The 50339-nt window shown below is 69.2% G+C and carries 46 protein-coding genes and 3 pseudogenes; 36 read left to right on the forward strand and 13 right to left on the reverse strand.

Annotated features, from left to right (window positions below; all coding sequences use genetic code 11):
• Nucleotides 1-164: 164 nt before the first annotated feature.
• From AWC25_RS26435 to AWC25_RS06785, 5 genes and pseudogenes are all read left to right on the forward strand, one after another.
• Nucleotides 165-434, forward strand: a pseudogene (locus AWC25_RS26435) (hypothetical protein); the annotation flags it as partial.
• A 14-nt stretch (nucleotides 435-448) separates the two neighbouring features.
• Nucleotides 449-1390 (forward strand): Rieske (2Fe-2S) protein, encoded by a 942-nt coding sequence (locus AWC25_RS06770; protein ID WP_069402237.1) that lies wholly within the window; start codon nucleotides 449-451, stop codon nucleotides 1388-1390.
• An 18-nt stretch (nucleotides 1391-1408) separates the two neighbouring features.
• A complete protein-coding gene (locus tag AWC25_RS06775) occupies nucleotides 1409-1894 on the forward strand; it encodes a hemerythrin domain-containing protein (RefSeq protein WP_085166533.1) in 486 nt (161 codons plus the stop codon).
• A 61-nt stretch (nucleotides 1895-1955) separates the two neighbouring features.
• Nucleotides 1956-2057 (forward strand): annotated as a pseudogene (locus AWC25_RS27310) (protocatechuate 3,4-dioxygenase subunit beta); the annotation flags it as partial.
• A 149-nt stretch (nucleotides 2058-2206) separates the two neighbouring features.
• Nucleotides 2207-2709, forward strand: a pseudogene (locus AWC25_RS06785) (lyase family protein); the annotation flags it as partial.
• Here the strand turns inward: AWC25_RS06785 and AWC25_RS06790 are convergent.
• The gene (locus AWC25_RS06790; protein WP_069402240.1) at nucleotides 2637-3344 is read right to left on the reverse strand and encodes a TetR/AcrR family transcriptional regulator; all 708 of its coding nucleotides are present in this window, start codon (nucleotides 3342-3344) and stop codon (nucleotides 2637-2639) included. The pseudogene AWC25_RS06785 and the gene AWC25_RS06790 sit on opposite strands and share 73 nt — an antisense overlap.
• A 68-nt stretch (nucleotides 3345-3412) precedes the next feature.
• Complete coding sequence (locus AWC25_RS06795; protein ID WP_415858673.1) at nucleotides 3413-4210, reverse strand: class I SAM-dependent methyltransferase; 798 nt, start codon at nucleotides 4208-4210, stop codon at nucleotides 3413-3415.
• 64 nt (nucleotides 4211-4274) lie between these two features.
• On the opposite strand from AWC25_RS06795, the gene AWC25_RS06800 reads away from it, so the two are divergent.
• The 4 genes from AWC25_RS06800 to AWC25_RS06815 are packed head-to-tail and all read left to right on the forward strand — an operon-like array spanning nucleotide 4275 to nucleotide 6732.
• Nucleotides 4275-4985 carry a helix-turn-helix transcriptional regulator gene (locus AWC25_RS06800; protein ID WP_085166534.1) on the forward strand — a complete coding sequence of 237 codons (711 nt, stop codon included), beginning with the start codon at nucleotides 4275-4277 and terminating at the stop codon, nucleotides 4983-4985.
• A complete protein-coding gene (locus AWC25_RS06805) occupies nucleotides 4982-5407 on the forward strand; it encodes a hypothetical protein (RefSeq protein WP_069402243.1) in 426 nt (141 codons plus the stop codon). The genes AWC25_RS06800 and AWC25_RS06805 overlap by 4 nt, the downstream gene beginning before the upstream one ends.
• Nucleotides 5408-5425: 18 nt before the next feature.
• Nucleotides 5426-5773 (forward strand): cupin domain-containing protein, encoded by a 348-nt coding sequence (locus AWC25_RS06810; protein WP_069402244.1) that lies wholly within the window; start codon nucleotides 5426-5428, stop codon nucleotides 5771-5773.
• 5 nt (nucleotides 5774-5778) lie between these two features.
• The gene (locus AWC25_RS06815) at nucleotides 5779-6732 is read left to right on the forward strand and encodes an NAD(P)H-dependent flavin oxidoreductase (RefSeq protein WP_069402245.1); all 954 of its coding nucleotides are present in this window, start codon (nucleotides 5779-5781) and stop codon (nucleotides 6730-6732) included.
• Between the two features lie 18 nt (nucleotides 6733-6750).
• Here AWC25_RS06815 and AWC25_RS06820 read toward each other — a convergent pair whose 3' ends face one another.
• Nucleotides 6751-7251: a DUF1990 domain-containing protein gene (locus AWC25_RS06820; protein WP_069402246.1), complete on the reverse strand. Its 501-nt coding sequence runs from the start codon at nucleotides 7249-7251 to the stop codon at nucleotides 6751-6753.
• 57 nt (nucleotides 7252-7308) lie between these two features.
• Here AWC25_RS06820 and AWC25_RS06825 point away from each other — a divergent pair, with 57 nt between their 5' ends.
• The 8 genes from AWC25_RS06825 to AWC25_RS06860 all read left to right on the forward strand — a co-directional run bounded on the left by AWC25_RS06825 (nucleotide 7309) and on the right by AWC25_RS06860 (nucleotide 15370).
• On the forward strand, nucleotides 7309-8184 hold the full coding sequence (locus AWC25_RS06825; RefSeq protein ID WP_069402247.1) for an aldo/keto reductase: 876 nt from the start codon (nucleotides 7309-7311) through the stop codon (nucleotides 8182-8184).
• A 24-nt stretch (nucleotides 8185-8208) separates the two neighbouring features.
• Complete coding sequence (locus tag AWC25_RS06830; protein WP_069402248.1) at nucleotides 8209-8832, forward strand: PaaI family thioesterase; 624 nt, start codon at nucleotides 8209-8211, stop codon at nucleotides 8830-8832.
• Between the two features lie 118 nt (nucleotides 8833-8950).
• Nucleotides 8951-10996 carry a threonine--tRNA ligase gene (gene thrS / locus AWC25_RS06835; protein ID WP_069402249.1) on the forward strand — a complete coding sequence of 682 codons (2046 nt, stop codon included), beginning with the start codon at nucleotides 8951-8953 and terminating at the stop codon, nucleotides 10994-10996.
• Nucleotides 10989-11570 carry an ATP adenylyltransferase gene (locus AWC25_RS06840; RefSeq protein ID WP_069402250.1) on the forward strand — a complete coding sequence of 194 codons (582 nt, stop codon included), beginning with the start codon at nucleotides 10989-10991 and terminating at the stop codon, nucleotides 11568-11570. Before thrS ends, AWC25_RS06840 begins: the two co-directional genes overlap by 8 nt.
• A gap of 35 nt (nucleotides 11571-11605) precedes the next feature.
• Nucleotides 11606-12271, forward strand: a complete 666-nt coding sequence (gene pgsA / locus AWC25_RS06845) for a phosphatidylinositol phosphate synthase (RefSeq protein WP_085166535.1) — start codon at nucleotides 11606-11608, stop codon at nucleotides 12269-12271.
• On the forward strand, nucleotides 12268-13218 hold the full coding sequence (locus AWC25_RS06850) for a phosphatidylinositol mannoside acyltransferase (protein WP_085166536.1): 951 nt from the start codon (nucleotides 12268-12270) through the stop codon (nucleotides 13216-13218). The genes pgsA and AWC25_RS06850 overlap by 4 nt, the downstream gene beginning before the upstream one ends.
• Nucleotides 13218-14342, forward strand: coding sequence for a glycosyltransferase family 4 protein (locus AWC25_RS06855; protein ID WP_085166537.1), 1125 nt, complete (start codon nucleotides 13218-13220; stop codon nucleotides 14340-14342). The genes AWC25_RS06850 and AWC25_RS06855 overlap by 1 nt, the downstream gene beginning before the upstream one ends.
• Nucleotides 14342-15370, forward strand: a complete 1029-nt coding sequence (locus AWC25_RS06860; protein WP_069402254.1) for an NUDIX hydrolase — start codon at nucleotides 14342-14344, stop codon at nucleotides 15368-15370. The genes AWC25_RS06855 and AWC25_RS06860 overlap by 1 nt, the downstream gene beginning before the upstream one ends.
• 1 nt (nucleotide 15371) lies before the next feature.
• Here the strand turns inward: AWC25_RS06860 and AWC25_RS06865 are convergent, their stop codons facing one another.
• Nucleotides 15372-16574, reverse strand: a complete 1203-nt coding sequence (locus AWC25_RS06865; RefSeq protein WP_069402255.1) for a PE family protein — start codon at nucleotides 16572-16574, stop codon at nucleotides 15372-15374.
• Nucleotides 16575-16589: 15 nt separating this feature from the next.
• Complete coding sequence (locus AWC25_RS06870) at nucleotides 16590-17654, reverse strand: PPE family protein (protein WP_069402256.1); 1065 nt, start codon at nucleotides 17652-17654, stop codon at nucleotides 16590-16592.
• 237 nt (nucleotides 17655-17891) lie between these two features.
• Here AWC25_RS06870 and pdxS point away from each other — a divergent pair, with 237 nt between their 5' ends.
• Genes pdxS through pdxT form a run of 3 tightly spaced genes read left to right on the forward strand, consistent with a single transcriptional unit; the run spans nucleotide 17892 to nucleotide 20241 of the window.
• Nucleotides 17892-18797, forward strand: a complete 906-nt coding sequence (gene pdxS, locus AWC25_RS06875) for a pyridoxal 5'-phosphate synthase lyase subunit PdxS (RefSeq protein ID WP_372513415.1) — start codon at nucleotides 17892-17894, stop codon at nucleotides 18795-18797.
• 14 nt (nucleotides 18798-18811) lie between these two features.
• Complete coding sequence (gene tesB / locus AWC25_RS06880; protein ID WP_069402279.1) at nucleotides 18812-19648, forward strand: acyl-CoA thioesterase II; 837 nt, start codon at nucleotides 18812-18814, stop codon at nucleotides 19646-19648.
• Nucleotides 19645-20241, forward strand: a complete 597-nt coding sequence (gene pdxT, locus AWC25_RS06885; protein ID WP_069402258.1) for a pyridoxal 5'-phosphate synthase glutaminase subunit PdxT — start codon at nucleotides 19645-19647, stop codon at nucleotides 20239-20241. Before tesB ends, pdxT begins: the two co-directional genes overlap by 4 nt.
• On the opposite strand, the gene AWC25_RS26990 is transcribed toward pdxT, so the two are convergent.
• A complete protein-coding gene (locus AWC25_RS26990; protein WP_169717115.1) occupies nucleotides 20238-20387 on the reverse strand; it encodes a hypothetical protein in 150 nt (49 codons plus the stop codon). The two genes, pdxT and AWC25_RS26990, sit on opposite strands and share 4 nt — an antisense overlap.
• Before the next feature lie 138 nt (nucleotides 20388-20525).
• On the opposite strand from AWC25_RS26990, the gene AWC25_RS06895 reads away from it, so the two are divergent.
• Complete coding sequence (locus AWC25_RS06895) at nucleotides 20526-21281, forward strand: YebC/PmpR family DNA-binding transcriptional regulator (RefSeq protein WP_069402260.1); 756 nt, start codon at nucleotides 20526-20528, stop codon at nucleotides 21279-21281.
• Nucleotides 21282-21306: 25 nt separating this feature from the next.
• Here AWC25_RS06895 and AWC25_RS06900 read toward each other — a convergent pair whose 3' ends face one another.
• Complete coding sequence (locus AWC25_RS06900; RefSeq protein WP_069402261.1) at nucleotides 21307-21819, reverse strand: DUF2617 family protein; 513 nt, start codon at nucleotides 21817-21819, stop codon at nucleotides 21307-21309.
• Nucleotides 21820-22087: 268 nt separating this feature from the next.
• On the opposite strand from AWC25_RS06900, the gene ruvC reads away from it, so the two are divergent.
• The 5 genes from ruvC (at nucleotide 22088) to AWC25_RS06925 (ending at nucleotide 25530) form a co-directional block, all read left to right on the forward strand.
• Nucleotides 22088-22678, forward strand: coding sequence for a crossover junction endodeoxyribonuclease RuvC (ruvC, locus tag AWC25_RS06905; RefSeq protein ID WP_069402262.1), 591 nt, complete (start codon nucleotides 22088-22090; stop codon nucleotides 22676-22678).
• Complete coding sequence (gene ruvA / locus AWC25_RS06910) at nucleotides 22675-23289, forward strand: Holliday junction branch migration protein RuvA (protein ID WP_069402263.1); 615 nt, start codon at nucleotides 22675-22677, stop codon at nucleotides 23287-23289. Before ruvC ends, ruvA begins: the two co-directional genes overlap by 4 nt.
• Nucleotides 23286-24347 (forward strand): Holliday junction branch migration DNA helicase RuvB, encoded by a 1062-nt coding sequence (ruvB, locus tag AWC25_RS06915; protein WP_069402264.1) that lies wholly within the window; start codon nucleotides 23286-23288, stop codon nucleotides 24345-24347. Before ruvA ends, ruvB begins: the two co-directional genes overlap by 4 nt.
• Before the next feature lie 10 nt (nucleotides 24348-24357).
• Nucleotides 24358-24744: a DUF1304 domain-containing protein gene (locus tag AWC25_RS06920; protein ID WP_069402265.1), complete on the forward strand. Its 387-nt coding sequence runs from the start codon at nucleotides 24358-24360 to the stop codon at nucleotides 24742-24744.
• A gap of 81 nt (nucleotides 24745-24825) precedes the next feature.
• Nucleotides 24826-25530: a hypothetical protein gene (locus AWC25_RS06925; protein ID WP_069402266.1), complete on the forward strand. Its 705-nt coding sequence runs from the start codon at nucleotides 24826-24828 to the stop codon at nucleotides 25528-25530.
• A 61-nt stretch (nucleotides 25531-25591) separates the two neighbouring features.
• On the opposite strand, the gene car is transcribed toward AWC25_RS06925, so the two are convergent.
• A complete protein-coding gene (gene car, locus AWC25_RS06930; protein ID WP_069402267.1) occupies nucleotides 25592-29077 on the reverse strand; it encodes a carboxylic acid reductase in 3486 nt (1161 codons plus the stop codon).
• A gap of 177 nt (nucleotides 29078-29254) precedes the next feature.
• Complete coding sequence (gene gabT / locus AWC25_RS06935) at nucleotides 29255-30595, reverse strand: 4-aminobutyrate--2-oxoglutarate transaminase (protein WP_069402268.1); 1341 nt, start codon at nucleotides 30593-30595, stop codon at nucleotides 29255-29257.
• 215 nt (nucleotides 30596-30810) lie between these two features.
• Between gabT and yajC the strand changes: the two genes are divergently transcribed.
• The 6 genes from yajC to AWC25_RS06965 all read left to right on the forward strand — a co-directional run bounded on the left by yajC (nucleotide 30811) and on the right by AWC25_RS06965 (nucleotide 38882).
• Complete coding sequence (gene yajC / locus AWC25_RS06940) at nucleotides 30811-31137, forward strand: preprotein translocase subunit YajC (RefSeq protein ID WP_069402269.1); 327 nt, start codon at nucleotides 30811-30813, stop codon at nucleotides 31135-31137.
• 69 nt (nucleotides 31138-31206) lie between these two features.
• Complete coding sequence (secD, locus tag AWC25_RS06945) at nucleotides 31207-32934, forward strand: protein translocase subunit SecD (RefSeq protein ID WP_085166538.1); 1728 nt, start codon at nucleotides 31207-31209, stop codon at nucleotides 32932-32934.
• 7 nt (nucleotides 32935-32941) lie between these two features.
• Nucleotides 32942-34222: a protein translocase subunit SecF gene (secF, locus tag AWC25_RS06950; RefSeq protein WP_085166539.1), complete on the forward strand. Its 1281-nt coding sequence runs from the start codon at nucleotides 32942-32944 to the stop codon at nucleotides 34220-34222.
• 5 nt (nucleotides 34223-34227) lie between these two features.
• On the forward strand, nucleotides 34228-35943 hold the full coding sequence (locus tag AWC25_RS06955; RefSeq protein WP_069402272.1) for an ABC transporter substrate-binding protein: 1716 nt from the start codon (nucleotides 34228-34230) through the stop codon (nucleotides 35941-35943).
• Nucleotides 35925-36482, forward strand: a complete 558-nt coding sequence (locus AWC25_RS06960; RefSeq protein WP_372513414.1) for an adenine phosphoribosyltransferase — start codon at nucleotides 35925-35927, stop codon at nucleotides 36480-36482. The genes AWC25_RS06955 and AWC25_RS06960 overlap by 19 nt, the downstream gene beginning before the upstream one ends.
• 30 nt (nucleotides 36483-36512) lie before the next feature.
• The gene (locus AWC25_RS06965) at nucleotides 36513-38882 is read left to right on the forward strand and encodes a RelA/SpoT family protein (protein ID WP_069402281.1); all 2370 of its coding nucleotides are present in this window, start codon (nucleotides 36513-36515) and stop codon (nucleotides 38880-38882) included.
• Here AWC25_RS06965 and AWC25_RS06970 read toward each other — a convergent pair whose 3' ends face one another.
• A complete protein-coding gene (locus AWC25_RS06970) occupies nucleotides 38883-40625 on the reverse strand; it encodes a protein kinase domain-containing protein (protein WP_085166540.1) in 1743 nt (580 codons plus the stop codon).
• A 66-nt stretch (nucleotides 40626-40691) separates the two neighbouring features.
• Nucleotides 40692-41597 (reverse strand): peptidylprolyl isomerase, encoded by a 906-nt coding sequence (locus AWC25_RS06975; RefSeq protein WP_069402274.1) that lies wholly within the window; start codon nucleotides 41595-41597, stop codon nucleotides 40692-40694.
• Nucleotides 41598-41698: 101 nt separating this feature from the next.
• On the opposite strand from AWC25_RS06975, the gene AWC25_RS06980 reads away from it, so the two are divergent.
• From AWC25_RS06980 to AWC25_RS06990, 3 genes are all read left to right on the forward strand, one after another.
• Nucleotides 41699-42373, forward strand: a complete 675-nt coding sequence (locus AWC25_RS06980; protein ID WP_069402275.1) for an MBL fold metallo-hydrolase — start codon at nucleotides 41699-41701, stop codon at nucleotides 42371-42373.
• Nucleotides 42370-43626 (forward strand): histidine--tRNA ligase, encoded by a 1257-nt coding sequence (gene hisS, locus AWC25_RS06985; RefSeq protein WP_069402276.1) that lies wholly within the window; start codon nucleotides 42370-42372, stop codon nucleotides 43624-43626. Before AWC25_RS06980 ends, hisS begins: the two co-directional genes overlap by 4 nt.
• 140 nt (nucleotides 43627-43766) lie before the next feature.
• Nucleotides 43767-45254: an HNH endonuclease signature motif containing protein gene (locus tag AWC25_RS06990; protein ID WP_069402277.1), complete on the forward strand. Its 1488-nt coding sequence runs from the start codon at nucleotides 43767-43769 to the stop codon at nucleotides 45252-45254.
• Nucleotides 45255-45264: 10 nt separating this feature from the next.
• Here the strand turns inward: AWC25_RS06990 and helR are convergent, their stop codons facing one another.
• The gene (gene helR / locus AWC25_RS06995) at nucleotides 45265-47463 is read right to left on the reverse strand and encodes an RNA polymerase recycling motor ATPase HelR (protein WP_211281025.1); all 2199 of its coding nucleotides are present in this window, start codon (nucleotides 47461-47463) and stop codon (nucleotides 45265-45267) included.
• Nucleotides 47464-47544: 81 nt separating this feature from the next.
• Between helR and AWC25_RS07000 the strand changes: the two genes are divergently transcribed.
• Entirely contained in the window at nucleotides 47545-48570 is a 1026-nt protein-coding gene (locus tag AWC25_RS07000; protein ID WP_069402278.1) for an Rv2578c family radical SAM protein, read from the forward strand.
• Nucleotide 48571: 1 nt separating this feature from the next.
• On the opposite strand, the gene AWC25_RS07005 is transcribed toward AWC25_RS07000, so the two are convergent.
• Nucleotides 48572-50182: a purple acid phosphatase family protein gene (locus AWC25_RS07005; RefSeq protein WP_085166541.1), complete on the reverse strand. Its 1611-nt coding sequence runs from the start codon at nucleotides 50180-50182 to the stop codon at nucleotides 48572-48574.
• Nucleotides 50183-50339: the final 157 nt, after the last annotated feature.

The following is a 50339-nucleotide window of genomic DNA, read 5'->3' on the forward strand; positions in this document are numbered from 1 at the left end:
AGCCGCCCTTGGTCATTGCCAAGCACGTTACCGCGATGCCACGCTGAACAACGGCGGGGGGACCTCTTCTGTCGACCTCAGGGTATGACTTCAAATCAGCGCCAACAAGCGCCGCGAGGCACCCCGCCCCCAACGTGCATAATTCAGCAGACTCCTAGACGATCAACCGGGAGGAGAGCGAGGATGGGGTCGCCTCGGTCGCGGTGACGATCCCGACCCGCGCCCCCGGCCTGCGGCTGGCCCTCAATGCCGCTGCCCCGCAGCTCCGCCTCGACGACGCGCAATACTCGTCGGTGGCCGGTGCGCTGACCAAGGCGGCCAAGCGGCGACGGCTCCCACCAGCCCCACTGCGTTCTGTGCGGGAACTCACAGCTACCGCACAACAATGTTGCCCACGGTCACAGTTACCGTGGGCATATGTCTTTGCTGCGTAGTGTGGGCAGCTGTCATGGCTGATCGGCCCGCCGCTCGATTCCGCAAGCTCGGCCCCCGGGCACTGGCCGCCATCGGCCGCCAACAGTGGTTGGACCGCCCCAGTTATCGGCTCGAACACCTGCTGAGCTTCGCGTTCAATGGGCTGGGCCGATCCCGCAACACCGTGATGAACGCGCTGAACGGAGTGTGGCTGGGCCACCCCGTGCATCCGCCGCTGGCCTCCCTGACCAGCGGGGCGCTGGGCACCACCGTCGCGCTCGACGCGCTCAGCGTGCTGCCCGGCCGGCCCGCCCACGAACTGGTGGACGCCTCCCGATTCGCCGGCCGCGCGCTGGGTGTCGGGATTCTGGCCAGCATCGGGTCGGCCGTCACCGGCGTGAGCGACTGGCAGCACACCCACCAAGAAGATCGCCGGGTGGGTTTGGTGCACGGCGTCGTGAACCTGGTCGCGACCGGACTGTATGCGCAGTCATGGTGGGATCGCCGCCGCGGCCTGCATCGCCGCGGCATCGCCCTGTCGGCGCTCGGCTACCTCATCACCGTCGGCGGCAGTTACCTGGGCGGCGCCCTGGTGTTCGAATCCGGCATCGGCATCGACCAGTCGGGCCGCCGGCTGCGCACACAGGAATGGACGCCCGTGCTGGACGCCGGCTCGTTGAACGGCAAGCCGGTCCGGGTCGAGGTCGACGGGGTCGGGCTGGTGGTGTGCCAGACCAAACCGGGGGAAGTGTCCGCCTACGGCGAGTTCTGCCCGCATCTGGCGGCACCCATGGCCGACGGCTGGGTGGATCGTGGCCGGCTCGTCTGCCCGTGGCACGGCTCTTGGTTTTCGACCGAGTCCGGCGAGGTGGTGCGCGGGCCGGCGGCGGCCCCGCTGCCGTGCTATCAGGCCAGGTTGGTCAATGGAGTGGTCGAAGTCCGCGGCGAGGCGCAGCCCAGCCTCGGCGAGGCCTAGGGCGGAAGGCGGCGCGCAATGAACGCATACGAAGTACTCAAAGACCATCACGTGGTGATCAAGGGCCTCGGCCGCAAGATCAGCGAGGCCCCGGTGAACAGCGAAGAGCGCCATGCCCTTTTCGACGATCTGCTGATCGAACTCGACATCCACTTCCGCATCGAGGACGACCTGTACTACCCGGCCCTGGCCGCCGCGAGCAAGTTGATCGCGGTGGCACACGCCGAGCACCGCCAGGTGATCGACCAGCTCTCGGTGCTGCTCAACACGCCGCAGACCGCGCCCGGCTACGAGGACGAATGGAACTCCTTCAAGCTCGTGCTCGAGGCGCACGCCGACGAAGAAGAACGTGACATGATCCCCGCTCCGCCGGGGGTGGAGCTCAGCGACGCCGAGGTCGAGGAACTGGGCGAGAAGATGGCCGCGCGGATCGAGCACTATCGCGGTTCGGCGGTGCACCGGCTGCGGACCAAGGGCCGCGCCGCGCTGGTGCGCGCCCTGTAGTTCACGCCGGCAGGGCGAGTCAGCGGGGCGCGTCGCGTCGCAGGATGACATCACCGCCGAGATGGCGGCCATCGCGGCCCGGCACACCGGCAACGCGGCCACCGCGCCGCTGCTGGACTATCCGCCGTATCGCAGCAGCGCGCTGCGCCACCCGAAACAGCCGACATTCACCTACAGGGGCCAACGGAGACGGTGTTCCTGGCGTACCGGGACACGGCGCGGTGAGCAACCTGTTGCGGCCGGGAGACCAGCGGGCCGGCGAGCACCTGTCCGATCGGGCGCTGCTGCGGTCGATGGTCGCGGTGGAGTCGGCTGGTGGGCTGCACCGACGGCTGGGGACGGATCGCTTCCGACGTGGTCACTTTGGCCCGCCCGGAGATCGGCGAGCTGAGCGAACCAGCGGCCGCCGGTCGCGGCGCCTCGTCGTCGATGCCGCACAAGCGCAACCCGGTGCTGTCCGTGCTGATACGGCGGGCCGCGATGGCCGCGCCGCAGCTGGCGGCGACCCTGCACATCGCCGCGGCGCTGGCCAACGACGAACGCCCGGACGACGTCTGGCATGCCGAATGGGACACGGTGCGGACACTGGCCAGGCGGACGCTGTGGCGGGTTCGCAGTGCGGCGAGCTGCTGGCCGGGCTGCGGGTGCACGCGGATAGGATGTTCGAAAACCTCAGTGCCGCAAATGTTCTCGGCGAACAACACGCCATCGCGGAGCTGGCCGGCAAGCCGCCGTCGCCGACCTACCTCGGCCCCTCCGATCGGCTGATCGACGAGACGGTGGCCCGCGCGGAACGGCTCCTTGACGAGGGGTAGATGCTGGCCAGCCAGATGTGCACCAGCGTGTCGATCACGCGGTCCTCGTGGATCGCCGGCTCCTCGGCGGTGAATGTCGCGGCCATCACCCGCTCGCTCAACATGTTCAGGGCGATCGACAGGTCCGCGGCCGGGACCGTGTGCGGGGCGGCGCCCCGCGAACGCTCGGCGCTGATGGCGACGGCGGTGAACGAAATCCATTGCTGCATCAGCGTTGCCCACGCCTGCCGTACCTCCGGGTTGGTGGCCTTGGCCGCCGCACCGGCCACGGCCACCGCGCGGTGGGAGCCGGACACCTCGAAGAACGCCTCGATGCGGTCGCGCCACAGCGTCTCCGGATCACCGGTCAGATTGGTGCGCAACGTGTTCATCGCCGCGTGCGCCGTGCTGTGCAGCTGGTCCAGCAGGGACAGCACGACGGCGTTCTTGGACGGGAAGTAGAAGTAGAAGGTCGGCCGGGAAATCCCGGCACCCCGGGCCAGATCGTCGACGGAGAAGTCGGCCAGCGGGCGTTGCGCCAAGAGTCGTTCGGCGGCGGACAGGATGGCCTGCGTGCGGTCGTCACCCGTGTGCTGCGACGGCCGGCGGCGGCGGGAGGCATGCGCGTACCCGGTGTTCGTCGAGGGGTCGGACACGGCACATACCCTTGAGCACAGCGATAGATGCCAGGCAAATTGGCGATGAAGCCCAGCAATAATGTCGATTAAGTCGCCGCGGCCGCCGGCTTGCGGGCGACGATCGCGACCGCGGTGAGCCGCTCGCGGTGCTTGCGGAACGTCGCGCGCATGGTCAGCACCCGTTTGCGCGCGTCGGGATTGAGCGCAAGGTTCTTGGCGAAGCGCAGCGCGCCGAGCAATCCCTCGTCGGCGATCACGCGCCGCGGCGCCAGCAGCGCCATCGGCGCGGTGGCCACCTGGTCGACCACCAGGCCGTGATCGGCCAGCAGCCGCGACCATTCCGCGATCGTCAATGGCCGCGCGTTCACCTTGATCGCGCGGGCCAGCGACTGCCGGATCTCGGTGCTGACCTCGTCGGGGACGGAGTCGGGGGTCAGCGCGAGTTCGTGGATGGCGTAACGGCCGTTCGGCCGCAGCACCCGTGCGGCCTCGGCGACGATGGCGTGCTTGGTGCTGTCGCCCTGCATGGTCAGCATCGCCTCGCCGATGACGACGTCGCGGCTGGCGTCGGGCAGTCCCGTGTCGGCCGCGTCGGCGACCCGCACGGTGCCGCACTCGGCCGGCAGGCCGGCGATGACCGCGCGGACCGTGTCTGCGGCCTCCGGGTCCTGTTCGGCGCCGACATAGGAGCGCGGTCTGCGGGTGAGGATCTCGGCGGCGGTGCGGCCCAGTCCCGGTGCCAGCTCGAGCACGTCGGCGTCGGTGACGTCGGCGCCGGCCAACAGGGTGCGGGTGAGACCGACACCACCGGGACGCAGGACGCGTTTGCCGAGCCGCGCCAGCAGCCAGTGGCCCTGGACGCTGTCGTCGGCGCGACTGGACATGGCAGCCATGGAAATAGCCGTCCCTTCCTGTTTTTTACAACCGCGATTGTGTAAACTTTATCGCATGTCGAACGTTAGCGGAAGGTCTCGGCGCCCGAGCCGGCCAGGGGCCGGTTCCGAGCCGGGGGAGTCCGCGAACCGGCGCCGGCAGGTGCTGCGGACCCTGCGCGCCGCCCGGGAGCCGTTGACCATTCTCGCGATCGCCGACGCGCTGGGCGTGCACCCCAACACCGTCCGCTTCCATCTCGACAGCCTGGTTGCTGCCGGCCAGGTGGAGCAGGTCGGGCCCGGCCGCAAGGGGCCGGGCCGCCCGCCCCTGATGTTCCGGGCGGTCCGGCAGATGGACCGGGGCGGGACGCGGCACTACGAAGTGCTCGCCGAGATCCTGACGGCCGCGCTGGCCGGCGACAAGGACCCCGGGGCCAAGGCGCTGGCCGCCGGCCGGGCCTGGGGGCGCCGGCTCGACCCGGGGACGGCACCGCGGCCCGCCGAGACCCCCGAGCAGGCCATCGACCGCCTGATGGACCTGCTCGACCGGCTCGGTTTCGCCCCGGAGCGCCGTCGCGAGACCGGTGCACAGCAGGTCGGCCTGCGGCACTGCCCGTTCCTGGAGATCGCCGAAAACCGAAGCAACGTCGTCTGTTCCGTTCACCTGGGCCTCATGCAGGGGGCCCTGGAGAGCTGGGCGGCCCCGGTCACCGCCGAGCGCCTCGAGGCCTTCGTCGAGCCGGACCTATGCCTGGCGCACCTCGAATTACAGGAGGCCCCACGATGAGCACCGAAACCGCCGCCGCGATCGCGATCACCTTCGTCTGGCTGGGGATGGTGTTGGCGATCTCGTTTGTGGAAGCGCCGCTGAAATTCCGGGCGCCCAACGTCACGCTGCAGATCGGGCTCGGCATCGGGCGCCTGGTGTTCCGGGCGCTCAACACCATCGAGGTCGCGTTCGCCATCGTCCTGCTGGCGCTGGCGCTCGACGGCCCGATGCCCACCCGCATCCTCGTCGCGTTGGGCATCGCGTTCGTCATGCTGGCCGTCCAGCTGATCGCGGTGCGACCACGGCTGACCCGCCGTTCCGACGCGGTGCTGGCCGGATCCGACGCGCCCCGGTCCCGGGCTCACTACGCCTACGTCGGTTTGGAGGTGGTCAAGACGGCGGCCCTGATCGTGGCGGGGATACTGCTATTGACCGCCTGAGCCGGAGAGGACGTACCCATGGAATCGATCTCACTGACCAGCCTGGCCGCCGAAAAGCTGGCCGAAGCCCGGCAGTCGCACAGCGGACGCGCCGCACACACCATCCACGGCGGGCACAGCCACGAACTCCGGCAAACCGTGCTGGCGCTGCTCGCCGACCACGACCTGTCCGAGCACGACAGCCCGGGTGAGGCCACGTTGCAGGTGTTGCAGGGGCACGTCCGCCTGACGACCGGTGACGACTCCTGGGACGGCAGGCCCGGCGACTACGTGGCGATCCCGCCGCAGCGGCACGCGCTGCGCGCCGTAGCGGACTCGGTGGTCATCCTGACCGTACTGAAAAGCATTCCCTCGCAATCGCATTGAGCGCCGTGCTGTCCACGCCCTGGTCGGCACAGTTCGGTCTGCGGGTGCCGATCGTCAACGCCCCGATGGGCGGCGTCGCCGGCGGCCGGCTGGCCACGGCGGTCAGCGCGGCCGGCGGGCTGGGCATGGTCGGCCTGGGCAGCGCCGCGAACAGGGAACTGCTGGCGACCCAGCTGCGCCACATCGGGGGCCACGCCGCGGGCCGCTTCGGCATCGGGTTGGTGGACTGGGTGATGCGCAACGAGAAGGGCCTGCTGCAGGACGCCCTGGCGGCGCGACCGGCACTGCTGTCGGTCAGTTTCGGCACCGGCTGGTCCTGGGTCGCCCAGGCGCATGATGCCGGAATCACAACCGCCACACAGGTTTACGATGCCCAGGGCGCACGCCGGGCGGTCGACGCGGGGGTAGACATCGTGGTCGCCCGCGGCGCCGAGGGCGGCGGGCACGGCGAAACCCGGCTCGGGACCCTGCCGCTGCTCGACGCGGTCTTGGATGCCGTGTCGGTGCCGGTCCTGGCCGGCGGCGGCATCGCCTCGGCACGCAGCCTCGCCGCGGTGTTGGCCGCCGGCGCCAGCGGCGCCTGGGTGGGCACCCGGCTGTCCGCCTGCCCGGAGGCGCTGACCGGCGACGCCAGCCGCCGGGCGCTGATCACGGCCCGGTCCACCGACACCGCGGTCACCCGGGCCTTCGACGTCGCCAGCGGACTGCCGTGGCCGGCCCGATTCCCGTCGCGGGTGCTGGCCAACGACTTCGTCGCGCGCTGGGCGGGCCACGAGGAGGCGCTGGACGCCAGGGCCTGCGACGAGCTGGCCGAGGCCGTCGCCAACGACGACCGCAGCATTGCCCCGGTCGACGCCGGGCAGGGCGTGGGCATGATCCGCGACGACGCCTCCGTGGCCCAGGTCATCGATGAAATGTGTTCGGGCGCAGCGCGTTTACTGGCCGGCTGGAACACCTAGCCCCGAGCCGTGTTCCGGTCAGACCCCGCGCAGGTAGCGCCTGGCGATGACGCGCTGCGCCACCGACACCGCCGGGCGAGCGGCCCTGCTCCACCAGGTCGCGGGCCGGGAGAACGCCGACACCTCCGCGAAGACCGCGCAGGTGTCCGCGTCGATGCGCACCGCGAAGCGCTCCTCACCGGATTCGGGATGGCCCGGCAAGGTGCCGTAGCCGAACCCGCGGAGGTCGGGTTCGTCGATCACGTAGACCACCCGGCACGGCGCGGGCAGCAAACCCAGCCGCACCAACACCACCGTGTCGACCGCCGCCACCTCCGAGCTGGCCTGCACCCGCAGCCCGGCGCCGCGTTGCATGCCCCAGCGCATGACCGCGTCGGCGGCGCGCTCGAAACGCTGCCGGCCCGTTCCGATCTGCTTCTCCACCCGCAACCGGCCGTATCCGGGCGGCACCTCGCCCGACGCGGTGGCGCCGACCTCGGAATAGCTCAGCGGAAGCTCCTGCAGTGCTGCCAGGTCCACCCGCCCAGCTTGCCACGCCGAGATGCGTAACCGTGCGGGCGGCGTACGGTTTTAGGCGTGACTGCACAAAACTCGAAAACTGTTGCCGAAGCATCCGGAACGTTCACCTTCGGCGGCGATCTGACCGTCAACCGTCTCGGCTTCGGGGCGATGCGCATCGTCGGCAAGGGCGTCTGGGGCCCGCCGGCCGATCGCGACGAATGCGTCCGGGTGTTGCGGCGCGCCGTCGAACTCGGGGTGAACTTCATCGACACCGCGGATTCCTACGGCCCCTACCTCTCCGAGGAGATCATCCGCGAAGCGCTGTACCCCTACGACGGACTGGTGATCGCGACGAAGGCCGGCTTTCTGCGGACCGGTCCGGACGTCTGGGTCGAGATGGGCTACCCCGCCTACCTGCGCCAGGAATGCGAGATGAGCCTGCGCCGCCTCGGCGTGGACACCATCGACCTGTTCCAGCTGCACCGCATCGACCCCAAATGGCCACTGGCCGACCAGCTGGGCGAGCTCGTCAAGCTGAAGCAGGAGGGCAAGATCCGCCACATCGGGCTCTCCGAGGTCAACGTCGACGAACTGCAGCAGGCGCTGCAGATCACCGAGATCGTGTCGGTGCAGAACATGTACAACCTGTCGGTCCGCCAGGCCGAGCCGCTGGTCGACTTCGTGACCGAGCAGGGGATCGGCTTTATCCCGTGGTTCCCGCTGGCTGCCGGCCCGCTGGCCGCGCCCGACGGTCCGCTGCAGCGCATCGCCGACGACCACCACGCGTCGCCGTCACAGCTGGCGTTGGCCTGGCTGCTCAAGCGTTCTCCGGTGATGCTGCCGATTCCCGGCACGTCAAAGGTCAAGCACCTGGAGGAGAACGTCGCCGCCGCGGAGATCACGCTGTCCGACGACGAGTTCGAGACCCTGGCGGCCGCCGCAGCCCAGTAACCGGGCACCCAATACGGTGTCCTGGTGGCCGGCGACCAGCAGCAGCACCCCGGCGGGGGATTCAACCCGCCCGAACCGACGACCAAGGGCGGCCCGGACTACGGCCGCTTCATCGACGCGGTACGCAAACTGCAAGACCATGCGCGGGCCGTCGACGCGCCCGACGACGTCATCACCGAGGCCGCCGACACGCTGGAAAAGCTGTCGGCGCTGCTGAGTCCGTATGACGCCGACGAGTGGGCGTCGCCGTCGGGTCGCCGGATGGACCTACCGGTGCGGGGCAACATCCTCACTGTCCCGATCGAGTCCCGCAAGACCGAGGACGGGCGCATCGAGGGCAGCGCCCGGTTCGGCCGCTTCCACCTGGGCCGCAACGGCGCGGTGCACGGTGGTTCGCTGGGGATGCTGTTCGACACCGTCCTGGGTCTCACCGCCTCGGTGCTGACCGGCAGCCCGCGCCAGCGCACCGCATACCTGAAGATCAACTATCGCAACATCGTGCCGATCGAAACGGAGCTGCAGTTCGACGCCGGGGTGGACCGGGTCGAGGGCCGCAAGATCTTCGTGTCCGGCAAGTTGACCGACGGCGACACGTTGCTGACCGAGGCCGACGCGCTGTTCGTGAAGCTCAAACCCGGCCAGCCGTGATCACCCCGGCGGCTTGGTCCGGTGCGGGCGCGCCCCGATAGCATGGCTTAGATCGTCCGGGATCGATCCGGACCGCTCGCCGACCGCCCCTCACCTCTACCTTTGGAGACCAACCCCGATGAGCGCCGCCGCCCAACCCGCCCCGATCCGGGTTCCCGCCGGGACTACCGCGGCCGCCGCGGTCGGGGAGGCCGGGCTGCCGCGGCGGGGGACGCCCGACGCCATCGTGGTGGTACGCGACGCCGACGGCAAGCTGCGCGACCTAAGCTGGACGCCCGACGTGGACACCGAGGTCGTGCCGGTCGCGGCCAACACCGAAGAGGGCCGCAGCGTCATCCGGCACTCCACCGCGCACGTGCTGGCCCAGGCCGTCCAGGATCTGTTCCCGCACGCCAAATTGGGGATCGGGCCGCCGATCGCCGACGGGTTCTACTACGACTTCGACGTGGCCGAGCCGTTCACCCCGGAGGACCTGACGAAGCTGGAAAAGCGGATGCGCCAGATCGTCAAGGACGGGCAGCTGTTCGACCGGCGGGTCTACGCGTCCAAGGACGCCGCGCGCGCCGAGCTGGCCGACGAGCCCTACAAGCTCGAACTGGTCGACGACAAGTCCGGCGACCCCGACGTGATGGAGGTCGGGGGTGATGAGCTCACCGCCTACGACAACCTCAATCCCCGCACCCGCGAACGGGTTTGGGGCGACCTGTGCCGCGGCCCGCACATCCCCACCACCAAGCACATCCCGGCGTTCAAGCTGACCCGCAGCTCGGCCGCGTACTGGCGAGGTGACCAGAGCAACGCCAGCCTGCAGCGCATCTACGGCACCGCCTGGGAGTCGCAGGAGGCGCTCGACAAGCATCTCGAGCTCATCGAGGAGGCCCAGCGCCGCGATCACCGCAAGCTGGGCGTCGAGCTGGACCTGTTCAGCTTCCCCGACGAAATCGGTTCCGGTCTCGCGGTTTTCCACCCCAAGGGCGGCATCATCCGCCGCGAGCTGGAGGAGTACTCGCGCCGCAAGCACATCGAGGCCGGATACGAGTTCGTCAACACTCCGCACATCACCAAGGAGCAGCTGTACATCACCTCGGGCCACCTCGAGTGGTACGCCGACGGCATGTACCCGCCCATGCATCTGGACGCGGAGTTCAACGCGGACGGGACGGTGCGCAAACCCGGGCAGGACTACTACCTCAAGCCGATGAACTGCCCGATGCACCACCTGATCTACCGCTCCCGTGGCCGGTCGTATCGCGAACTTCCGTTGCGGCTCTTCGAATTCGGCAGCGTCTACCGCTACGAGAAGTCGGGTGTGGTGCACGGACTGACCCGGGTGCGGGGCATGACCCAAGATGACGCGCACATCTACTGCACCCGCGAGCAGATGCGTGACGAGCTGGCCTCGCTGTTGCGGTTCGTGCTCGACCTGCTGGCCGACTACGGCCTCAACGACTTCTACCTGGAGCTGTCCACCAAGGACCCGGATAAGTACTCCGGTTCCGACGAAATGTGGGACGAGGCAACAGAAGTGCTGCGGGAGGTGGCCGAGGCGTCCGGTTTGCACTTCGTTCCCGATCCTGGCGGCGCGGCGTTCTACGGCCCGAAGATCTCGGTTCAGGTCAAGGACGCGCTGGGGCGCAGCTGGCAGATGTCGACGATCCAGCTCGACTTCAACATGCCGGACCGATTCGAGCTGGAATACACCGCGCCCGACGGGTCGCGGCAGCGGCCGGTGCTGATCCACCGCGCGCTGTTCGGGTCGATCGAGCGGTTCTTCGGCATCCTCACCGAGCATTACGCCGGCGCCTTCCCGGCCTGGCTGGCGCCGGTTCAGGTGGTCGGCATCCCGGTCGCCGACGATCACGCCAGCTACCTGGAACAGGTTGCGGCGCAACTGAAATCGCGGGGAGTCCGGGTGGAGGTCGACACCAGCGACGACCGGATGGCCAAGAAGATCGTCAACCACACCAACCTGCGCGTCCCGTTCATGCTGCTGGCCGGGGACCGCGACGTCGAGGCCGGGGCGGTCAGCTTCCGGTTCGGCGACCGCACCCAGATCAACGGCGTGCCCGTCGACGCGGCCGTCGACGCCATCGTGGGGTGGATCGCCGATCGTGAAAACGCTGCTCCGACAGCGGAATTGGTGAAGGTGACCGGCGGTGAGTGAGCAGGGCAGCGTCGACCACAGCGAGGACACCATCCTCGACACGGGGGTCGGCGAGCGTGACCACCTGCAACGGTTGTGGACGCCGTACCGGATGACGTATCTGGCCGAAGCGCCGATGAAGCGCGACCCCAATTCGTCGGGCAAGACCGAGCAGCCGTTCACCGACATTCCGCAGCTGCCCGACGAGGACGGCCTGGTGGTGGCCCGCGGCGAGCTCGTCTACGCCGTGCTCAACCTCTACCCGTACAACCCTGGGCACCTGATGGTGGTGCCGTACCGGCGGGTATCGGAACTCGAGGACCTGACCGAGGCCGAAAGCGCGGAGCTGATGTCCTTCATCCAGAAGGCGATTAGGGTCATCAAGAACGTGTCCCGTCCGCACGGCTTCAACGTCGGCCTGAACCTGGGAGCCTCCGCGGGCGGGTCGCTGGCCGAACACCTGCACGTGCACGTGGTGCCGCGCTGGGGTGGTGACGCGAACTTCATCACCATCGTCGGCGGTTCGAAGGTGATCCCGCAGTTGCTGCGCGACACCCGGGAGCTGCTGGCCACCGAGTGGGCAAAACAACCGTGAGTTGCGGCACCGACCATGAGTGACCATGAGTGACGATGAGTAAGGCGCCGTTTTTGTCCCGGGCCGCGTTCGCCCGCCTGACCAGCCCGACGGCCAGGGTGCTGCTGCGGCTGGGTCTGACACCCGACGCGGTCACCATCCTGGGCACCGTCGCGACGGTGGCGGGGGCGGTGACGCTGTTCCCACTGGGCGAGCTGTTCGCCGGCGCGTGCGTGGTCTGGTTCTTCGTGCTGTTCGACATGGCCGACGGGGCGATGGCCCGGGAACGCGGCGGCGGCACCCGGTTCGGCGCGGTCCTCGACGCCACCTGCGACCGCATCAGCGACGGCGCGGTATTCGGCGGGCTGCTGTGGTGGACCGTCTTCGGTCTGCACGACAAACCGCTGGCCGTCGCGACGCTGATCTGCCTGGTGACCTCCCAGGTGATCTCCTACATCAAGGCCCGGGCGGAGGCCAGCGGACTAGGCGGCGACGGCGGCCTGATCGAACGGCCCGAACGGCTGATCATCGTGCTGGTCGGCGCCGGCATCTCGGACCTGCCCGGCATCGCCTGGCCACCTGCGCTGCCCATCGCGATGTGGGTGCTGGCGGCCGCCAGCGTCCTCACCTGCCTGCAGCGGCTACACACGGTGCGCACCTCGACCGGGGCGCGGGACACCCTGCCACCCACCCCGGGCGGCGACGGAACGGAACAGCCGTGATCGCCACACCGACGGGACTGAAAGCGCTTGCGGCGCCCGGCCGCCTGGTGACCACCACCGCGACCGACTGGGCCTACGCCGCCGGCTGGATGGCGGTGCGGGCGGTCCCGGAGTTCGCCGCGCGCAACGTGTTCGACGCCGGGGCGCGCTACGCGGCCCGCGGCGGCGGCCCCGATCAACTCCGCAAGAACCTGGCCCGGGTGCTCGGTGTCGCGCCGGCGCAGCTGCCCGATCGCCTGATGCGCGACTCGCTGGCCTCCTACGCCCGCTACTGGCGAGAGGCGTTCCGGTTGCCCTCGATGGACCACCGGGTACTGGCCCGCCGGATCGACGAGACCTTCCAGGGCGCCGACAATCTCGACGCGGCCCTGGCCGAGGGGCGCGGCGCCGTGCTGGCGCTGCCGCACAGCGGCAACTGGGACATGGCCGGGGTGTGGCTGGCCCAGACCCGCGGCACCTTCACCACCGTCGCCGAGCGCCTCAAACCCGAGTCGCTGTACCGGCGTTTCATCGCCTACCGGGAAAGCCTCGGCTTCGAAGTGCTGCCGTTGTCCGGTGGTGACCGGCCGCCCTTCGAGGTGTTGTGCGAACGGCTGCGCGCCAACCGGTCGGTCTGCCTGATGGCCGAGCGCGATCTGACCCGCACCGGGGTGCAAGTCGACTTCTTCGGCGAGCCCACCCGGATGCCGGCCGGCCCGGCCAAGCTGGCGATCGAGACCGGGGCCGCGCTGCTGCCGGCGCACTGCTGGAACGAGCCCGACGGCTGGCGGGTGCGGATCCATCCGCCGCTGGACTGCTCGAGTGGCGACGTCGCCGGCATCACCCAGATGCTGGCCGACCAGTTCGCGGCCAACATCGCCGCCCATCCCGAAGACTGGCACATGCTGCAGCCACAATGGCTGGCCGACCTGTCCGACGAGCGGCGCGCCCGGCTGGAGCAATCCTGATGCGGATCGGCATGGTCTGCCCGTACTCGTTCGACGTTCCGGGCGGGGTGCAATCGCATGTCCTGCAATTGGCGGCGGTGATGCGCGCCCGCGGCCACGACGTCAGCGTGCTGGCGCCGGCCTCGCCGCACGTCAGCCTGCCCGACTACGTCGTCTCGGCCGGCAAGGCCATCCCGATTCCCTACAACGGCTCGGTGGCGCGGCTGCAATTCAGCCCGGCTGTGCACGGCCGGGTGCGAAAGTGGCTGCTGCAGGGCGACTTCGACGTCCTGCACCTGCACGAGCCGAACGCCCCCAGCCTGTCCATGTGGGCGCTGCGGGCGGCCGAGGGGCCGATCGTGGCGACGTTTCACACCTCGACCACCAAATCGCTGACGCTGTCGGTGTTTCAGGGCGTGCTACGGCCCTGGCACGAAAAGATCATCGGCCGCATCGCGGTCTCGGATCTGGCCCGGCGCTGGCAGATGGAGGCGCTTGGTTCCGACGCGGTGGAGATCCCCAACGGCGTCGACGTCCCCGCGCTGGCCGCCGCGCCGCTGCTGGACGGCTACCCGCGGCCCGGTAAGACGGTGCTGTTTCTGGGCCGCTACGACGAGCCGCGCAAGGGGATGGCGGTGCTGCTCGAGGCGCTGCCGCGGGTGGTGGAGCAGTTCCCCGACCTGCAGGTGCTGATCGTCGGTCACGGCGACCAGGACGAATTACGGGCCCAGGCGGGCGAATTGGCGCCGCGCATGCGGTTGCTCGGGCTGGTCGACGACGCCGCTAAGGCGTCCGCGATGCGCAGCGCCGACGTCTACTGCGCGCCCAACGTCGGCGGTGAGAGTTTCGGCATCGTGCTGGTGGAGGCGATGGCCGCCGGCACGCCGGTGGTCGCCAGCGACCTGGATGCGTTCCGCCGCGTGCTGCGCGACGGCGAGGCCGGCCGGTTGGTGCCGGTCGGCGACGCCGCCGAGCTGGCCGCCGGGCTGATCGAGATGCTCGGCAACGATGCGCTGCGCGAACGCTACGTGGCGGCCGGAACCGCGGCGGTCGCCCGCTACGACTGGTCGGTGGTGGCCAGCCAGATCATGCGGGTCTACGAAACCGTCGCTGGGTCCGGCACCAAGGTCAAGGTGGCCAGCTGATGGTCTGGCTGATCGCCGCCGTCGTCGTGCTGCTCACCATGCTCGCGCTGATCGGCGTCTGGGCCGTGCGGACGGCCAACCGGTTGAACCGGCTCAACGTCCGCTACGACCTGTCCTGGCAAGCCCTCGACGGCGCGCTGGCGCGCCGCGCGGTGGTGGCCCGCGCGGTCGCGATCGACGCCTACCACGGCTCCGCGGCGGGTCATCGGCTTTCGGCGCTGGCCGACGCCGCCGAGCGGGCGCCGAGGCACGCGCGGGAGAACGCCGAAAACGAACTGTCGGCGGCGCTGGGGATGGTCGACCCCGCGTCGGTGCCGGCCGGGCTGATCGCCGAGTTGGCCGACGCCGAGGCCCGGCTGCTGCTGGCCCGCCGCTTCCACAACGACGCCGTCCGCGACACCCTGGCCCTGGCCGAGCGGCGCCCGGTGCGCGCCCTGCGGCTCGGCGGAACGGCAAAGCTACCAAGCTATTTCGAGATCGTCGAGCGTCCGCACGCGCTCGCCGACTCGGGCCACGGCGTGCCCAAACACCGCACCTCGGCGCGGATCGTGTTGCTCGACCACAGCGGTGCCGTGCTGCTGCTGTGCGGCTCGGATCCGGCGATCGAGAACGCCCCGCGGTGGTGGATCACGGTCGGCGGCGAGGTGGGGCCGGGTGAACGGCTCGTCGAGGCCGCGGTGCGAGAGTTGGCCGAGGAGACCGGGTTACGGGTCGCGCCGGCCGACATGGTCGGGCCGATCTGGCGCCGCGACGAGGTCTTCGAGTTCAACGGTGCGCTGATCGACAGCGAGGAGTTCTTCTTCGTGTGCCGCACGCAGCGGTTCGAACCCTCCGCCGGCGGGCGCAGCGATCTGGAACGCCGCTACATTCACGGCCACCGCTGGTGCGACGCGACCGACGTCGCCGAATTGGCGGCCGCCGGCCAGACCGTGTACCCGCGCCAGCTGGCCGAGTTGCTGGCCGATGCCATCGGATTGGCCGACAACGCCGCGACGGGCCGCCAGCCACAGCTGCAGTCCATCCGCTGAGCTAGAACCCGCTCACCGTCCCGTTGACGACCAGCGGGGGCAACCCCGCAACCAGCGGATTCGCGACGCCGGCCGTGGCGCCCTGGCCGACGTAACCGGCAACGCTGAGCGGGTTGAGGCCGGGCAGCAGGCCGGGCGCATAGCCCAGGTCCACGATCGGCTTGAGGAACGGTTGCAGCAAGTCCGCCAACGGGTTTCCGAGGATCGGCAGCATCCGCAGCGGATCCAGCAGCGGGAGTTGCGCGGTGGGCATGAAATAAAACGTCAGGTTGCCGATCTGGTGCTCAATCGCGGTCGCGACCTGCGCGGCGGACAGGTACGGCATCGTGGAGTGCAGATTCAGATAGCCGAACAGCGCGTTGACGCTCGACGGCAGCCACAGCGGATGCAACGGGAAATCGGCGATGGCGTCGTACTGCAACGTGAAGATCGACGTCAGGTAGGGCGTCGTGAGCGGTGTCGGGAAGCGGAAGCTGCCGAAGCCGGGAATGAAGTGCGTCAGGATGCCGCCCATCGGGTTGTTCGGGTTGGCCAGCAACACGAAGTTCAATAGGTCGGCATCCGGCCGCAACGCCGCCGGCAGGGCCTGCAGATAGCGCATCTCCAGGCTGGCGATGGTCGCACTCTGCGAATAACCCACCACCACAACACGATTCCCGGCCGCGGTCTCCGTCATGATCGCGTTGTTGAGTGTGGCGAAGCCCGTGTACACCGACCTGCCGAAGGTTTGGCTGCCCAGGCCGGTCACCGGCCAGAACTCTTCCGGCGTATGCAAACTCACCAACGTGTAGCCGGGATAGTTCTGGGCCAGATACGCCTGCTCGATCGACGTCATGTAGTTCAGATTCGGCGACGGGTTCCCGGTGCCGCCCATGATCAGCGCGATCTTGTTGGACCCGGCAGACGATTGCAGGGCGGCGGCATTGGACGCCTCGGCTTCGGCGTAGGCGTTTTTCGCGGTGATCAGGGTTTGCACGAACTGGTTGTGGAACAGTTCGGCTTGCGCGCTCAGCGTTTGATACTGCTGAGCCTGCGCGCCGAGCAGAGCCGCCGCGCGCGCCGACACCGAATCCGTGGCCGGCGGCAGCACCGACGACATGGGGGCCGCCGCGGCCGCGTTCGTCGCCTCCAGGCTCGCGCCGATGCCCTGCAACTCGTCGGCAGCCGTCGCCATCGCATCGACATCGGTGATCACGAAGGTCATCGGCGTACCGCCTGGCTAGCCGGCGGCCGGGCGGGGTGGGACCCCGTGCTGTGCGGCTCTCGCCGCAGCGGCGGCGCTCAGCAGCCGGCCGGGCACACCGGGCGACGGCAGCTGGCCGGTGGCGGGCAGGCTCGCCGCGACCGGGCGCACCGCGGCCGTCGCCGGTGCCGGGGTAGCCGCCGGCGCCGCGTCGGACACCCAGCTCGCGGGCACCGACAGCGCGCCGATGGAATCGGCCCGCCCCATGCTGGCGCTGGTCACGCTGCCGACGAGCTGCGCGGTGACCGGGGTGGCGCCGGTGCTCGGACCGACCGCGGAGGTCAGCACCGGATCGATCGCGGGGATGCTGCCGGCGCTGCTGAGCAACGGGTTCGCGCCGGACATCAGCTGGCCGGTGAGGCCGCTCAGCGGTTGCATGGCGAACTGGGCCGGCGTCGACGCCATCTGCAGCTGCGACATCGGGTTCATCAGCTGCTGGGCCAGCGAATTGATGAAGCCGTCGAGCAGTTCCTGCAGGAAGGAGGTATAGATCGGGGTGGGCAGCTTGGTCAGCGTCAGCGGCGGGGGACTGAACGCGGTCCAGCCGGCCTGGGCCGCGGTGATCGCGGCGTCGTAGCCGGTCATCGCCGCCACGTCCTGCGCCCACATCTCGGCGTAGTCGGACTCCGTCGCGGCGATGGCCGCGCAGTTCTGCCCCAGGAAGTTGGTGGCGGTCAGGAACAACAGCAGCGCACGGTTGGCCGCGACCACCTCCGGCGGCACCGTCGCGCTGAACGCCACCTCGAACGCACCCGCCGACAACCGGGCCTGGTTGGCCACCACCTCCGCCTTCGCCGACGTCGCGGTCAGCCACTGCACGTACGGCGCCGCCGCGGTCGCCATCGTCAGCGAGGCCGGTCCCTGCCACACCCCGTCGGTCAACGTCGAGACGGTCGTTTGAAATGAACTCGCCGCCGACCCCAATTGCGCGGCCAATCCGTCCCAGGCCGCCGCCGCCACCCACATCGTCTGTGCCCGTGGACCCGCGTACATGCGTGCGGAATTGATTTCCGGCGGCAGTAGCGCGAAGTCGGGCAACATAGGAAACCTCTTTCGGCTCCCCATTAACGGCGGGTGTGACCAGGGCTGGACCCGTGGACTTGCACCAGCAGCAACGGTTTTCGCAAACAACTGGTGCAATTCTTAGCACAATGTGACCTACGTCGCACCCATTTGTTCGGCAGACGTTGAAGGTCTCCCAGAAACGGTGCGGAAATCGATTTGTGGGCCCCACTAGAGTGGAAGCTCGACAGTTCGAGGAGAGAAGAGCTAGTGAACATCGGCGCACAGTCGAGCCAGGCCAACCAGACGGGGACGGCCCGCGTCAAGCGCGGCATGGCCGAGATGCTCAAAGGCGGCGTCATCATGGACGTCGTCACCCCGGAGCAGGCTCGGATCGCCGAGGGCGCCGGCGCCGTCGCGGTGATGGCACTGGAGCGGGTACCCGCCGACATCCGGGCCCAGGGCGGGGTGTCGCGGATGAGTGACCCCGACATGATCGAGGGCATCATCTCGGCGGTGACCATCCCGGTGATGGCCAAGGCGCGGATCGGGCATTTCGTCGAGGCGCAGATCCTGCAAAGCCTGGGCGTAGATTACATCGACGAATCCGAGGTGCTCACACCCGCCGACTACACCCACCACATCGACAAGTGGAAGTTCACCGTGCCGTTCGTGTGCGGCGCGACCAACCTGGGTGAGGCGCTGCGGCGGATCAACGAGGGTGCCGCGATGATCCGGTCCAAGGGCGAAGCCGGCACCGGCGACGTGTCCAACGCGACCACCCACATGCGGGCCATCGGCGGCGAAATCCGTCGGCTGACATCCCTGTCGGACGACGAATTGTTCGTCGCCGCAAAGGAATTGCAGGCACCCTACGACCTGGTGGTCGAGGTGGCCCGGGCCGGCAAGCTGCCGGTGACACTGTTCACCGCCGGCGGCATCGCGACCCCGGCCGACGCGGCGATGATGATGCAACTCGGGGCCGAGGGTGTGTTCGTCGGCTCCGGCATCTTCAAGTCGGGCGACCCCGCCGCACGCGCGGCCGCGATCGTCAAGGCCACCACCTTCTACGACGACCCCGACGTGCTGGCCAAGGTTTCCCGCGGCCTGGGTGAGGCGATGGTCGGCATCAACGTCGAGCAGATCGCGCAACCGCATCGCCTGGCCGAGCGCGGCTGGTAAGCCAAGGGCTGTTGGTGGCTATCGAAGAGATCCTTGATCTCGAGCAGCTCGAGGTCAACATCTACCGCGGTCGGGTGTTCAGTCCGGAGTCGGGATACTTCCAGCGCACCTTCGGCGGTCACGTCGCCGGGCAGTCGCTCGTCTCGGCCGTGCGCACGGTAGACCCGCGCTACCAGGTGCACTCGCTGCACGGCTACTTCCTGCGGCCCGGGGACGCCAACGAGCCCACCGTCTTCATCGTCGAGCGCACGCGCGACGGCGGTTCGTTCGCGACCCGCCGGGTCAACGCCATTCAGCACGGCGAGATCATCTTCAGCATGGGCGCGTCGTTTCAGACCGACCAGGAGGGCATTCACCACCAGGACCGGATGCCGTCCGCCCCACCGCCCGACGGCCTCCCGGGGCTGGACTCGATCAAGGTCTTCGACGATGCGGGCTTCAAGCAGTTCGAGGAGTGGGACGTGTGCATCGTGCCGCGCGAGCGGCTGGAGTTGTTGCCCGGCAAGGCTTCTCAGCAGCAGGTGTGGTTCCGCCACCGCGACCCGCTGCCGGATGACCCGGTGCTGCACATCTGCGCGCTGGCCTACATGAGCGACCTCACGTTGCTGGGCTCCGCACAGGTCAACCATCTCGACGTCCGTGCCCACCTGCAGGTGGCGTCGCTGGACCACGCGATGTGGTTCATGCGTGCCTTCCGCGCCGACGAGTGGCTGCTGTACGACCAGTCCTCGCCGTCGGCCAGCGGCGGCCGGGCGTTGTGTCAGGGCAAGATCTTCAGCCAGTCCGGCGAGATGGTGGCGGCGGTCATGCAGGAGGGGCTGACCCGCTTCCCGCGGGGATACGGCAAGTGAGCCGCCCGCGCATCGGCGTGTTGGCGTTGCAGGGCGACACCCGGGAGCATCTGACGGCGCTGCGCGAGGCGGGAGCCGAGTCGATGCCGGTGCGCCGGCGCGGCGAGATCGACGCCATCGACGGGCTGGTGATCCCGGGCGGGGAATCCACCACGATGAGCCATCTGCTGCTCGACCTCGATCTGCTCGAGCCATTGCGGGCACGGCTGGCCGACGGGCTGCCGGCCTACGGGGCCTGCGCGGGCATGATCATGCTGTCCAGCGAAATCCTCGACGCCGGCGCCAACGGACGGCAGGCGCTGCCGCTGCGCGCCATCGACATAACCGTGCGGCGCAATGCCTTTGGGCGTCAGGTCGATTCGTTCGAGGGCGATGTCGACTTCGCCGGCCTGGACGGCCCGGTGCGCGCGGTGTTCATTCGTGCGCCTTGGGTCGAGCGCGTCGGCGCGGGCGTGCAGGTGTTGGCGACCGCGGCCGGACACGCCGTCGCGGTGCGGCAGGGCCCGATGCTGGCGACGGCCTTTCACCCGGAGGTGACCGGTGACCGCCGCATCCACCAGCTGTTCGTCGACATCGTCGCCGGCCGGGGCTAGCGCGTGCTCTCGTCGGCGACGTTGCGGTCGGACTGGCCCAAGCCCGGCCCCTGCGGGTCCTCGTGCTGGTGTTCCAGTTTGTCCTGCAACTCCCGCTGCTCCTCGGTCGACTGCGTCGCGTCCTCGGGTTCTTTCGGTTGATTCACGTCCTTCAGGTTCTCCGGAATCGCCCGCCGCGAAACCGGGACGGCTCGAGGGGTGGGGCCCCACGGTCGGCGATCGACCGGACCGTCCACGTAGACTCGGCGGCGAACTTTACGTCACAGAAGAGGTAGAACACACAGATGAGCGGCCATTCCAAGTGGGCCACCACCAAGCACCAGAAGGCCGTCAAGGACGCACGCCGCGGCAAGGAGTTCGCCCGGCTGATCAAGAACATCGAGGTCGCGGCCCGCACCGGCGGCGGTGACCCGGCCGGCAACCCCACGCTGTACGACGCCATCCAGAAGGCCAAGAAGACGTCGGTACCCAACGACAACATCGAACGCGCCCGCAAGCGCGGCGCCGGCGAGGAAGCCGGCGGGGCCGACTACCAGACGATCATGTACGAGGGCTACGGACCCAACGGCGTCGCCGTGCTGATCGAGTGCCTCACCGACAACCGCAACCGGGCGGCCGGCGAGGTCCGGGTGGCGGTGACACGTAACGGCGGCACCATGGCAGACCCGGGCTCGGTGTCCTACCTGTTCAGCCGCAAGGGCGTGGTCACGCTGGAGAAGAACGGGCTCAGCGAAGACGACGTGCTGGCCGCCGTGCTGGACGCCGGTGCCGAGGACGTCAACGACCTGGGCGAGAGCTTCGAGATCATCTCCGAGCCCACCGACCTGGTCGCGGTGCGCACCGCACTGCAGAATGCCGGCATCGACTACGAATCCGCGGAGGCGAGCTTTCAGCCGTCGGTCAGCGTGCCGGTCGACGTAGACGGTGCCCGCAAGGTGTTCAAGCTCGTCGACGCGCTGGAGGACAGCGACGACGTGCAGAACGTCTGGACCAATGTCGAGCTGTCCGACGAAGTCCTGGCCGCGTTAGACGAGGACTAGGCAATTTCGTGCGGCTGCTGGGCGGTCACGGCCGCCACCGGCTGGCCGTGTGCACCACGTCACCACCCGCACCGCCCGGGTTGAGTGGGTACAGATGCCAGGTCTGCCAGCGCCAGCCAGCGCCGTCGGGTTGGGCGGCCAGCACGGTCAGCGCGGCGTCATCACCGGGAAATGTGCCACCCAGCCAACCGGCTTCGGTTCGGCAGCGCCGGCGCAGCCGGCGTGCCAGCCGGCGAAACGAGGTCTCGTCGTGGCCGCCGGTGTGCGAGTGCAGGCAGTAACCCGACGCCTCCGCGTGCTCGGGCAGCGTGGCGGTGCCACTGCCCGCCGCGCAGGACACCTGTTCGGAGAAGCTGCCGGCGGCATGCTCGACGGTGACCAGGTGCGAGGCGCCCAGCACGCCGAGGCGCAGCACCCCGCCGCCGGGGTGGTGCAGCACATGGCTGGCCAGCAGCGGCGGTGCGGGTGCGTTGAGCGCGAGCCCGAGCGTGCTGCCGGACACGTCGGCCGGGGCTACGGCGAGTCGGTAAAGCGGCACCGCGCGGTCCTACGGCACGGCCGGCGTGCGGATCGAGCGCCCCTGCGGCTGCCGGGCTTGGAAAACGCGCCGCCACGGGGTCATCAGGACCACGAGTAGCGTTCTCACGACAGACCTCCGGTGCCGCGACGGCGGAGCAAACGTGGGCCCAAATTAACAGCTTTTGTCGGCGACCGAGGCGTGTCCTGCCGGGTGACGGTCGGACCCGACCGTTACGCTATCGAACAGCTGTTCGGGACGCCGGTTTGCACGAAGTGGGAGTGGGAGCATGCGCGTGATGGGCGTCGATCCCGGACTGACCCGATGCGGGTTGTCCGTGGTCGAAAGCGGCCGCGGGCGCAGCGTGGTGGCGCTGGACGTCGACGTGGTCCGCACCCCGTCGGACACCGCGCTGCCGCAGCGGCTACTGGCGATCAGCGACGTCGTCGACTACTGGATGGACACCCACCGGCCCGACGTCATCGCGATCGAGCGGGTGTTCTCGCAGCACAACGTGTCGACGGTGATGGGCACCGCGCAGGCCGGCGGCGTGATCGCGCTGGCGGCCGCACGGCGGGGCATCGACGTGCACTTCCATACCCCCAGCGAGGTCAAGGCGGCGGTCACCGGCAACGGTGCCGCCGACAAGGCGCAGGTCACCGAGATGGTCACCAGAATCCTCACCCTGCAGGCCAAACCGACCCCGGCCGACGCGGCCGACGCGCTGGCGCTGGCCATCTGCCATTGCTGGCGGGCGCCGACGCTGGCCCGGATGGCGGCCGCCGAAGCGCTGGCCGCCCAGCAGCGCCGGGCCTACCGGGCCAAGCTGGCCGCCAAGACGGCCCAGGCCAAGGCCGCCCAAGCCGGAGCGCGACGATGATCTCCTCGGTGCGCGGGGAGGTGCTCGAGGTGGCGCTCGATCACGCGGTGATCGAGGCCGCCGGTGTCGGCTACCGGGTGAACGCGACACCGTCGACGCTGGCGACGCTGCGGCAGGGGAGTGAGGCCCGGCTGATCACTGCGATGATCGTGCGCGAGGATTCGATGACGCTGTACGGGTTCCCCGACAGCCAGACCCGCGACCTGTTCCACACCTTGCTGTCGGTGTCCGGGGTGGGGCCGCGGCTGGCGATGGCGACACTGGCCGTGCACGACGCCGCGGCGCTGTGCCAGGCGCTGGCCGACGGCGACGTCGCGGCGCTGACCCGGGTGCCCGGCATCGGCAAGCGCGGCGCCGAGCGCATGGTGCTGGAATTGCGCGACAAGATTGCGCCGATGGGGGCGCCCGCGTCCGCACCGGCGGGTGCCGGCCGCAACGGCCACGCGGTGCGCGGCCCCGTCGTCGAAGCGCTCGTCGGACTGGGCTTCGCGGCCAAGCAGGCCGAGGAGACCACCGACAGCGTGCTGGCCGCCGCCCGCGAAAACGGCGAGGAGCCAACGACTTCCGGTGCGTTGCGGGCCGCGCTGTCGCTGTTGGGCAAGTCAAAATGAACGAGGACGTCGCCGCCAACTTCGCCGACGACTATGCCGACCGCGACCTTTCGCCGGCGCTCACCGTCGGCGAGGGCGACATCGATGTCAGCCTGCGGCCCCGGTCGCTGCGGGAGTTCATCGGGCAACCGCGGGTCCGCGAACAGCTGCAGCTGGTCATCGAGGGAGCCAAGAATCGGGGCGGCACGCCGGATCACATCCTGCTGTCCGGGCCGCCCGGGCTGGGCAAGACCTCGCTGGCGATGATCATCGCCGCCGAGCTGGGGTCGTCGCTGCGGGTGACGTCCGGGCCGGCGCTGGAGCGCGCGGGGGACCTGGCGGCGATGCTGTCCAACCTGGTCGAGCACGACGTGCTGTTCATCGACGAGATCCATCGCATCGCCCGGCCCGCCGAAGAGATGCTTTACCTCGCGATGGAGGACTTTCGGGTCGACGTCGTGGTGGGCAAGGGCCCCGGCGCCACCTCGATTCCGCTGGAGGTGTCGCCCTTCACCCTGGTCGGCGCCACCACCCGGTCGGGCGCGCTGACCGGGCCGCTGCGGGACCGGTTCGGCTTCACCGCGCACATGGACTTCTACGAGCCCGCCGATCTGGAGCGGGTGCTGGCCCGGTCCGCCGGGATCCTGGGTATCGAGCTGGGCGCGGAGGCCGGTGCCGAAATCGCGCGGCGCTCGCGGGGGACGCCGCGGATCGCCAACCGGCTGCTGCGCCGGGTCCGCGACTTCGCCGAGGTGCGCGCCGACGGGGTGATCACCCGCGACGTCGCCAAGTCCGCGCTGGAGGTCTACGACGTGGACGAACTCGGGCTCGACCGGCTGGACCGGGCCGTGCTCTCGGCGCTGACCCGCAGCTTCGGTGGCGGCCCGGTGGGGGTTTCGACGCTCGCGGTCGCGGTCGGGGAGGAAGCGACCACCGTCGAGGAGGTGTGCGAGCCGTTTCTGGTGCGCGCGGGCATGATCGCGCGGACACCGCGCGGCCGGGTCGCCACCGCACAGGCCTGGACGCATCTCGGCATGACGCCGCCGTCCGGGGTTTCGCAGCCCGGGTTGTTCGACTAGGGGGGACACCATGATCACCGCCGGATTGGTATTCGCCGCGTTGGCGGCGCTGCTGCACGTCTACATCTTCACGATGGAGTCGCTGACCTGGACGTCGGACCGCACCCGGGCCACCTTCGGGACGACCGCCGAGGAGGCCGAGACCACCCGGCTACTCGCGTTCAACCAGGGCTTCTACAACCTCTTCTTGGCGATCGTCACCGGGGTGGGCATCGCCGCGCTGGCGCTGGGACACCGCGGGGCGGGTGCCGCACTCGTCTTCGCCGGCGTCGGACCCATGGCGGCGGCGGCGCTGGTGCTGGTGGCGTCGGCGCGGGACAAGGCCCGGGCCGCGGTGACGCAGGGACTTTTCCCGGCCATCGCGATCGTGCTGCTGATCGTGGGCCTGGACGCGTAACGCCGCGGCGCTGCGGGTTACTTCCGTTCGCCGCAGGGTATCCACGCCCTGCTGAAGTAGCCCGGCAAAAGAGGAGAAACCATGAAGAACGCACGAGACGGCCATCCAGGCAGGCTGTGGATGCCACGCTCCCGCGGTGCGGTGTGCGGCTTGGTACTGATCGCCCTGGGTGCCTGGGGTGCGTTGGTCCCGTTCATCGGTCCGCATCTGAATTTCGCGTACACCCCCGACCGAGACTGGGCGTGGAGCACGGCCCGCGGCTGGTTGGAGGTGCTGCCGGGTGCCCTGACCGTACTGGGCGGCTTGCTGCTGATCTTTTCTGGAAATCGGATCACCGCGATCGTGGGCGGCTGGCTGGCGGTGCTGTCCGGCGCCTGGTTCGTCGTTGGACGAGACCTGGCGCCGGTGCTGGGGATCGGATCGGCCGGGGATCCGATCGCCGCGACCGACCGCAAGCGGGCCGCACTGGAGATCGCGTACTTCTCCGGGCTGGGCGCCTTGATCGTCTTCGTGGGCGGCATCGCGCTGGCCCGCCTGGCGGTGCGTCTGGCCAGCGATGTCGAGGCGCTGGCGCGGGTGCGCTCGGCCACCCCGCCGCCCGGCGACGAGCCCGCCTACATGTCGGGACTGGAGGAGCCGCACCGCGAGGTGGAGCCCGACGCGCTGACCACCCCGCGCGTGGACGCGGCCGAAGAGCACAAGACCGGCCGCTGGCGCCGGCACCGGGCCGACGCCGCACCCGGACAGGGCGCGTCGTACCTGCGCTGGCCGCATCCCCAGCGCTGAGCATGGCACAAGGACCGATCGCCAGCCCCTGAGCAGGGCTGGCGATCGGTCTGGTGCGGCCTCAGAGCAGTCCGAGCAGTTTCAGATCGCTGATGTACTTGCCGATGATCTGCGGCGTGATGTGCGGAATGTCCTTGTCGGGGCCGACTTTGGCCTCCTGGACGGCCGCGCGGAATCGATCGGTTGGGGCGATCGAACCCCGAACCGAACGCTCCGGCTTCTGGTAGTTGTGCAGCAGCGGCAGCAGCGACGCGTTGCGCTGCTTCTCGGGCAGGCCGCGCAGGCTGGTCTCGAACCGCTGTAGCCAGTCGGCGTAGTCGTCGACGCGCTGGATCGCACAGCCGGCCACCTGAGGGTCGATGAGCCAGTCGACGAACTCGTCCATGCCGATCCCGTCGTCGTAGGGGTTCATCACGTGGAAGGTGCGGAACCCTTCCGCCGTCTGCGCCCCCAGTGTCGAGATCGCCTCGGCGATGAACTCGACCGGCAGCCCGTCGTAGTGGGCGCGTGGGCGTCGACCGTCGGAGTCGAGCTCGTAGAACGAGCCGGGCGCGATGCCGGTCGCCGCCAGGCTCAGCATCATGCGGGTGAACATATCCGACACGTTGAGCTGACCGGAATAGCTGGTGTCGGCGAGGATCATGTCGCAGCGGAAAACCGCCACCGGCAGCCCGCACAGGTCGTTGGCCTCGCGGAGCAGCACCTCGCCAGCCCACTTGCTGTTGCCGTAGCCGTTGGCGTAGCTGTCGTCGACGCGCCGGGTGGCGCTCATCTGCCGGACGTCGGCGTCCTCGGTGAACTGACCCGGTGCGACCTGGTCGCCGACCCCGATCGTGGAGACGTAGGTGTATGGCTTCACCTTCGTCGTCAGCGCCAGCCGGATCAGCTCGGCGGTGCCCAAGGCGTTGGGGCCGAACAGCTCGCTGTAGGGCAACACGTGGTTGACCAGGGCGGCCGGGTCGACGATCAGGTCGACGGTGTCGGCCAGTCGCTGCCAGGTCTGCCGGTCCAGGCCGAGATCGGCCTCGCCCTTGTCGCCGGCCAGCACCTCGAGGTGGTCGGCGGCCAGCGTGCGGTAGTGCTGGAGCAGCTCGGCGTCACCGCTGTCGAAGGTGGCGTCCAGGCGGGCCCGGGCCGCGGTGTCGTCCTTCGCGCGAACCAGGGCGATCACCTTGCCGTCGACCAGGTCCATCCGCTCAAGCCACTCCAGGGCCAGATACCGGCCCAAGAAGCCGGTCGTGCCGGTCAGCAGGACGGTGCGCACCTCGCTGCTCGCGGCGGGCAGCGCCGGCGCGGCCGCCAGGGTCGAGGCATCGATGAACTTGTCCAGGGTCAGGTCACTGGCGTGCACCTCGACCGCGTCACGTCCGTGCACCGAGGCGAAGCTGGGCCGCTTGCTGCCCTGGCGCTGAGCCTCGATGTAGCTGGCGACGGCCGCCAGGTCGTTGGCCGGGCTGACGATCACGCCGACCGACACCTCGACGTCGAAGATCTCGTTCAGCAGATTGCCGAAGGTCAACGCCGACAACGAGTCCCCGCCCAGGTCGGTGAAGTGCGAATCGGGCGACAGGTCGGTGGCGCCGCTGCCCAACAGGGCCGCGGCGGCCCGGGTTACCGTCTGGACCACCGGTGCGTCGGCGCCGCTGCGACGCAGCTCGGACAACTCGTTGGCCTGGCCTTCGGCCAGCTCGACGTAGAGCTGTTCCAACCGCTCGCCGTATTGCTGCTTGAGCTTCGGCCAGGCCAGCTTGCGAATGCCGGTCAGCAGACCGTTCTCCACCGTGAAAGGCGTTGTCTCGATGAGGAAGTCGCGCGGCACCTCGTAGGACTGCAGGCCGGCCTCTTTCGCGACGGTCTGCAGCGAGTCGGCGATCAGCGGCTTCAAAGCGTCAACGTCGTTGTCGGCCAACGCTTCTTCGGTGGGCACGACGACGGCCAGCAGGTAGGGGTGGGCGCTGTTGCCGTAGACGTAGATCTGCCGCACCAGGGGGCTGTTGCCGAACACCGCCTCCAGCTTGGCGAGCGTGACGAACTCACCCTGCGCCAGCTTGAGCACGTTGTTGCGGCGGTCGACGTAGACCAGCTTGTCCGGCTCGACCTCGGCGACCACGTCGCCGGTGTGGTACCAGCCGTCGGCGTCCAGCACGCTCGCGGTGACCTCGGGCCGCTTGTAGTAACCGGGGAACATGTTCGCGGTCTTGAGCAGCAGCTCACCACGCGGATGCGGCCGGTCGGTGGCGAAGTAGCCCAGGTCGGGAACGTCGATCAACTTGTAGTCGATGACCGGCGGGCGGCGTACCTCGCCGTCCAGCATCACCATGCCGGCCTCGGTCGACCCGTAGCCGTCCAGCAGGTGCATCTGAAGCACCGATTCGACCCAGGCCGTCAACTCCGGGGAGGTGGGCGCGGAGCCCGTCATCGCGAAGATGAACCGCCCGCCCAGCAGGTACTGCCGGATCTCGTCGAGAACCTGCGCCTCGCTGCCGCCGGTGTCGACGCGCCGCTGGTACTCGGCGTAAAGCGTCTCCCAGATGCGCGGCACGAAATTCAGCTCGGTGGGCCGGACCAGTTCGAGGTCCTCCAGCAGCGTGGACAGGTCGCTCTTGGCGGCGAAGTACGCGGTGCCGCCGTTGCCGAGCGTGCCGTAGAGGATGCCGCGGCCCATGACGTGGCTCATCGGCATGAAGTTGAGCGTGATCGACGCGGCGCTTTCGCCGAACCAGTTCTTGTTCGACCGGCACCACATCTTGCCCATGTTGCTTTGCGGGTACATCGCGCCCTTGGGGGCGCCGGTGCTGCCGGAGGTGTAGATCAACAGACCCAGCGGGTCGTCGGATTCGGGCTCGACGGGCGGCACCGGGGGCAGGGTCTTGCCGCGCTCGACGAGGTCGCTCAACGCCTCCACCACCACGCCGGCGTCGGCCAACCGGGTGCGGGCGGCCGCCAGGGCGTCGCGGTCGTCGTCGACCTCGGCGTGGTAGTCAAAGACCACCAGCTTGGCCGGGACGTGACCGGTCAGCGCCAGCTCGACGGCGACCGGCAGCTGGTTGACGCTCGCGGCGACCAGCGCGGGCTCGGTCTCGGCGACGATCGGCTGCAGCTGTGCGGGCGACGAGCTCGTCTGCAGCGGGACACCCACGGCGGCGAGCTTGGCCAGCGCCAGATCGAGGGTGGTGAAGTCGACGCTGTTGAAGCCAAGCACGGCCACCCGATCGCCGGCCCGCACCGGGTCGTTGGCCAGGGCGCGAGTCAGCGCCTCGACGCGCTCACCGAGCTCGCGGTAGGTGATGGTCTCGAAGCGGGAGACCACCTCGGCCACGGTGCGCCCGGTTTTCGGGTCCTTGACGAATTCCAGCACCCGCTGCCCCAGGGCCGGGCGGTCGGCGTAGCCCTCGAGCACGATCTGAATGATCTGCGGCAGCCGCAGTCCGGGCTGCTCGAGGGCCTCGACGATCGCCGGGTCCGGTCGGGCGGCCGCGAACTGGGGGTCGCTGGCGGATAGTTCCTCGATGCGGCGCTCCAGCCGTTCTTCGGAAATAGTAGACATGACCGTTCCTTGCTGATGAGAAGTTTGTCCGCGCCACGCTGCGCTGATGGATAGAACGTTAGTTAAACTAAAGGTATTTCTCAACGAGGCGCGTCAGGCCAAGGTTGTGACATCCCCCACGGGGCCGGGGAATAGTGGCGCGCTTCATCAAACCGAGCGTACTGACCGGTTACCGGGTCAGAGCTCGGCCAAAATCCCGGCAACGACGTCCAAACCCTCGGCCAGCAGCTCGTCGCTGATCGACAGCGGGGGCAGCAACCGGACGATGTTGCCGAACATGCCGCACGTCAACAGGATGACGCCGGCGGCGTGCGCGGCGGTGGCCAGCCGGTCAGCCAGCGCGCCGTCGGGTTCGGCGCTACCCGACTTCACCAGCTCGACGGCGATCATCGCGCCCCGGCCGCGGACGTCGCCGATCCGGTCGTCGGCGGCCTGCAGCCGCTGCAGGGGCTCGGTCATCAGCCGTTCGATCTGCCGTGCCCGCTCGATCAGGCCGTCCTGCTCGATCGTCTCGATCGCCGCGAGTGCCGCCGCACAGACCACCGGGTTGCCGCCGAACGTGCCGCCGAGGCCGCTGACGTGCGGGGCGTCCATGATCTCGGCCCGCCCGGTCACCGCCGACAACGGGAGGCCCCCGGCAATGCCCTTGGCCGTGCAGATCAGGTCGGGCTCGATCCCCTCGTGTTCGCACGCGAACATGGTCCCGGTGCGCGCGAACCCGGTCTGCACCTCGTCGGCAATGAACACCACGTCGTTGCGGCGGCACCAATCCAGCAGCGCGGGCAGAAAGCCCTCGGCCGGGACGATGAAACCACCCTCGCCCTGGATGGGCTCGATGATGACGGCGGCCAGGTTCTTCGCGCCGACCTGCTTCTCGATGAAGGTGAGGGTGCGCGCGGCGGCCAGCTCGCCGTCGGTGGCCAACTCCTTGTCCAGCAGGCCATCCCGATACGGGTAGGACAGCGGCGCCCGGTAAATCTCCGGCGCGAACGGCCCGAAACCGCTCTTGTAGGGCATGGACTTGGCCGTCAACGCCATCGTCATGTTGGTCCGACCGTGATAGGCGTGGTCGAACGCGACGACGGCGGGCTTGCGGGTATAGGAGCGCGCGATCTTGATCGAATTCTCGACCGCCTCGGCGCCGGAGTTGAACAGCACCGAGCGTTTCTCCCCGGAGCCGGGGGTGATTCGGTTGAGCTCCTCGGCGACGGCGACGTACTGCTCGTAGGGGGTCACCATGAAGCAGGTGTGGGTGAACTTGGCCACCTGGGCACGGACCGCGTCGACGACCCGGGGCGCGGAATTGCCGATCGTGGTGACTGCGATGCCCGAGCCCAGATCGATCAGGCGGTTGCCGTCGACGTCCTCAACGATGCCGCCGCCGGCGCGCACGGCGAACACCGGCATGGTGATCCCGACACCGTGGGAGACCGCGGCGGTGCGGCGTTTGGTCAGTTCGAGCGAGCGGGGACCGGGAATTTCGGTAACCAGCTGGCGGGTCTGCTCGAGGCCGGCCACGACGTCCTCCTCCCGGCAACGCGCGTGTCGCGTCGCGCTGAAAGCCTATCCGTCCGACGCGTCTCGGCGCCCGCCCAACGGTTGGTCGCGGCCGGTGGCCTGCCAGACTGGACGGGCACACTGGACGCGTCACGCGGGTGCGTGACCTCCCGGTCGGCCTGGCACCGACTGTCGGGATACCCAGCAACAACCGATACGAAAGACAGGCGCGCTCGATGGAGAGTTTGGTTTTGTTCCTGCCGTTCCTGCTCATCATGGGCGGCTTCATGTACCTGGCGTCGCGGCGTCAGAAGCGCGCGATGCAGGCCACCATCGACCTGCACGAGTCGCTGCAGCCGGGGGATCGCGTCCACACCACGTCGGGCCTGCAGGCCACCGTCGTCGCCCTCACCGACGACACCGTCGACCTCGAGATCGCACCCGGCGTCGTCACCACCTGGATGAAGCTGGCCATTCGCGACCGGATCCTGCCGGAGGACGACCTGGAAGATTCCGACGATCGCCCCGGTCCGGTGAACGGTTTGCGGGACGCGGACACGTAGGCTTCGTCGGAGGCTGTCTCGGAAGCTTCGTCCGGGGTATACGACCGATTCACTAGGAGATATAAGGACGTGGCATCGTCTTCGACGCCGGTGCACCCTGCCCGCTACCTGTCGGTGTTCCTATTGCTGCTGGTCGGGGCCTACCTTGCGGTGTTTTTGACGGGGGACAAACGCGCGGCACCGAAGCTTGGCATCGACCTGCAGGGCGGGACCCGGGTCACGCTGACCGCCCGTACCCCGGACGGCTCGCGCCCCACCCGCGAGGCGCTGGCCCAGGCGCAGCAGATCATCAGCGCGCGGGTGAACGGCCTGGGCGTGTCGGGTTCGGAGGTCGTGGTCGACGGGGACAACCTGGTCATCACCGTCCCGGGCAACGACGGTAACGAGGCGCGCAACCTGGGACAGACGGCTCGGCTGTACATCCGGCCGGTGCTCAACTCCGAGCCGGCGCAGCCCGCCGAAGCCACGCCCCCGGGCGCCCCGCCACCCGCGGGTCAACCCGCCCCGCCGGCTTCTGGTCAACCCGCCCCGCCACCCGCGGGTCGTCCGGCGCCGCAGCCGCGGCCCTATCCGCAGGACCCACCGCCCAGTCCCGCACCGAGCCCAAGCCCCGCGCCCGCCGGCCCGGCCGGACAGGCGCCGTCCCCTCAGGTGCCCACGCCGCCGGACCCGCGCAAGGATCTGGCCGAGCGCATCCAGGCCATGAAAGAGCTGCGGCAGAGCGACAACCCCTACATCCAGATGGTCGCGATGCGGTGGGTGGCGTCGCACTGCGACAAAGAGGACATCCTGGCTGGCAACGACGACCCGAAACTGCCGCTGGTGACTTGTTCGACCGACCACAAGGTCGCGTATCTGCTCGGCCCGTCGATCATCAGTGGCGATCAGATCCAGGACGCCAGCTCCACCATGAACCAGCACGGCATCGGCTTCGTCGTCGATCTTCAATTCAAACCCGCCGCGGCCAACACCTGGGCCGACTTCACCGCCGCCCACGTCGGCACCCAGACCGCGTTCACCCTGGACTCGCAGGTCGTCAGCGCCCCGATGATTCAGGAGGCCATCCCGGGCGGGCGGACCCAGATCTCCGGTGGCGACCCGCCGTTCAACGCCACCACCGCCGGCCAGTTGGCCAACGTGCTGAAGTACGGTTCGCTGCCGTTGTCATTCGAATCCTCGGAGGCGCAAACCGTTTCGGCCACACTGGGATTGACCTCGCTGCGGGCCGGCATCATCGCGGGTGCGATCGGTTTGGCCCTGGTGCTGCTGTACGCCCTGCTGTACTACCGGGTGCTGGGATTGCTGACGGCGTTGTCGCTGATCGCTTCGGGCGCAATGGTTTTCGCGATTCTGGTAATCCTGGGCCGACAGATCAACTACACCCTGGACCTGGCGGGTATCGCGGGTCTGATCATCGGCATCGGCACCACCGCCGACTCGTTCGTGGTGTTCTTCGAACGCATCAAGGACGAGATCCGCGAAGGCCGTTCGTTCCGGTCGGCGGTGCCCCGAGGCTGGACACGCGCCCGCAAGACCATCGTGTCGGGTAACGCCGTCACCTTCCTGGCCGCCGCGGTGCTCTACGCCCTGGCGATCGGCCAGGTGCGCGGGTTCGCGTTCACCCTGGGCCTGACCACGGTCCTTGACGTGGTGGTGGTGTTCCTGGTGACGTGGCCGCTGGTGTACCTGGCTTCGAAATCTCCGACACTGGCGAAGCCCGCGTACAACGGCCTGGGCGCCGTCCAGCAGATCGCCCGCGAACGCCGGGCTGCGCCGAGCGTGAAGACGGGACGGTGAGCGCGCGATGACCGAGAAAGCCAAGACCACCGACAGCGACACCGCCAGCAAGACCCAGACCCAGCTGCCGCAGCACAGCTTGCTCACCCGGCTCTACACCGGAACCGGCGCGTTCGAGGTCGTCGGGCGGCGGCGGCTCTGGTACGGCATCAGCGGTGCCATCGTCGCGATCGCGGTCGTCAGCATCATCCTGCGTGGCTTCACGTTCGGGATCGACTTCAAGGGCGGCACCACGGTGTCCATGCCCGTCGCGGGCGCGACCGGCCAGGCCCAGACCTCGCAGGTGCAGGACGTGTTCCGCAAGACCCTGGGCCGCGATGCCGAGGCGGTGGTCATCGTCGGCAACGGCCCGTCGGCGACCGTGCAGATCAGCTCGGAGACGCTGACCAACAGCCAGACGGAGAAGCTGCGCAACGCGTTGTTCGACGCCTTCGGACCCAAGGGCACCGACGGCAAGCCCAACAAGGCGGCGATCAGCGACTCGGCGGTGTCGGAGACCTGGGGCGGCCAGATCACCAAGAAGGCGCTGTTCGCTCTGGTGGTGTTCCTGGTGCTGGTCGGCCTGTACATCATGATTCGCTACGAGCGCTACATGGCCATCTCGGCGCTGACGACCATGGTTTTCGACCTGACGGTCACGGCCGGGGTCTATTCGCTGGTCGGTTTCGAGGTGAGCCCGGCCACCGTGATCGGCTTGCTGACCATCCTCGGGTTCTCGCTGTACGACACCGTCATCGTGTTCGACAAGGTCGAGGAAAACACCAAGGACTTCCAGCACACCACCCGCCGCACCTTCGCCGAGGAAGCCAACCTGGCGGTCAACCAGACCTTCATGCGCTCGATCAACACCAGCCTCATCTCGGTGCTGCCGGTGCTGGCGCTGATGGTGGTGGCGGTGTGGCTGCTCGGCGTCGGCACGCTGAAGGACCTGGCGCTGGTGCAGCTGGTCGGCATTCTGGTGGGCACCTACTCGTCCATCTTCTTCGCCACCCCGCTGCTGGTCACGCTGCGCGAGCGCACGGAGCTGGTGCGGTCGCACACCCGCCGGGTGCTGAAACGACGCAAGCCCGTCCCGCACAAACAGACCGCCGCGACCGACGACGCCCCCGCCACCGGTACGGACCCGGCCGAGACCGGGCCGGAAACTGCGCCGGAAACCATGCCCGAGACCGGGAAGGCCGAACCGGCGGGCGCGGCGGCACCGAGCAAACCGGCGCCCGGTGCCCGACCCGTGCGGCCCACCGGCACCCGGCGCCCGACCGGCAAGCGAAACGCCGGCCGGCGGTAAGCGAGATGGGCTCCTGGTGTCCGCGGACTGGGGGCGCCGCTAGCCGGCGGGCCGGGCGCCGGTTGCTGGTCGGCCGCCCCCGTGCGGCGACCCTCGCCGTACTCGCCCCGCTCGCCGCGGCCGCCATGCTGACCGGCTGCTCGGGCAGCGCTGCCGCGCAGATCGCCTACGTCGTCGACGGCCCGCTGACCAGCTACAACGTCAATACGACCAGCGGTGCGGCGTCGGCCGGCGCGCAGGCGTTCGCCCGCACGCTGACCGGGTTCGGGTATCACGGGCCCGACGGTCAGGTCGTCGCCGACCACGACTTCGGCAGCGTCTCGGTGGTCGGCGGTTCGCCGCTGGTGCTCGACTACCAGATCGCCGACAACGCGGTCTACTCCGACGGCAAGCCGGTCACCTGCGACGACCTGGTGCTGGCCTGGGCGGCACAGTCCGGGCGGTTTGCCGGCTTCGACGCCGCCACCCAGGCCGGCTACGCCGACATCGCCAACATCGAGTGCATCCCGGGCCAGAAAAAGGCGCGGGTGTCGTTCATCCCGGACCGCGGCATCGTCGACTATCAGCAGCTGTTCGTGGCGACCACGATGATGCCGTCGCACGTCATCGCCGATCAGCTCAACATCGACGTGACCGCAACGCTGCTCAGCAACAACACCGCGTCGATCGCCCAGATCGCGCAGCTGTGGAACACCGGATGGGACATCAAGCCCGGGCTCAAACCCGAGGAGATCGCCAAACGCTTCCCGTCGTCGGGGCCGTACAAGATGGAGTCTGTGCTGGGCAACGGCGCGGTGGTGCTCGTCGCCAACGACCGCTGGTGGGGGCCGAAGGCGATCACCAAGCGGATCACCGTGTCGCCGCAGGCACCCGACATCCAGGACCGGGTCAACAACCGCAGCGTCGACGTCGTCGATGTCGCGGCCGGGTCGTCGGGGACGCTGACCACCCCGGACAACTACGACCGCACCGACTTCGGCTCGGCGGGCATCGAGCAGTTGATCTTCGCCCCGCGGGGTCCGCTGGCGCAGGCCAAGGCGCGCCGCGCGGTCGCGCTGTGCACGCCGCGTGACGTGATCGCCCGCGACGCCGGGGTGGCGGTCGCCAACTCGCGCCTGGCGCCGGCGACCGAGGATGCGATCGCGCTGGCCGAGGGGGCCACCGAGGCCGCGCCGTTCGCCAAGGCCGATGCCGCCGCCGCCCGTGACGCGCTCGGTGGTGCGCCGCTGACCGTGCGGATCGGCTACCCGGGCCCGAACGCCCGGCTCGCCGTCACCGTCGGGACCATCGCCAAGTCCTGCGCCCCGGCCGGCGTCAGCGTCGCGAACGTCACCCTGGACACGTCCGGCCCGCAAGCGCTGCGCGACGGCAAGATCGACGTGCTGCTGGCCAGCACCGGTGGTGCCACCGGCAGCGGCTCCACCGGCTCGTCGGCGATGGATGCCTACGCCCTGCACAGCGGCAACGGCAACAACCTGTCGGACTACGCGAACCCGCAGATCGACGGCATCATCGGCGCGCTGGCGGTCTCCGCCGACCCGGCCGAGCGCGTTCGGTTGCTCGCCGAGGGGGCGCCGGTACTGTGGGGCGACATGCCGACGTTGCCGCTCTACCGGCAACAACGCACCCTGCTGATGTCGAAGAAGATGTACGCGGTCAGCGCGAATCCGACCCGCTGGGGCGCCGGCTGGAACATGGATCGGTGGGCCTTGCTGCAGTGACGGGTGTTCGAGAGGATGCGCCGCTGGCCGGCCTGATCGCGTCGCTGACCCGGGAGGTGGCCGATTTCCCGCAGCCCGGCGTCCAGTTCAAGGATCTGACCCCGGTGTTCGCCGACGCGGCGGCCATGGCCGCGGTCACCGACGCGCTCGCCGGTTTCGCCGCCGGCGTCGATCTGGTGGCCGGCATCGATTCCCGCGGGTTTTTGGCCGCGGCCGCGGTGGCCGACCGGCTGGGCACCGGCGTGCTCGCCATCCGCAAGGGTGGCAAGCTGCCGCCGCCGGTGCACGCCGTCGAGTACAACCTGGAGTACGGCAACGCCGTGTTGGAGATCCCGGCCGACGGCATCGACTTCCGCGATCGCCGGGTGGTGATCATCGACGACGTGCTGGCCACCGGCGGGACGCTGGCCGCCGCGGCCGGGCTGCTGACGCAGGTCGGCGCCCGGGTGACGGTCGCCGCGGTGGTGCTGGAGCTCACCGGGCTGGGCGGCCGCGAGACGGTCGCGCCGCTGCAAGTCCACAGCTTGTGCCGGATGTAGGGGATATCCTCGGATTCGGAGGTGACCAACGTGGCGGATGAGCAAGGTACGGCGCAAGCTGTTGCGCCGCCCGTCGAGTCGCCGGCGCCGCCTCGGCCCGCGGACCCGCCGGAGCCCCCCACCGAAACGCTGAAGACGTCCAGCAGCGCGTCCCGGCGGGTGCGGGCCCGGCTGGCGCGTCGGATGACGGCCCAGCGCAGCACGCTCAACCCGGTGCTCGAACCGCTGGTGGCGGTGCACCGGGAGGTCTATCCCAAGGCCAACGTGTCGCTGCTGCAGCGCGCGTTCGAGGTCGCCGACCAGCGGCACGCCAGCCAACGGCGGCATTCCGGCGATCCGTACATCACCCATCCGCTGGCCGTGGCCAACATTCTCGCCGAATTGGGCATGGACACCACCACTTTGGTGGCTGCGCTGCTGCACGACACCGTCGAGGACACCGGCTACACGCTGGCCGCGCTGAGCGAGGAGTTCGGCGAGGAGGTCGGCCACCTCGTCGACGGCGTCACCAAACTGGATCGCGTCGAGCTGGGCAACGCGGCCGAGGGCGAGACCATCCGCAAGATGATCACCGCGATGGCCCGCGACCCCCGGGTGTTGGTGATCAAGGTGGCCGACCGGCTGCACAACATGCGCACCATGCGCTTCCTGCCGCCGGAGAAGCAGGCCCGCAAGGCCCGCGAGACGCTGGAAGTCATTGCGCCCCTTGCGCATCGGCTGGGGATGGCCAGCGTCAAATGGGAGCTGGAAGATCTGTCGTTCGCGATCCTGCACCCGAAGAAGTACGAGGAGATCGTCCGCCTGGTCGCCGGGCGCGCTCCGTCCCGGGACACCTATCTGGCCAAGGTCCGCGCCGAGATCGTCGCCACGCTGGGCGCGTCGAAAATCAAGGCGACGGTCGAGGGCCGGCCCAAGCACTACTGGTCCATCTACCAGAAGATGATCGTCAAGGGCCGCGACTTCGACGACATCCACGACCTGGTCGGCATCCGCATCCTGTGCGACGAGATCCGGGACTGCTACGCCGCGGTCGGCGTGGTGCACTCGCTGTGGCAGCCGATGGCGGGCCGATTCAAGGACTACATCGCCCAACCCAGATACGGTGTGTACCAATCGCTGCACACCACCGTCGTGGGCCCGGAGGGCAAGCCGCTGGAGGTGCAGATCCGCACCCGCGACATGCACCGCACCGCGGAATACGGCATCGCCGCGCACTGGCGCTACAAGGAAGCCAAGGGCCGCAACGGTGTTCCGCACCCGCACGCGGCCGCCGAGATCGACGACATGGCCTGGATGCGTCAGCTGCTCGACTGGCAGCGGGAGGCCGCCGACCCGGGGGAGTTCCTGGAGTCGCTGCGTTACGACCTTGCGGTGCAAGAGATTTTCGTGTTCACCCCCAAGGGCGACGTGATCACCCTGCCGAACGGATCGACACCGGTGGACTTCGCCTACGCGGTGCACACCGAGGTGGGCCACCGCTGCATCGGCGCCCGGGTCAACGGGCGGCTGGTCGCGCTGGAGCGCAAGCTCGAAAACGGGGAAGTGGTCGAGGTTTTCACCTCCAAGGCGCCCAACGCCGGGCCGTCGCGGGACTGGCAGCAATTTGTGGTGTCGCCGCGGGCCAAGGCGAAGATCCGGCAGTGGTTCGCCAAGGAGCGTCGCGAAGAGGCGTTGGAGGCGGGCAAAGAGGCGATGGCCCGCGAGGTGCGTCGCGGCGGACTTCCCTTGCAGCGCTTGGTCAATGGTGAGTCGATGGCGGCGGTGGCGCGCGAGCTGCACTACACCGACGTGTCCACCATGTACACCGCGATCGGCGAGGGGCACGTGTCGGCCCGCCACGTCGTGCAGCGGCTGCTGGCCGAACTCGGCGGGATCGACCAGGCCGAGGAGGATCTGGCCGAACGGTCCACGCCGACGACCATGCTGCGCCGCCCGCGCAGCACCGACGACGTCGGCGTCTCCGTCCCCGGTGCGCCCGGCGTGCTGACCAAGTTGGCCAAGTGCTGCACGCCGGTGCCCGGCGACGCGATCATGGGTTTCGTCACGCGCGGTGGCGGGGTCAGCGTGCACCGCACCGACTGCACCAACGCCGCCTCGCTGCAGCAGCAGGCCGAGCGGATCATCGAGGTGCTCTGGGCGCCGTCGCCGTCGTCGGTGTTCCTGGTCGCCATTCAGGTCGAGGCGCTCGACCGGCACCGGCTGCTCTCGGACGTCACCCGGGTACTGGCCGACGAGAAGGTGAACATCCTGTCCGCGTCGGTTACCACCTCGGGGGACCGAGTTGCCATCAGCCGCTTCACCTTTGAGATGGGCGACCCCAAGCACCTCGGGCACCTGCTCAACGTCGTGCGCAATGTGGAAGGCGTGTACGACGTCTACCGGGTGACGTCGGCCGCCTGATCAGTCCAGCCGTATCGAGTTGATCGTCACCGGCGAGGCCGGTAGGCCGCTCTCGCGGTTGCCGGCCACACCGGCCGTGCCGATCTTGTCGAGGACCGCCAGGCCCGCCTCGTCGATGGTCCCGAGCACCGTGTTGACCGGTTGGGTCTCGGTGTCCTGGAAGAACAGCACGAACTGGCTGCCGTTGGTGTTGGGGTCCGACGTCGCCATCGCCACAGTGCCGCGCGGGTAGACGACGGTCGCGCGCAGCGCGGGATCGCCCGGCGGGTACTGATTGGTGGGGTATTCGTCGGCGAATTCGTAGCCCGGGCCGCCGCCGCCGTCCTTGTCGGGGCCACCGCACAGTAGCGCCGCGACGTCGGCCGTCTTGGTCAGCCGGGCGCACGAGGTGTCGTCGAAGAACTGTTGTCGCGCCAGGCTGGTGAAGCTGTTCACCGTGCAGGGCGACTTGGCGTTGTCCAGCTGAAGGCCGATGTCGCCGCTGTTGGTCGAGATGGTCGTGCTGACCACGGGCGGGTAGGTGGACACCCGACCGGGCGGCGGCGGGGTGACCGGCTTCGGGGAGGCATCCGGGGAGTCGGCGGCCACCGCCGGATATTGGCAGTTGGCGCCCAGGTCCGGTGGCGGGGAGAACGCCGGCAACGGTGGTGCGCTCGCGCCGTTCGGGGTGGCGGCCGTCGTCGGCCCGAACGGGCCGCCCATCGCGGGGCCCAGTTTGGGCGTCCGGGGATGCGGCGCGGTGGTGGTGGCGGCGTTGTCGGTCGCCGAGTCGTTGTGGGTCACCAGCGCAATCACCAAGATCGTCACCGTCGTGAGGGTGAAGATCGACGCGGCCACGATGCCGACGATCAGCCGCCGGTTCGACGAGCGCGGCGGGGCCTGCGGGTGCGGCGCGAAATGCGGCAGGCCGGGCGTCGCGGTGGTGGGCAACTCGGTGAGCGCGGCCTTGGCGGCCTCGGCGAACGCGATCGCCGACTGGTAGCGGGAGTCGACATCCTTGGCCATGCCCCGGGCGATCACGTCGTCGAGGGCCGGCGGCACGCCGGGCGCGGTCAGCGAGGCGCGCGGCGGCGGGGTGTTCAGATGCGCGTTGAGTTGTTCTTCGAAGGTGTCGCCGGGGTACGGCAGGTGTCCGGTCAGGCATTCGTATAGCACGCAGGCCAGCGCGTAGATGTCCGCGCGGTGGTCGGTCATGCCCCGGAATCGCTCCGGGGCCATATAGGCCATCGTGCCCATGGTGTGGCCGCTCTGGGTCAGCGCGGTGTCGGCGGCGGTGCGGGCGAGGCCGAAGTCGATCAGGTAGACGAACTCGCGGTTGGTCACCAGGATGTTGGACGGCTTGATGTCGCGGTGGATCAGCCCGACCTCGTGGGCCGTATCCAGCGCTGCCGCAACCTGTTCGATCACCGCGACGGCCCGCCGCGGGTCCAGCCGTCCGCCATGATCGCGGGTGTACTGCAGCAGGTCGCGGCCCTCGATCAGGCGCATGTCGACATACAGCCGGCCGTCGATCTCGCCGTAGCTGTGAATCGGCACCATGTGCGGGTCGTTCAGGCTTGCCGCGATGCGTGCCTCGCGGCGGAACCGGTGCTGAAATTCGCTGTCCTCGGCCAGATGTGCGGGCAGCACCTTCAGCGCGACGATCCGGTCGGTGCTGGTGTCGTAGGCGCGATAGACCTGTCCCATGCCGCCGCGGCCCAACACCTCACGCAGCTGGTACTGCCCGAATGACTCCTCCACCACGCCCTGACCTTAAGGTGTCGGCCCCCGCGCCGCCGCGTTCTCGTCAATCCGCGGTGCTCGTGTTGTCTAGTCCAGACGTATCGACTTGATCGTGACTTCGCTGACCGGTGCGCCGTCATCGCCGCCGCCGACCACACCGGCCTTGGCGATCTTGTCCAGCACCGCCAGCCCGTCGTCTTGAATCTTGCCGAAGACGGTGTATTGCGGCGGCAACTGAGAATCCTTGTAGACCATGAAGAATTGGCTGCCGTTGGTGCCGGGGCCGGCGTTGGCCATCGCCAGCGTGCCGCGCGGATACACAACCGGTTCCTGCGCCTTGGGATCGTTCGGCGGGTACTGGTCGGTCGGGTACTCGTTGTCGAACTTGTAGCCGGGACCGCCCGTGCCGTCGCCCTTAGGATCTCCGCACTGCAGGACGCCCAACGTCTCCGAGGTGGTCAGCCGGTGACATTTGGTGTCGTCGAAGTACTTCTGCCCGACCAGGCTGGCGAAACTGTTGACCGTGCAAGGAGATTCGTTGTTGGCCAGCATCAGGCCCAGGTTGCCCTGGCTGCTCGACATGCTCACGCTCACGGTAGCCGGTTCGGTGGGCACCTTGCCGGTGCGCGGCGGCTTGACCGGCTTGGCGGCCGGCTCCTGCGGCGTCGCGGGGTACTGGCAGTTGGCGCCGAGGGTGGCCGAAGGCTTGAACGCCGGCAGCGGCGGAGCCGGCGGAACCTGACCGATGGGGGCCGCTGGTGACGTCGTGCTCGCCGGCGGGGGGTTGCCCGGCGTCGCGGCGGCCGAGTCGGTCTTGTGCCGGTTGTTGGAGTTGATCACGGCGATCGTCACGACGGCCGCCACGGCGACGACCGCGACCGTGCCCCCGGCGATGAGCAGCAGGCGCCGGCGTCGGGCTTGCTTGGCGCGGCGCTCCAGCTGCCGTTCGAGTTTGCGCTTGGCGTTCGCACGTCGCTGTTCGTTGGTCGGCACGGCCGGTCTGCCTCCATGGTTGTGAGCGGGGGCTGTAGCCAGCCCAGGCTAATGTGAGCGCGCCGTTCTGTGTCAAGTGGCCCCGTGGGAAACTGGGACACGTGTTGATCACCGGATTTCCCGCCGGCATGTTGGCGTGCAACTGCTATGTGCTGGCCGAGCGACCCGGAGCCGACGCCGTCATCGTCGATCCGGGCCAGCGTGCGATGGGTCCGTTGCGGCGCATCCTGGACGAAAACCGGCTGACCCCGGCCGCGGTGCTGCTCACGCACGGGCACATCGATCACATGTGGTCGGCGCAGAAGGTTTCCGATACGTTCGGCTGCCCGACCTACATCCATCCCGAAGACCGCTTCATGCTCAAAGACCCGATTCACGGCCTGGGCCCACGGGTGGCCCAGCTCGCGGCAGGCGCGTTCTTCCGCGAGCCCAAGCAGGTCGTCGAACTAGACCGCGACGGTGACAAGATCGACCTGGGCAACGTGAGCGTCAACGTCGACCACACCCCCGGGCACACCCGCGGATCGGTGGTGTTCCGGGTTGCTCAAGCAAGCCCGGCAGATAAAGATGTGGTGTTCACCGGCGACACGCTGTTCGAGCGCTCGGTGGGCCGCACCGACCTGTTCGGCGGCAGCGGCCGGGACTTGCTGACCTCGATCGTCGACAAGCTGTTGGTACTCGACGACAACACGGTGGTGCTGCCCGGGCACGGCAACGCCACCACCATCGGCGCCGAGCGGCGCTTCAACCCGTTCCTCGAAGGCCTGACCGGATGACGGAATTCAGCGCACCCAAGGGGGTGCCGGACTACTTCCCGCCGGAGTCCGCGCAGTTCGTCGCGGTGCGTTCCGCCCTGCTGGACGCCGCCCGCCGGGCCGGCTACGGCGACATCGAGTTGCCGATCTTCGAGGACACCGGGCTGTTCGCCCGCGGCGTCGGCGAGTCCACCGACGTGGTGTCCAAGGAGATGTACACGTTCGCCGACCGCGGCGACCGGTCGGTGACGCTGCGGCCGGAGGGGACGGCCGGGGTGGTGCGCGCGGTGATCGAACACGGCCTGGACCGCGGCGCGCTGCCGGTGAAATTGTGTTACGCCGGACCGTTTTTCCGCTACGAGCGGCCACAGGCCGGCCGCTACCGTCAGCTGCAGCAGGTCGGTGTGGAGGCGATCGGTGTCGACGACCCGGCGCTGGACGCCGAGGTGATCGCCGTCGCCGACGCCGGCTTCCGGTCGCTGGGTCTGGCCGGGTTCCGGCTGGAAATCACCTCGCTAGGCGACGAGAGCTGCCGCCCGCAATATCGGGAACTGTTGCAGGAGTTCCTTTTTGGGGTCCCCCTTGACGAGGAGACCCGACGGCGCGCCGAGATCAACCCGCTGCGGGTGCTCGACGACAAACGGCCCGAGGTGCGTGCCATGACGGCCGACGCGCCGGTGCTGCTCGACCATCTCTCCCATGCGGCCAAGCAGCATTTCGACACCGTGCTGGCGCATCTGGATGCCCTCGGCGTGCCCTACGTGATCAATCCGCGGATGGTGCGCGGCCTCGATTACTACACGAAGACCACCTTTGAGTTCGTGCATGACGGGCTGGGGGCGCAGTCGGGCATCGGGGGCGGCGGCCGCTACGACGGGCTGATGCGTCAACTCGGCGGCCAGGATCTGTCCGGCATCGGGTTCGGGCTTGGCGTGGACCGCACCCTGTTGGCGTTGCGCGCCGAGGGCAAGAGCGTGGGGTCGTCGACACGCTGCGAGGTGTTCGGGGTGCCGCTGAGCGAGCAGGCCAAGCTGCGACTGGCGGTGCTGGCCGGGCAGTTACGGGCCGCCGGGGTTCGGGTCGACCTGGCTTACGGGGACCGGGGACTCAAGGGTGCGATGCGCGCCGCCGACCGCTCCGGTGCCCGCCTGGCGTTGGTGGCCGGCGATCGCGACCTCGAGTCCGGCACCGTGGGCGTCAAGGATCTCGCGACCGGGGACCAGTTGTCGGTGCCGATCGATGCCGTTGTCGCCGAGGTGCTTTCGCGCTTCTAGGCCCGGGGGCGCGCCCCCGGCGGCCCGGCGCGGCCAGAGTGGGACCGCGGCCCGGCGCCCTCGCCGGTGTCGAGACGTCCAAGCAGTCGCGGGCGATTCCAAAACAACTTTTGTCGTCGGCCGGTGGTAAACTCGAACACATGTTCGATGAATTGGGCGAATCCCTCCAGCGGCGCCGTCCTTCGACCACGCCGGCCTCCGCGGCGTTGGTCGACCAGGTCTGCGCGTCCGCACGTCTTGAAAACCAGGCAGCGGCAACGCAACTGGCTGCCATGGGGGACTTGTTCGCCTACCGGTTGGCCCGTTGCTCGGAAACCGAAGACTGGGCGGTCGACACCATGGAGGCCGTGACGGCCGAGGTCGCGGCGGCCTTGCGGATCAGTCAAGGGCTGGCGGCCAGCCGCCTTCGCTACGCCCGCGCCATGCGGGAGCGATTGCCTAGGGTCGCAGAGGTTTTCAAGGCCGGCGACATCGACTATCGAATGTTTCAAACCATCGTCTATCGCACCGATTTGCTGACCGATGACGACCTGCTGGCCCGCGTCGATGCCGAGCTGGCGGTGAACGTGCCGCGGTGGCCGTCGATGACCCATGGCCGCCTCGCCGCTCAGGTCGACAAGGTCGTCGTGCGAGCCGACGGGGACGCCGTGCGGCGCCGCAAGGAACGCCAGACCGGCCGGGAAATATGGATCGGCGACATCGGTGACGGCATCTCCGAGATTCACGGCTCGGTGTTGACCCCCGATGCGCGAGCTCTGGAAAAGCGGTTGAATGCGTTGGCCAACACGGTGTGCGAGCACGACCCTCGCGGCCTCGAGGAGCGCCGTGCGGACGCGCTGGGGGCACTGGCAGCTGCGGCCGACCGGTTGGCCTGCCGATGCGAGCGGCCGGACTGTGCGGCCGGCGAGCGTCGCCCCGCCTCGCCGGTAGTCATTCATGTGATCGCCGAGCAGGCCACCCTCGACGGCACCGGCTCGGTGTCCGCGTCGCAGCTGGGTGCCGACGGCCTCATCACCCCCGAAGTCGTTGCGGAACTGGCCAAATCGGCCAAGTTGGTGCCGCTCGTCCATCCGGCCGACGCCGCACCCGAACCGGGCTACGTCCCGTCCACCGCGCTGCAGGACTTTGTGCGCTGCCGGGACTTGACCTGCCGCTGGCCCGGCTGCGATCGGCCGGCGATCGAGTGCGATATCGACCATACGATCCCATACGCCGAAGGCGGGCCGACGCACGCGTCAAACCTCAAGTGCTACTGCCGAACTCATCACCTCGTCAAGACGTTCTGGGGGTGGCGGGAGCAGCAATTGCCAGACGGCACCCTGATCCTGACCTCGCCCGCGGGACGGACCCACGTCACCACGCCGGGCAGCGCGTTGCTGTTTCCGAGTCTGTGCCGGGCTACGGGCGGTATGCCGGCCCCCGAGGTCGAGCCGCCGCGCGACTACTGCGGTAGCCGGACCGCGATGATGCCGCGACGCACGCGCACCCGCGCCCAAGACCGCGCCGCGCGCATCGCCACCGAACGCCGACGCAATCGCGACGCGCGCACGGCGCAACGGGAACTGCGCGCGTCGAGCTACGTCGGCCCGGCGCCCTCGATCACCGACGAAGAACCGCCGCCATTTTGAGAGTCCCGGCCTAGTCGGGCGCCTCGAACTCACCCAGGCCGGACAGCGCCAGCGGCAACGGATCTCGATGCAGGACACCGAGGCGCTGGGTGGCACGGGTGAGCGCGACATAGAGCTCGGCAGCACCGCGTGGCCCCTCGGCGAGAATCCGCTGCGGGTCGACCACCAGTACCGCGTCGAATTCGAGCCCCTTGGTCTCCGACGCCAGCACCGTGCCCGGCACGCTCGCCGGGCCGATCACCACACTGGTGCCTTCGCGGTCCGCCTCGTCGCGCACGAATTCCTCGATCGCACCGGCCAATTCGTCGTCGGTCACCTTCCGGGCCCACGGCCGCACACCGCAGGACCGCACCGACTCCGGCGGACGGACCCCGGGTGCGAACTCCTCGAGCAGCGCGGCGGCGACGGTCATGATCTCCTCCGGGGTCCGGTAGTTGACCGTCAGGGCCCGGTACTCCCAGCGATCGGCCACGTACGGCGCCAGTATGGCGCCCCAGGAGGTCGCACCCGCCGCCGAGCGGCGTTGGGCCAGGTCGCCGACCACCGTGAACGAGCGGCCCGGGCAGCGGCGCATCAGCACTCGCCAGTCCATTTCGGACAGCTCCTGAGCCTCGTCGACGACGATGTGCCGGTACGTCCAATCCCGGTCGGCGGCAGCGCGATCGGCGAGTTCACGTGTGTCGCGCTCGACGAACCGGTCGGCCAGCGCCTCGGCATGGATCACGTCGCGGGCGATCAGATGGTCCTCGTCGTCCATCAGATCCTCGCGGGCGACCATCAAATCCAACACCCCGGCGGCGTACTCGGCCTCATAGTTGCGTTCCCGCTCGGCGCTGGCCTCGGCCGACTCGGCGGCCGTCTTGTCGTAACCCAACAGATCCACCAGCTCGTCGAGCAGCGGCACGTCGGACACCGTCCACGGATCGCCGGCAACGCGCAGTAACGTCTGCGGCGCGCCCACGGCCTGCAGCCGCTCGGGGGACAGGTACAGCGACGTCAGCAACTCCTGCGGCGTCAGGATCGGCCACAACCGGTCCAACGCGGCGGCGAACTGCTCGTTGTCCGCCAGCTCGGCGAGCAGATCCGATCGCAGCTGCTCCCACGCCGTGCGGTCGTCGCGGGTCAGCCAGCCGCGCCCGATCCGCGCGATCGCGCGCTCGGTCAGCGCAAAGGTGAGGATGTCGGTGAACACGGCCCGGGCCTGGTTGTGCGGCTGTCCGCTGCCGCGCGCCTCTTCCCGCGCCCAGCCGGCGATCTCGGCGTCGATGCGCACCGTAACGTCGGCCAGCTCGATCTCCAACGGCCGCACCGGGACTCGCTGCCGATCGGCGATCGCCGCGGCCAGCACGTCGAGGATCTTCAGCGAGCCCTTGAACGCCGCGCACTCCGGGGTGTCCTCGGCGGTGATGTGCAGCCCGGGCACCAGATCGCCCGGCGTCATGAACACCACACTGGACTCGCCGAGTGACGGCAGCACGCGGTCGACGTGGCGCAGAAACGCCGAATTGGGCCCCACCACCAACACGCCGTGGCGTTCGATGCGTTCGCGCTGCGTGTAGAGCAGATAAGCGACGCGGTGCAAAGCCACCACCGTCTTGCCGGTCCCGGGCCCGCCCTCGATCACCAGCACACCCGGATGATCGAGGCGGATGATCTCGTCCTGCTCGGCCTGAATCGTGGCCACGATGTCGCGCATGCCTTCGCCGCGCGGCGCGTTGACCGCCGCGAGCAGCGCCCAGTCCTCCGAGCCGCCCCGCGGCACCTCGCCCGGCCGGCCGAAGAACTCGTCGGTGAACTCGACGATGCGCCGCTCGCGGGTGTGGAATTGGCGGCGCCGGCGCATGCCCTCCGGACTGGCGGCGGTGGCGACGTAGAAGGCGCGTGCGGCCGGCGTCCGCCAGTCCAGCAGCAGCGGCCGGTACTCGTCGTCGGCGTCGAACAACCCGATCCGGCCGATGTAGGTCCGCTCGCCGGATACCGCGTCCAACCGCCCAAAACACAGGCCGTAATCCGCCACGTCGAGCCGCTTGACCTCGCGGGCCAGCGCTCGCACCTCGGCATCGCGGTCGGCTAGGCTGCCGCCGTCGCCGCGCATGGCCGTCCGGTACCGATCCTTGGCCCGCGCCCGATCGCCGTCCAGCCGCGCATAGAGTTCGGTCACGTAGCGCTGCTCGGACCGCAGTTCGTCTTCGTACTCGGGATTCGACAAGCGTTCCTCCGCCCGTTCTGGTCTCGGGTCAGTCTAGGGGGCACGCTTGACAGCACATCGAACAATTGTTCGAATATTCGGATGCGGTGGGCGAACCAGGCCGTCGCGGTCGGCGGACAACCGGTCGACGACGGAGCGCTGCCAGGCCTGCAAAGGATCGGCCTGGTCCGAAGCGTGCGCGCCCCGCAGTTCGAGGGCATCACCTTCCACGAGGTGCTGTGCAAATCCGCGCTGAACAAGATCCCGGACGCGGCCGCACTGCCGTTTCGCTACACCGTCAACGGCTATCGCGGTTGCTCGCATGCCTGCCGCTACTGTTTCGCCCGTCCCACCCACGAGTATCTGGATTTCGACTGCGGCACCGACTTTGACACCCAGGTCGTGGTCAAGACCAACGTGGCGGAAGTGCTGGCCCGCGAACTGCGCCGGGCATCGTGGCGGCGCGAGACCGTTGCGCTGGGCACCAATACCGATCCCTATCAGCGCGCCGAGGGTCGCTACGCGCTGATGCCGGGAATCATCGGCGCGCTCGCCGGTTCCGGCACCCCGTTGTCGATCCTGACCAAGGGCGTCCTGCTGCGACGCGATCTGCCGCTGATATCCGGAGCGGCGCAACAGGTTCCGCTCTCGGTCGCGGTGTCGCTGGCGGTCGGCGACGCGCAGCTGCACCGCGACGTCGAACCGGGCACCCCGACGCCGCAGGCGCGGCTCGGCCTGATCGCCGCGATCCGCGACGCCGGGCTGGACTGCCACGTGATGGTCGCGCCGGTGCTGCCGCACCTCACCGATTCCGCCGAGCATCTCGACGCGCTGCTGGGTCAGATCGCCGCCGCGGGTGCCACCAGCGTCACCGTTTTCGGGCTGCATCTGCGCCGCTCGACCCGTGCCTGGTTCATGTCGTGGCTGGAGCGCTCGCATCCCGAACTCGTCGGCCGCTATCGCGAGTTGTACCGGCGCGGAGCGTATTTGCCACCGGACTATCGCGAGATGCTGCGAACGCGGGCCGCGCCGCTGATCGCCAAGTATCGATTGGCCGGTGATCGGCGGACCTTCGCCCAGCAGGCTCGCGCCGTCGAGCCGCAACCCGTGCAACCGACGTTGTTCTGAGCTAGCCGCCGCGGGGCTTGGTCAGGGTGAACCGCTCCCCAGCGGCGACCGCGCCGAGCGGTCCCGCCAGCGTGTAATAGGTCGCCTGGATCGAGGTGTTGCCGCCGGGCCGGCCCGGGTCGACGTCGAAAGCCAGGAAACCGTAAGGGTGTTCGCGATCGCGAAACGCCGACCAGGGGGCGTCTTCGAGAACGTAGATGGGTGGTTTGCGGTTGACGGCGGGGTCGAACGCGCCGACCCCGGTGATCACCCGGCAGCGGGGCAGGGGATACAGCGTCGCGTTGGTCGGCGCCGAGGTGCCCCCGCCGCCGATGACCAGGTGCACGGTCCCGCGCGTGGTGTCGATGACGTCGCCGTGGGTGTCGACCGGGATCGGCGTTCGGGTGTCGTTGCTCTCGGTGCCGCGCAGCGGATGGGACCGCTCGTAGTGATGCTCGTGGCCGCACACCACCAGGTCGACCCGATATTGGTCGAACAGCGGTAGCCATTCCGTCCGGATCCCGAGGTCGGCGCCGTTGGCGCCGGCGGCGGTCGAGACCGCCGTCTGGTGCATGCAGACGACCAGCCAGTCGATGTCGGGGTCGTGCCGCGCGGCCGCGAGTTCGGCGGCGAGCCAGCGCTTTTGCTCACCGCCGGAGTAACCGTGCACGTAGGAGTTGCCGCCGTCCTGCAAGGCCACGTCGTCGTTGTTGAGGCTGATCACTCGCACCGAGCCGGCGGTGAACGAATACCACAGGCCGCGCAGTTCGGGGCTCGACCCGGATTCGGGCAGCGCGAAGTAGGTTTGGTAAGCGCCGTAACCCACCGGTCCGTTGCCCAGCTCGTTCTCGTGATTGCCCGCCGCCGGCATCCAGGGCCGGTAGCGCGCCGAGCGGCTGTTGTTGGCGAACCAGTTCGACCAGGTGCGAATGCGGTCGTTGGCGAGGTTGGCGTAGCACAGGTCTCCGTTGACCAAGTTGAACAGCGGGGCCATCCGCTCGATCGCCAGCGTCATGTCGGCGGCCGCGGGGGAGCCGATGTTGTCGGTGCCGTACTTTCCGTTCGGTAGCAGGCCCAGCGCGGGTGTGGATTGGTCACCGAAGCTGGTGAAGCGCAGCGGTTTTCGCCCCGCCGGCGCGGTCCGCACCACGCCCTGCTCCGGCTCGGCGCCGTCGTGCACCGCCGCGTAGACGTAGTCGGTGTCCGGGGTGAGGTTGGTCAGGCGGGCATGGTGGACACGAACCTCGTTGTTGGACTTGGCATCTCGATAGGTGCGGGTCTCGGCGGCGACGGTGCGACCGAGGTCGGAGTCCGGCGTGCCCAGCAGGACGCGCGGATTGCCGACGGCTTCGGTGGTGTGCCACGACACCACCACCTCGGTGCCGGCGTTCTTGCCGAATTGCAGGTGCAGGCCGAACACCGGCGGCGCGCCGGTGCGGTCGGGACGGGGCCACAGACCCGGCCCCGAGTGGTGTGACCACAGCAGCGCGGCACCGCCCACCCCGATGCCGGCGCCGACGCCCAGCCCGGCGACCGCGGCGGCCGCGCTCGTCGTCAACAACCGGCGGCGGCTGACGCCCGCCGTCTGGCCCGCTGTGTCCGGTTCGGCGGCGAGCTCGGCATCCTCGGTCACTAGGGCACCATGCTTTCTGCGGATACCTGATGGGTGTTCGTTGAAGGGACTCGGCGGGGGCCGAGGTGACGGCCATTGGTGGTCGCTCTTGGAGGGCCTGCATGACACTGCCGCCCTCGGTCCTGCCGGGGTCGCAGACCGGCATCAGGAAGACGCG

The sequence above is a fragment of the Mycobacterium sherrisii genome (genome assembly GCF_002102355.1).
Lineage (GTDB): Bacteria > Actinomycetota > Actinomycetes > Mycobacteriales > Mycobacteriaceae > Mycobacterium > Mycobacterium sherrisii.

Coding starts and splice junctions, on each gene's coding strand:
- AWC25_RS06795 (WP_415858673.1), bottom strand. CDS start 4,210: ATGTCCAGTCGCGCCGACGACAGCGTCCAGGGCCACTGGCTGCTGGCG.
- AWC25_RS06805 (WP_069402243.1), top strand. CDS start 4,982: ATGAGCACCGAAACCGCCGCCGCGATCGCGATCACCTTCGTCTGGCTG.
- AWC25_RS06770 (WP_069402237.1), top strand. CDS start 449: ATGGCTGATCGGCCCGCCGCTCGATTCCGCAAGCTCGGCCCCCGGGCA.
- AWC25_RS06870 (WP_069402256.1), bottom strand. CDS start 17,654: ATGTTGCCCGACTTCGCGCTACTGCCGCCGGAAATCAATTCCGCACGC.
- AWC25_RS06865 (WP_069402255.1), bottom strand. CDS start 16,574: ATGACCTTCGTGATCACCGATGTCGATGCGATGGCGACGGCTGCCGAC.
- AWC25_RS06895 (WP_069402260.1), top strand. CDS start 20,526: ATGAGCGGCCATTCCAAGTGGGCCACCACCAAGCACCAGAAGGCCGTC.
- AWC25_RS06810 (WP_069402244.1), top strand. CDS start 5,426: ATGGAATCGATCTCACTGACCAGCCTGGCCGCCGAAAAGCTGGCCGAA.
- car (WP_069402267.1), bottom strand. CDS start 29,077: ATGTCTACTATTTCCGAAGAACGGCTGGAGCGCCGCATCGAGGAACTA.
- ruvA (WP_069402263.1), top strand. CDS start 22,675: ATGATCTCCTCGGTGCGCGGGGAGGTGCTCGAGGTGGCGCTCGATCAC.
- ruvB (WP_069402264.1), top strand. CDS start 23,286: ATGAACGAGGACGTCGCCGCCAACTTCGCCGACGACTATGCCGACCGC.
- AWC25_RS07000 (WP_069402278.1), top strand. CDS start 47,545: ATGCGGTGGGCGAACCAGGCCGTCGCGGTCGGCGGACAACCGGTCGAC.
- AWC25_RS06955 (WP_069402272.1), top strand. CDS start 34,228: ATGGGCTCCTGGTGTCCGCGGACTGGGGGCGCCGCTAGCCGGCGGGCC.
- pgsA (WP_085166535.1), top strand. CDS start 11,606: ATGAGTAAGGCGCCGTTTTTGTCCCGGGCCGCGTTCGCCCGCCTGACC.
- AWC25_RS06775 (WP_085166533.1), top strand. CDS start 1,409: ATGAACGCATACGAAGTACTCAAAGACCATCACGTGGTGATCAAGGGC.
- AWC25_RS06990 (WP_069402277.1), top strand. CDS start 43,767: ATGTTCGATGAATTGGGCGAATCCCTCCAGCGGCGCCGTCCTTCGACC.
- AWC25_RS06800 (WP_085166534.1), top strand. CDS start 4,275: ATGTCGAACGTTAGCGGAAGGTCTCGGCGCCCGAGCCGGCCAGGGGCC.
- AWC25_RS06925 (WP_069402266.1), top strand. CDS start 24,826: ATGAAGAACGCACGAGACGGCCATCCAGGCAGGCTGTGGATGCCACGC.
- AWC25_RS06860 (WP_069402254.1), top strand. CDS start 14,342: ATGGTCTGGCTGATCGCCGCCGTCGTCGTGCTGCTCACCATGCTCGCG.
- secF (WP_085166539.1), top strand. CDS start 32,942: ATGACCGAGAAAGCCAAGACCACCGACAGCGACACCGCCAGCAAGACC.
- thrS (WP_069402249.1), top strand. CDS start 8,951: ATGAGCGCCGCCGCCCAACCCGCCCCGATCCGGGTTCCCGCCGGGACT.
- AWC25_RS06855 (WP_085166537.1), top strand. CDS start 13,218: ATGCGGATCGGCATGGTCTGCCCGTACTCGTTCGACGTTCCGGGCGGG.
- yajC (WP_069402269.1), top strand. CDS start 30,811: ATGGAGAGTTTGGTTTTGTTCCTGCCGTTCCTGCTCATCATGGGCGGC.
- ruvC (WP_069402262.1), top strand. CDS start 22,088: ATGCGCGTGATGGGCGTCGATCCCGGACTGACCCGATGCGGGTTGTCC.
- hisS (WP_069402276.1), top strand. CDS start 42,370: ATGACGGAATTCAGCGCACCCAAGGGGGTGCCGGACTACTTCCCGCCG.
- AWC25_RS06920 (WP_069402265.1), top strand. CDS start 24,358: ATGATCACCGCCGGATTGGTATTCGCCGCGTTGGCGGCGCTGCTGCAC.